Origin of the sequence: Litorilituus sediminis (genome assembly GCF_004295665.1) — a bacterium.
GTDB lineage: Bacteria > Pseudomonadota > Gammaproteobacteria > Enterobacterales > Alteromonadaceae > Colwellia > Colwellia sediminis.
This window is the reverse complement of the sequence record NZ_CP034759.1, coordinates 3,690,976-3,748,646: the sequence shown is the minus strand read 5'-3', so window position 1 is coordinate 3,748,646 and position 57,671 is coordinate 3,690,976. Positions and strand designations below refer to the sequence as shown.

Here is a 57,671-nt window from a genome sequence, read left to right as displayed (position 1 = left end):
ACCAAATTCTGTTACCACACGTTGGTGTGAACGTAATACGCCTTTCTCTTCAAGTACTAAACCAACCAGCTTAGGTTGATCGCCAGCAGCACGTTGTGCAGCTAATACTTCACGACCAATAAAATTACGTTCTTCTGGCTCCCAGCTAATAGTCCAAGCCATGTTCGCAGCAAGTGGTGATACGCTTTCATCCATATCTAAACCGTAAAGGTTCATACCCGCTTCTAAACGTAAAGTATCACGAGCACCTAAACCACAAGGGCGTACACCTGCGTCTAACAATTTTTGCCAGAAATCTTCTGCTGCGCTATCTGGTACGATAATTTCGTAACCGTCTTCACCTGTGTAACCTGTTGTTGCGATAAATAAGTCGCCAACTTGTACACCGTAGAATGGCTTCATATCTGCTACCGCTTCTTTTTCTGCATCCGTTAATAAGGTGGCAACCTTAGCTTTTGCTTGTGGGCCTTGCACCGCTAACATACCAAACTCAGGACGCTCAGTAATAGTGATATCAAAACCTTCAGACTGCTTAGACATCCAAGCTAAATCTTTTTCACGCGTTGCTGAGTTAACCACTAAGCGGTAGTCAGTTTCAGTGAAGAAATAAATGATCAGATCGTCAATTACACCACCTTCTTCATTACACATACCTGTGTAAAGTGCTTTACCTGGTGTGGCTAACTTTTCTACATCGTTGATCACTAAACGACGTAAAAATGCTTTGGCATCGCTACCTTGCACATCAACAATAGTCATATGTGAAACGTCGAACATACCAGCATCGGTACGTACCGCATGGTGCTCTTCAATTTGTGAGCCATAGTTAATTGGCATATCCCAGCCGTAAAAATCAACCATTTTGGCGCCAGCTTCTAAGTGTTTTGCATGTAGTACGGTTTTATTAGTCATGTGTTTCACCTAATTTTGTGATGCATTAATTGTTTCGCTAATCAATAAAGGTAGATGCGATAAAAACAATCAACAACTGTAATTGACAAAGTGGCCTAATTATATCTGCCGCCAGTTGTTCATTCAACAGAAAAAGCCATAATTAAAAAATATAAAACTGACTTATATCAAATAACAGAATTTTATTTTTTTAAATCCTGTTTTTTAAAATTTTTCACTGTTAACAGTATTTTTTTACGCGACAAGATCAAATAAAGCGCAGTGCCATCAAAAAATGAGATTTCACTGCGCTTTATTATTTAGCGAATTTAATGAATTTTTATGCGTTAACAAACAATTAAACTGACTACATGGTCAGCTATTTTTTACTGTAAGCAAGGCTTGGCAAACCATCTTTTAAGCCCAGCGCTTGAGCAATAAGGTGCTTCTTAGCAAACGGTAGCTGGTTAATAATATTCATGCCTAAGCCTCGAAGTACTTTAAAGCCCTCTTGTTGAGGGGTAAAAGCCTGCTTAATCGCTGCCATCGCCGTGATCATTTCACTCGCCTCTGCTTTTCGCCAACGGGCAAAGGCTTTGAGTGCTTTCACATCATATAAGCTATCTGACTCTGCTACTGCATCTACTAATTCAGGTTGCAGTGTTTGCGCTAAAGCAGCGGCATCAAGCAAACCTAAATTCACCCCTTGCCCAGCTAATGGATGAATGGTATGAGCGGCATCGCCAACTAAAATAACACGCTCTTTAACAAAATCTTGTGCTAAACGCATGGTTAATGGATAAGCTGCACGCTCGCTCATTAATGAGATTGCCCCTAATTTACCATCGCTTGCTGCGGTCAGCTCTTTAGCAAAATCATCAGCATCTAGTTCAAGTAAGCGCTTGGCATCATAGGGCGCTGTGGAGTAAACAATCGAGCATAAGTCTTCACCGTCATGTTTACTTGCTAAAGGAAGAAAGGCTAATGGCCCTGTTGGTAAAAACACTTGCCATGCGGTATTTTGATGCCCTTGAGGACACTTGACCGTAGCAACAATGGCGTGATGATCATAATCTTGAAACACCATAGCCATATCCATTTGCTTTCTCACCCAAGAGTTTGCGCCATCTGCGCCAACAACCAGCTTAGCCATAATCGGTTGGCTGTTATTCTCAAAGCTAGCAAAAACTTCACTATCACCTACCGCTAAATTAGCTAATTTACTTTCAGTGAAAAAGCTAATGCCTTCATCTTGTTGTGCTTGCTGCCATAAAGCATTACGAATAACACTATTTTCAATAATCCAACCAAGTTGCTGGCCTTGGGCTTTATCTGTTGGAAAACTATCAACATCTTGGTGAGAGAAATCTAACTTACCAACACCAGCTTTATCCCAAACATGCATATGCTGATAGCCTTGCAAGCGACTCGCTTCAATCGCAGACCATACGCCTAGGTTTTCAAAAATCGCTTTACTGGCTAGGTTAATGGCGCTAACTCTGATCTCTGGCTGCTCAGGCAAATCTGTTACAGGTAAGGTATCGACTATGGCAACGGTTAGCTTGTTCGTTTTACGCAATGATAAAGCTAAGGTTAAGCCGACCATGCCACCACCAACAATTAAGACATCAAACTTTTGCATTTTTAAACTCTTTCACTTTATTAATGACACCGATGAGATTGCTATTAATAGCCCTGATTTTAATAACCCATAGTTTTCTTTACTAAGGCATTTTTAAATGGCGATAATGCGCCAAGCATTTGCAAGCCGATATTGCGGCCAACTACCAATGGCGGTAAATCATTAGCAAACAATCTAACCAGAGAGTCTGTTAACCAAATCACCTCTTGTTGATCTTTGCTGCGTAATTGCTGGTATTTCTGTAGCAAAGCGAAACTGCCAACATCATCGCTATTAAGCATATCGGCATTTAGCTGCTCAGCGATTAAGCTCGCCATATCTGCCACATCACGAAGCCCCAAATTAAATCCCTGACCAGCTATAGGATGAATAGTATGTGAGGAGTTACCAACTAACGCCATACGATGATACGTTTGTTGTTTGGCTTGCAATAACACTAAGGGATAGACATCACGTTTGCCAACATGCAGTATTTGCCCTAACCACAAACCAAAAGCCGACTCTAGCTCACGTTTAAAGTCATCATCAGATAAAGCTTGAATTCGCTCAGCTTCATCAGGTGTCATAGTCCACACTAACGAGCAACGCCCTTGACCAACAGCCTGCGCTTTACTTTGTGGTAAAGGCAGCATAGCGATTGGCCCTTGATTACTAAAACGCTCATAGGCTTTATGTAGATGAGGTTTTTGCGTGGCGACATTGGCAATTAAAGCAACTTGCTGATAATCATCAAAACTTACCTCAATATTGGCACGCTCGCGACAAGGTGATTTAACGCCATCACAAGCCAGTAAGAGTTTTCCTTGCAAACAAGTACCTGATTGCAAGGCAACATCAACGTGTTGTTCTTGCCAATTGATATCTTCAATTTTATCCGGATTAAACCAATGCACGTTAGTTTTATTGGCAAGCACTTTAAGTAGCCCCCTGCCAATCAGTGCCATATCAATAACATAACCTAAGGCATTAACATGATACTCTGCCGCAGAAAGCCTAGCCTTAGCAAAGTGACCGCGATCGGATATATCAATATCAGCAATCGCACAAGCATCTTGTTGTAGATGCTGCCACACGCTAAGTTTTTCAAGATAACGAGCACTGCCATGAGATAAAGCTAAAACCCTATCATCAAACAAGGGCGCGTGCTGACCTTGGTTATCGCTTTTAGGATTAGCTTCTATGATGGCAATAGCTAATTTACTGCCATCAGATTTAACTAACTCGGATAAGCTTAATGCCATTAAGCTACCCGATAAGCCGCCACCGGAAATAACGACATCAAACTGTTGCGCTGACTGTTCCATTTATAAGTCTTTCTATGTGCTTGTTTTAATTTATGTTAGTTATTTTACTTATTGCTTTACCGCTTATTTTGCCATTAGGGCTTCGATTTCAGCAATGGTATCTGGTGCATCTTGGGTTAGGTTTTCGAAACCTTGTGTGGTAACGACAATATTATCTTCAATACGAACCCCCATACCACGCCATTTTTCATCAACACAGGTATCATTAAGCGGAATATAAATACCTGGTTCAATCGTCATCACCATACCTGGTTCAAAAGGTCTATGCTGTTCACGCTCGCTATTGGCATGATAACTACCAACATCATGCACATCTAAACCAAGCCAGTGACCTAAGCCATGAATAAAGTACTTTTTCACCACTTTTTCACTGATTAATTCAGATAAGTCACCTGAAAGAATACCTAAATCCAGTAAGCCCTTAGTTAAAAACTCATTAGTCAGTTCATTTAATTTAGCAAAAGACATACCCGGTTTAATGGCATTAACGGCTAAGTTTTTCGCGTCTAACACCAATTGGTAAAGGGCTTTTTGCTCTTCGCTAAACTTACCATTAACAGGGAAAGTTCGGGTGATATCAGCAGCATAACCACCTAGCTCGCCACCAGCATCAATCAATAACAATTCATTATCGTTTAACACGTCACCGTTATCGGTGTAATGCAAAATATTAGCATTATCGCCACCAGCGACAATTGTGCCGTATGCAGCATAACGAGCGCCACTGCGGGCAAATTCATGTAAAATCTCGGCTTCTATTTGGTATTCAAATTTACCCACAGCCGTTTTTTGCATCGCTCTTTGATGCGCTTTACCTGAAATAATATTCGCTTGACGAATAATAGCGATTTCATTGTCACTCTTAATTAAGCGCAATTCATCAATGATCTCAGCACTATCTTTTAATATGCTTGGTGCTTTGCCACCGGTACGAAATGTTGCTTTTACTTGCGCAATCCAACTAAATACTTGGCTGGCAAAATCATGATGAGCAAAAGCAAAAAATAATTGCGCTTTGCCATTAATATAATCAGGTAAAAAGGCATCAACTTCACTTAACTCATAAGCACTATCAAAACCATATACTTGCTTGGCCTTTTCTTGACCAATACGGCGACCATGCCAAATTTCATGCAACTCATCTTTTTCTAAAGAAAACAGCACAGTGCTTTCCTTGCCCTGCTCATCTTTTATCATCACCAACAAGGCTTCAGGCTCATTAAAGCCGGTTAGATAAAAAAAGTTTTTCTCTTGGCAAAAGCCAAATTCAGTATCATTACTGCGGGTAACTTCACTGCCTGCTTTAAATAGTGCGATTGAGTTATTTGGCATTTGCTCAAAAAAATTAGCGCGATGTTGTTTAAAGTCGCTGATAGGTAATTTGGCTAAAAGTTGTTGTAACATGAGTAAACCTAAAGTAATAGCTGTAATAAAAGTATTTAAATAACGAACAAATTAATGAATGGTATTATTGCCCGACTGTTCATTTGCTTGGTCTTTACGCTCAGGCGGCGTAGCTAATTCGCTAAAACAAAGTAACGCTGAAATTCTAACGTATTCGCTAATTTCGAAATAAGCTTGTTCGGTGTCTTCATCTTCTTCCATTTCATCAGATAAATTGGCAATTTCACCAAAGTCTGTCAGCACTTCTTTTACCTCAGCTGATACTACTGGGGTATCTTTTTGCTGTAAGCCAAAGCCTAAATTAAAGCCTTGTACCCAAACACCCAATGCGTGGCCTCGTTCAATAATTGAGTCATCATCATCAGGTAATAGTAATGAAAAGCTATAAGCATCATCGAGAATATTCGCCCAAAGTTGATGAAACAACTGCTGAATAGCTAATTTTACCGGGCTAGGAAAGCTTTCTCCTTGGTTGAATAAATCATTTAGCATAGCTAGGTAAGATTTATCTTCAAAAGCAAAGCCGGCACACACTAAACCTGTTAACACACCGTGTAATTCACTGGCATGCGCTTCAACGCTTTCACTGGTTAAAATGGCTTGTAAAGCGGCAAAATCTAGCTTAGCTTCATCTAAAGTATGGTCTGTCATAAGAAAGCATCTATAATTAATAACATTAGGGCTTGCTATGGTATCACTGCTGCTTTAATTACCCAAGTAAGGATGCTAGTGCATTTGATCTGATCAGCAACTAAAAATAATTTTGTTCTTTATTTGAGCAAGTAGATTAAAAAATGCAAGAATCTCGACCATTGGCTTGCATCGCTAGACAAGCCTAGTTATAGTGCAGGATTGTAAACGGAATTACACTATATTATTAATTACTCTTGGAAATTTTCATTTAATGAAACAGCGAACTGTTGAAATCAATGTGCTTGATCGCAAATTAAAAGTGGCTTGTCCAACAGGACAAGAAAGCGCTTTGCTGTCTGCCGCTGAAGAATTAAATAAGCGCATTGAAAAGAGTAGTCAAAGCAAAGTTATTGCCACGCCAGAACAAACCTTAGTTATTACCGCTTTAAATCTTGCCAATGACTTATTGCTTGCTCAGCAACAATTAAAAGTAGAGCAGCAAGAAAAGCAGGAAAAAATTGAGTTACTACAATCAACTATCGAGCAAGCATTGACCCCAGCGGATAATAAACGCGCATAACGTTTAATTACTGGGCATTCAGCTCTTACCTGTTAAAAAAAACTTATTCCTGTAGCCATTTTTCGCTATACTGACATTGTCTTCTGGGATGTTTGTATGCGAACTATGTCCCTGAGCCGATAAGTTTTACCTAAGGGAATTGATTATTAGCTATTGTGCAAGCCCGGCATGTATCGGGAAGCCTACGGTTGGCATGATATTTCCGCCCTGAACACACGGTGTTCAGGACTATTGTGAGCTGCGGCATTCTGGAAGCACACTTCCTTTTTACTTTTCTTGTACGAACCTCTTTACCATCTTCTTTATATTTAATATTTCCGCGCTCCCCTCAAAAAATCACACGCTGTTCAGGACTATTGTGAGCTGCGGCATTCTGGAAGCGTCCCCCCCTATTATTATAATTCTCAGCACTTTACCAATAATATTTCCGCGCCCCCTCAAGAAAGCACACGGTGTGCTGAGACATTGTCAGCTGCGGCATTCTGGAAGCGTCCCCCCCTATTATTATAATTCTCAGCACTTTACCAATAATATTTCCGCGCCCCAACAAGGAAAGCACACGGTGTACTGAGACATTGTCAGCTGCGACATTCTGGAAACTCACTTCCCCTAGAAGTGTTACACCAACGAATTCTTTTTGCTGTAAATTCCACTCTCCCCAAAATAAGTCATAGGCTATTACTAATACCGCTTAGCAATACTATACTTTTATTGTCTAAGTTAATAAGCCCACAACCATGAAAACAAAGCCAGAAAAGCTCACCGTATTCTATGATGGCGCTTGCCCAAAGTGTGTTAAAGATCGACGATTTTATCAACGTCTTGCGGGGAAAGGCGGCGAACTCGTTGATTGGCTAGATATTAACGGCAAAGATAATTTACTAGTTAGCCTAGGTATTGCACCTGAAAAAGCACTAACAGAACTTCATATTCAACTGGCTAACGGTGAAATACAATCAGAGCTTGATGCGTACATAACCTTAATGAAACGTGTTTGGTTATTAAAGCCTATTGCTTGGATTATCGCCCTGCCCTTTATTCGTCCGTATTTAGCCAAACTGTATCATCAACGGGTGCTTAAAAGGCTTAAAGCCGCTGGTCGACTTTAAGCCTATACCTTTTACTTAACTAGACTGTGACTTAAGCTCATTTACTTTAAAATCTGGTCTGGGTAACTTAGTTAAAATCGCATACAAATAAATAACAACAAGCGCCAATACTGCACAGGCAATAAACAACCAAGTACCACCAAAGTGATCTAAAATAATACCGCCGCCAAGTGGCGCAAAGGCAAAGCCAAACTCATAAAAAGACGAGGCACCAAAATAAGCACCACGTAAATGCTCTGGCGCTAACCTGTCGATATGGACATTCATAGTAGGAAACAATATCGCCTCTGCCAAACTCATAACAATAATTGCGCCTATCCAGCCCCAAAATAATGTTAAAGGATTAAAAGCAAGCCATAGCTGCGATATCGCTAACAACACCAAACCAATTTGTATTCGCGTGATCAGTGACTGCTGTGCCATCAAGCGCAACAGCATAAACTGTGTGGTGATAATGACCATGGCATTGGTAAAAATCATCGAAGAAACCAGCGTCAGTAATTCAGGAACATTTTCACGGGTTAAGTATTGAATCAATGAACTGTCCATTTGCCCATAAATAAACATACATAAAATATTGGCGAAAATAAGACACTGAAATAACTTATCCTGTTTAAGTACCGTGAATATTTTACTTCGGCTTAACGGCTTGCTCTCACTTGAGGCTGAACTATTTTGCCCACTTTCTTTTGCTTGTTCAGTCTCTTGATGTTGATTAAAGCCCCAATATAAAACCACCAATAAAATGGCAAATGCCCCCGCGGTAATATAAAAGCTTGATTGCTCCCCCGTTAAGCCTAACCACACACCTAGCATAGGGCCGACAGCACAACCAACATTGACAATAAAGTATAAAGATTGCATCGCCAATTCACGGGTTTTAATGTCAGCAATCATATCGCAAATTAATGCCGATACTAATGGCCGCCATAAGGCCGTAGCGATGGAACATAAGGTAATAACTACCACATAACCAGCAACGGTATTTACCTCAGCAAGCAGCGAAAATGAAATAACATATAAAATACCACTGGCGTACATCATTTTATGACGGCCAATGCGATCAGATAAGGCACTGCCAACAAAACTAACTAATACAGAAACAGTAGCAGCAGACGATAAAATCAAGCCCACTTGGGTCGCAGATAAGGCAAAGCTGTCATATAAAATAACCGCTAAAAAAGGCCAAACCATATAAAAACTACCCCGGGTAATGAACGAGCCAAAAAGCAAAATCCACATCAATTGCGGAAATTGTTTAAAGCGTTTGATTGATACATCACTAGACACAAGTTTTTCCTTACAGCCTTTATCTCATTAATGACAAAGCTATCACCACCAAACAATTAAGTAAATAAAAAACTTTATTTAAGTTATTTTTATTTACTTAGTTTTGTTTACTTAATTTTTCTACTTAACTTTTCTATTTAATTTTTCTACTTAATTAAGTTGTCTTGTATTTAAGAACTCCCTAAAATTGCTGCTAGGCATATACAGATAAAGTTGTTTCCTTATTAATACCAGCACCACGACCAACACCGCAAAATACATAGATAACTCAGCTGCTATTGGCATTTTTGACTCTGGCGTTGGTGGTCTTTCCATTGCAAAATGTATTGCTGAGCAGCTGCCAAATGAACAGCTTATCTATATCGCCGACACACTCCATGCCCCTTATGGCGAAAAATCAATCGCCTATATTACCGAGCGCGTCAATATCATAGCTAACCAGTTAATTGCTCAAGGTGTTAAAGCCTTAGTCATTGCCTGTAATACCGCCACCGTCAATGCTATTGACCAGCTCAGGGCGCGAGTCAATATCCCAGTTATTGGTGTAGAGCCAGCGATTAAACCTGCCGTTCAACAGAGTATAAACAAGAAAGTTGCAGTATTAGTTACCCAGGCAACCAGCGAAAATGAACGCTTTAATGCTTTGGTAAATCGGTATAAAAATGGCGCAGACGTATTTATTCAACCCTGCCCTGGCTTAGTAGAAATTGTCGAAAGTAGTCAGATTTCAACTAAGCACTGTAATGAACTACTTAATCAGTATATCGAACCACTATTAGCACAAGGGGTTGATAATATTGTTTTAGGCTGCACGCACTACCCATTTTTACAGCAAAAAATTCAAGCAATAGTTGCCAATAGACATGTCACTATCGTCGAAACAGCAAGCCCGGTAACTAGGCAGTTGCACAAGCGGTTAACCGAATTGAATATTGCCAATCAATGCCAAAAAGCAAAACAAGTGATTTTTTACAGCTCAAAACCTTGCAGCAAGCAACAAGCATTATTTAGTCAGTTGTGGCAGCAATCTATTCAATTAGAAATGTTCGATCACTAAGCCTCAACTTGACTCAAATCAAACGAATTTCATTTATCATTTGCCATTAAAGACGTTTAGCCGTCTAGGCGTAAAAAAACTAGAATATCTTTTGAGAAAAGTGTAATATCGCCGACAATTAAAAATATTTATATTTCACTTCGTTGAATAACTGAGAATTCAGCTACATTTATACGACAGTTAATACATTGTTGAGGGTTTATGTCTAGACATTACTTTACTTCAGAGTCTGTATCTGAAGGTCATCCGGATAAAATTGCCGATCAAATCTCTGATGCGGTATTAGACGCTATTATTGCTCAAGATAAGCATGCCCGCGTAGCCTGTGAAACTATGGTTAAAACAGGTGTTGCCATTATTTCAGGTGAAGTTTCAACAACTGCCTGGGTTGATCTAGAAAAGCTAACACGTAATGTTATCAGTGATATTGGTTACACATCTTCTGATGTTGGTTTTGATGGTGAAACTTGCGGCATAATGAACCTAATTGGTCAACAATCGCCAGAAATTGCTCAAGGTGTTGATCGTACTAAACCTGAAGATCAAGGTGCTGGTGACCAAGGTTTAATGTTTGGTTATGCAACCAACGAAACAGAAACACTCATGCCTGCGCCATTATACTATTCACATCGTTTAGTTGAGCGTCAAGCAGAAGCGCGTAAGTCAGGTGTATTACCTTGGTTACGTCCTGACGCTAAATCGCAAGTGACTTTTATCTATGAAGATGGCAAGCCAGTTGCTATTGATGCCGTTGTACTTTCAACTCAGCATAATCCAGATATCAAACAAGAAGACCTTGTTGATGCGGTAATGGAAAATATTATTAAGCACACGCTACCTGCTGAGTTATTAACTGAAAACACGAAATACTTTATTAACCCAACAGGTCGTTTTGTTATTGGTGGTCCAGTAGGCGATTGTGGTTTAACAGGTCGTAAAATTATCGTAGATACCTACGGCGGCATGGCTCGTCACGGTGGTGGTGCTTTCTCTGGTAAAGATCCATCAAAGGTAGATAGAAGTGCTGCCTACGCTGGTCGTTATGTTGCTAAAAATATTGTTGCTGCCGGTCTTGCTGATCGTTGTGAAATTCAAGTGTCATATGCTATTGGTGTTGCCGAACCGACGTCAATTTCAATTGAAACTTTTGGTACAGGTAAAATCTCTGAAGAAAAATTAGTTGAGCTAGTGCGTGAACACTTTGATTTACGCCCGTACGGCATCACTAAAATGTTAGATTTATTACACCCAATGTACCAACAAACAGCAGCTTATGGTCACTTTGGTCGTGAACCATTTGAAATGACCGTAGGTGATGATACCTTCACTGCATTTAGCTGGGAAAAAACAGATAAAGCTGACGATTTACGCAAAGCTGCGGGTATCTAACAACCCGACAATAAGTTTGTCTCGTCCTAGAATACGTTGACAGTTTTTTAAGTTGAAGCCAATCGCGCAAGCGGTTGGCTTTTTTATTTTCTGCGCCCAAGACAAGATAAAATAAATCATTACTGCCATTGTTTTTTCTTGTTGCCGCCCTTATCTTTTAGCTACTAGTCAACGTAAGCACAGTAGTATTTAACATGTCTAACCCAAGAATTTACCAACAATCTCACTTTAGCGTTAACGACACAGTGAAATTATCTGATGATGCCTTTGGTCATGTAGTGAGAGTCTTGCGCTTAGGCAATGATGATAGCATTACGCTATTTAATGGTACTGAGCTTAAGCAATATCAAGCGCAGCTTGTTGATGTAACAAAAAAACACGCTAGCGCTAAAATTATTAGCGAGCAAGTATTAGCGAATGAGTCGCCACTTGAAATTCATTTAGGACAAGGTATATCTCGCGGCGATCGTATGGATTTTACCTTGCAAAAATCAGTGGAGCTTGGGGTAACTAAAATAACGCCGCTATTTACCGAACGCTGTGGAGTAAAACTCAGCGGCGATCGCTTAGCGAAAAAACATCAGCAATGGCAAAAAATAGTCATCAGTGCCTGTGAACAAAGTGGTAGAGCTTTAGTCCCTGAAGTCATGATGCCAATGCATTTAAATGATTGGTTACATGAACAAACTCAAGCGGTGAAAATTAATTTACACCCAAGAGCAAACCACTCAATTATGACGCTACCCAGTGCTGATATTGAGCAGCATCATAAGGTACGATTATTAATAGGCCCTGAAGGTGGCTTAACTGATGAAGAAATAAATGAAGCAAGCACAGCAAACTTTCAAGAAGTACTGTTAGGTCCAAGAGTGCTCAGAACTGAAACCGCTGCGCTAACAGCAATTACCGCATTACAATGTCGCTTTGGTGATTTAAAGTAATAGCAACACATTAAAATTTGACAAAAAATACAACATTTAAGGATACAAGATGACAACTTCTCCAGCGATCAAACTCGGCGTAGTGATGGATCCAATTTCCCAAGTGAAAGTGGCCAAAGACTCTTCTATGGCCATGATGTTGGAAGCACAACAACGCGGATACGAGATTTTTTACATGGAAATGAAAGATCTTTATTTAGATCAAGGAGAATGTCGTGCCAACGTACAAAAGGTCAAAGTATTTGATGATGCTGATCACTGGTATGAATTATCTGATAGCCAAGATATCCCCTTAAGTGAACTCGACGTTGTACTGATGCGTAAAGATCCGCCTTTTGATACCGAATTTGTTTACGCAACTTACATGTTAGAGCGCGCTGAACAAGCAGGTACACTCATAGTTAACAAGCCACAGAGTTTACGTGATTGTAATGAAAAACTGTTTACCGCTTGGTTTAGTGAATTAACACCGCGTACTTTAGTAACTCGCAGCAGTGAAAAAATTCGTCAATTTCATCAAGAGTTAAAAGATGTCATCATCAAACCGCTTGATGGTATGGGTGGTGCATCCATTTTTAGAATTAAAGCCAATGATGCCAATGTCGGTGTTATTATCGAAACGCTCACTAACCATGGTCAGCAATACGCTATGGTACAAGAATATATGCCAGAAATTGTTGATGGTGATAAACGTATTCTTATTGTAAATGGTGAGCCTATGCCTTATTGCTTGGCGCGCATTCCAGCGCAAGGGGAAACCCGAGGTAATTTAGCCGCCGGCGGTAGTGGCGTTGCCAGACCATTAAGCGCCAGTGACAAGCTAGTTGCGCAAGCAATTGCACCCGAGCTGAAAAAACGTGGCCTATACTTTGTAGGGTTAGATGTTATTGGCGATAAAGTCACTGAGATAAATGTTACCAGCCCAACTTGTATTCGAGAAATTGAAGCGGCCTACCCTATTAACATTAGTGGTAAGTTAATGGATGCGATAGAAGATAAACTTCGCGAAAAGTAAACGGCTAATTTTGAGACAATTTTTTAAAGAGATGTAGATGGAAAGTTTAGAAAACCAATTTTTAATTGCCATGCCCTCCTTAGATGACTCTTATTTTAATAAGACAGTCACCTATATTTGTGAACACAATGAAGAAGGTGCCATGGGGCTAATCATTAACTTACCTGTCAATATCAATTTGTCCGAGTTACTTAAACAGATTGAAGCGACAGAAGAAGACTTTACTTCCTCTGCATCACTTGATGAAGAAAATGATTTAACCCTTGGCCTGCAACAACGTGTTTTATCTGGTGGGCCAATTTCTCAACAACGCGGTTTTGTTCTGCACAGCAAGCAAAAAGGTTGGAGCAGCTCGTTAGCACTAAGCGATAAGCTAATGATCACCACCTCAAAAGATATTTTGCTCGCTTTGGGCACAAAAGAGCAGCCAGAAAACTATATTGTGACCTTAGGTTACGCTGGTTGGGGGCCTGGACAGCTTGAAGAAGAAATCAAAGCCAACTCTTGGCTAACCACGCCAGCTGATATTGATATTTTATTTAACACGCCGGTTGAAGAGCGCTGGAAAAAAGCAACCGAAAAGCTTGGCATAGATTTAGCCCATTTATCTAGTGACGTTGGTCACGCCTAGCTCATTCATTTAAGACAATTAAAAGGCAATTCTGTGGCAAAAAATAAAGCGGTTGGTCAACGTACAGTACTTGGTTTAGATTTTGGTAAAAAATATATCGGTGTCGCTGTCGGGCAAGAAATTACTGGCAGCGCCAACCCGCTTGGTTCAGTAAAGGCAAATGATGGCATTCCCCATTGGGATGCCTTGGCTAAATATATTAACGAGTGGCAGCCTGATATTGTCGTTGTTGGCCTACCACTTAATATGGATGGTAGTGAACAACAACTGACCTTAGATGCGAAAAAATTTGGCAATAGAGTATCAGGTCGCTTTGCCTTGCAGGTTATTTTCCAAGATGAACGACTAACCACAGCTGATGCTAAAGAGCAGCTGTTTTCTCGTGGCGGCTATAAAAATCTTAAAAAAGATAATATTGATGCCGAGTCCGCCCGCTTGATCATTGAAAGCTTTTTTGAACAACAATATAGCTAACCACTAATTTCTCACATTCACTATTTTTCATGAATATATTAGCGATTATTGGCCCATTAGTGCTATTGGCACTTATGGGCTTTATCTGCACAAAAAGCCGCTGGCTAGATAAAAGCCAACTTGATGCCTTAAGTAAATTCACCTTTAGCATCAGCATCCCAGCATTTTTGTTTTATCAAATGGCTAATGCCAACTTTAGCGAGCAAGTAAATTTTTCGCTCTTTGCCGCCTTTTATGTTCCGGTATTGTTCTGCTTTTGCCTGGCATTAGCCTTAAACGCCTTAGTTAAAAAGCGTAATAAAATATCAGAACATAATAGTGAAGATTATCAATCTAATGCAGTATTTGCTTTAGGCGCTAGCTATTCAAATACGGTAATCGTTGGCCTGCCAGTATTATTGGCAGCCTTTGGGCAACAAGTACTAGGTATTGTTTTTCTGGTGATTAGCTTTCATAGCGCTATGTTATTTGCACTCACTGCTGCTATCGCCAGCAAAGAACAGTGCAAACTAAGCCAATTTGATCTCATTAAGTTTTTAAAGCAAACCTTTAATAATCCACTGATCATCAGCATTTTTTCGGGCCTAATTGTCAATTTATTCGCTATCGACTTACCAGAAATACTCGATACTAGCCTTGAGTTATTAGGAAAACCTGCGATTACTTTAGCGCTATTTATTTTAGGTGCATCACTAAGCTTTTATCGCGTTAGCAACAAAATAAATACTATTGCCCTAGCAACAATCGTTAAACTACTGATATTACCCGCCTTGGTTTACTTCAGTGCACTTTATGTTTTTAACTTAAACACCTTAGTAACCACCACGTTAGTGATATTAAGTGCAAGTCCTACGGGCGTTAATGCTTATTTAATTGCCTTACAGCAAAAATCGCAACAAGAGTTAGTGGCAGGTACTGTCGTTGTTTCTACCTTGCTAAGTACCCTTACCATACCGCTATGGTTACTCGCCTTATAAATATCAGTCTGTTAAAGCTAATTCCGGCAATTGCCATAGCGCCTTTTTATCTAGATATTCATTCTTAGGCAGTGCTATATAAAGTGGCTGCTTTTCTTTATCTAGCCAATTGAGCATTTTATCGATTTCCTGTTCCGGCATTGCCGTACAACCTGCGGTTGGCTTATCACTTGCCCGCCAAAGGTGAGCAAAGATACAGCTACCAGAGCCAGAGATATTGTTCGGGTTATGATTAATAACAAAGCCCTTTTTGTACACTTGATCGCCATTTAAATGAAGGTCTCGACGCATAGGCTCAGATGAGCCTTGAATAGCACTATCACCAACGACTTGGCTGGAGACAATTTGGTTATAATAGTTTGAACCTTTTACATCGATACAGTAATCATAACGGCTCATCACTTGATACGCTAAGCCAGTCTTCAGTTGGTTAAGGTAACCAAAAGCGCTACCTAAGGTAAAAATACCCGCAGGCGCTTTACCATCACCTTCTTGTTTATGATAACCCGATTGCTTAGGGTGTAAGCCAATGCCCCAAGCAAGGCCGGTTCTGCCAATGGTCACAGGGGCTTTATCTGCAACTAGTTGCCAGTGTGCTCTATCAAAACTGCGCTCAAAGCGGTATTGTTCGCCAGTGTTTGCCTGCCAATTGTCGGTGAGCACTAAAATTAATTGTTGGTGCTTAGCATCAATTGTGAACTTACTCTCAGCGCTGACACATGTTGACAGCAGCATAAGACAAACTATGAGGTATTTCTGAACACTATTCATTTATTTGGCCTGTAATTGTTTTGATAACCGTTATATTTTCAACATAATCTATCATTGGCAGTAATGGCGTAACCGATACCCCATTTAAGGTGCCGAAATAATTTTCGCCCTGCACTGTTTGATATTTCATATCTTTTACGTCGTGAATAACATAAGGCTGCCCCTTATCTTGCCCTAAATACATCATGACATGACCAGGAATATAAATTAAATCGCCAACCTTTAAATTGTTAAGTGCTGCTAATTTTTCTGCCTTAGTGGCATTGTCATCAAAGCGTATATTATTACCATAGTCACTCTTGGCTTGTTGACCCGAATTTCTTGGCATCAAGATGCCGAAACTTTTAAAAACTTCACCAATAAAGCCAGTACAATCTCTACCGTTAAAATCATGCCCCCAGCCATAACGCTCACCTAAAAACTGAAATGCTTGTTGAATGATATTAGCTGGCGTCATCGCCATAGTGCCGACAGTAATATCCTGAGCCTTACTTATTGCCAGCAAACGCACTACTAACTTGCCCTGTTCATCTTTACTCGGATACTTTACAACATAACTGGTAAACGGGTTTTGCCCATATAAAGCATTTTTATATTCATGCCTTTCAGCCAATGGCAATGTAACGCCCATATCTAACTGAATATTTGATAGCTGTTTAGCCGCTGGATAATAACTAGGTATTTCATTTGTAAAAACTTTACTGCCTGTTACCGTAATAAAGCGCTTGGCCTTTACAAATTCCGCCACTTGCTCTCTAGAGCCAATGGCAATATCTGCTGCTGGCAGCCAAGCTAAATAGTTAAACGCTTGCACTAAATACCAGCGCTTATCTTTACTTTGATGTAACACGGCTACCGCTTGACCTGGGAATATGCCACTTTCTTGAAATAAATCTAAGTCTTGATCAATTTGGCCAAGCTCACTTAACCTAAAAACCCGCTGGTTAGTGGGAAAAGTACGTAACCTTGAGCGCTTAACTACTAAGGCAAATTGCACCCTATTACTGCTTGCAACCGCAACAATGTTGGCGTTTTCTCGCCATATTGAAAAATCTTTATCATTAACTGGCTTACCATTAGCAAAATAGCGAGGACTAGTTGGCACAGAACTAATTTTATTGATTTTTGTGAGCAATGCTTGTTTAGGTAGAACATCAGCTAAAGCAAGCGGATCATGAATATAAGCATTATTAACCACTAAGCTTTGGTTAAAGTTTGCAATCTCTTGCTCGTTCATTAACAGCTTTTCTGGCTGGGCTAATTTATCCAACCAAGTTTTAGCTAATAAATGTTTTGCTTTAGTATCAATAACATCAGTTACTAAGCTCGATGAGGAATCTTGTTGATTAACACTAACAGCATAAGCTGGTTTTATAATGCTAACTAATGCACTTAAAACTAAACATAGTGCGATTAAACGATAGGATTTGCGGATAAAAAAAGACGGATTGCTCATAGTATTACTCGTAATGACAGGATATATCTCATAGCCCTTGGATATAATTACCTGTTAGCATAAATTACTCAAGCAGTTTACCATGTAGTTATAGCGCGAATGACTTTTGAAGATAACCTTATGACACCTGAAAAATTTTTTCCTTACCAAAATGATCACATGTTTGCCGAGCAAGTTGCCATTAGCGAGTTAGCTCAGCAAGTGGCTACGCCATTTTACTGTTACTCACAAAGTGCCATTGAAGCAAGTTATTTGGATTACCAAACTGCCTTTGCTCAGCAAGATGCGTTAATTTGTTATGCGGTAAAAGCAAACGGTAACCAAGCGGTATTAACGACATTAGCCAAATTAGGCTCAGGAGCTGATGTGGTTTCAGTCGGTGAAATAAAACGCGCATTAAGCGCAGGCATACCCGCTGAGAAAATTGTCTACTCTGGCGTTGCTAAAGCTGAGCATGAAATGGAATTTGCCTTAAAGCAAGGTATTTTCCAGTTTAATGTTGAGTCTGAGCCAGAGCTAGAGCTACTTAGCCAAGTTGCTAGCCGACTAAATAAAGAAGCGGCAATCGCCTTTCGCATCAACCCTGATGTTTGCGCGCAAACCCATGCCAAAATATCAACAGGTAAAGCTGAAAATAAGTTTGGCGTACCACTAAGTAAAGCCCATATTGCCTATAATCGCGCCGCAGAATTACCTGGTATAAAAATTCAAGGAGTTGATGTCCATATTGGCTCACAGCTCACGCAACTAGCACCATTTAGCGAGGCCTTTACTCGCATAGCAAGCTTAGTAGAACAATTACGCCAAGCAGGTCATAACATCAATGTCGTTGATATTGGCGGCGGCTTAGGCATTGATTACCAAGGAGAAGATTTACCAAGCAAGCAAGCTTATGCCGATATTGTTGAGCAAACCCTTGGTCACCTAGATTGTAAAATTGTGATAGAGCCGGGGCGCTCATTGCTAGGCAATGCTGGTATTCTGGTCTCTAGCGTCGTTTATGTTAAAACCGGTGAAGAAAGACAATTTCTTATGCTAGATGCTGGCATGAACGACTTATTAAGACCAAGTCTATACGATGCCTATCACGATATTCAGGCGGTTAATCGCGTAGATAAACCATTAAAGCCGTATGACGTTGTTGGCCCTGTGTGTGAAACAGGCGATACCTTTGCCAAAACCAGACAAGTGCATCAATCAAAGTCGGGCGATTTAATCGCTATCATGTCGTGCGGAGCTTATGGCGCAGTCATGGCGTCAAACTATAACGCCCGCTTAAGCATTGCTGAAGTGATGGTCAAAGATGATAACTTTGCAGTGATCAAAAAGCGCCCAAGTTATGAAGAAATGATTAACCAAGACATAGTGCCAAGCTGGTTGTAACAAGCTGGTTGTAACAAGCTAACTAACGCCAGCTAAAAACTCTTTTTAGCTGGCAGTGCCAGTTGCTAACACCAACTTGCTTCTTCAGTTGGGCTTTTTAAATGCTCTTCAATATTTGCCTGCAAAACCCTGTAACCAACATTGCCATAAAGTACCTGCCTACCATTATCAATAATATAAGAAGGACTGCCTTTTAACGCCAAGGTTTTCGCACTTTGATAATCTTTCATTAACGCCGCCATGGCAGAGCCATCATCTAAAGCCACTTGGATTTTGCTTGTTGCAAAGCCTGCCTGCTCGGCCAGTTGAAATAAGAGGCTCAGCTGACTTATATCAAGGCAATCGTTAAAAAATGCTTGTCGACAAGCCAGAGCCAATTCACTACTTGCCTGCTCGCCAAGCGCAATAGCTGTAGCCTTTAAAAATAAGTGGCAACTTGCAGAGCTCGCTGGCTTTACCTTTTGCCATACTTGCGAGTGGATAGGTGTATCAAGATAGGCCGCGCCAGAGTCAATAACATGTTGAGCAAAACCTTGATAACCACCTTTATCGCGCCATTGATTAGGGATCTTTTCCATAGCATTACCAAAGACATCAATATAATGGTAGCGAAACTGAATGTTCTCACCGAGCTTGCTATGTAATTCATCATTTCTACGTTGTGCTATCCATGCCCAAACGCACAAAACATCACTGTAATAATCAATAATTAATGGCTTATTCACGTTAATCTCCAATCAGCTATATTAAGCACTGGCGCTGCAAATATCATCTAATGAACAGGTAATAACACTCACGTTTTTATAACCAACACGTTGTAATTGCTCTGCTGCTAAACATGCTCTCGCGCCTGTAGCGCAATGTATAAAAATTGCTAAATCTTCATCAGCATGCATTTTAAGCATTTGCATTTCCAATAAACCGCGAGGTATATTCACTGCACCACTCGCTGATTTTTGCGAAAATTCACTTGGCTCACGTACATCAACCAAAATACCATTACTTTGTTTTATAACATCCATAGCTTGCTGCGCAGGAACAATAGTTAACTGTGGTTTTAATTGCGCAATAATGTCAGGAATTGTTTTTAGCATAGAGTTTCCACCTATTATTTTTGACTAACGCTTGTTTCTTTTAAGCCTAGTTTCTTTAAAATACTCATCATCAAGCACCATTTAGTGAATGACGATTGAATTAAGTTTACCGCAATAAACACGGTAAACCAGAGCCAATTCATTGACAGAGTTACGGCAAGATAAAGTGAAATCAATATCATACAGCCAGCAATAAGTCTTAATGCTTCATTTACTGTCATTACTTCCTCCTACATTTTAGGGTAAACATTAAATTAGCAAAAGCTAATAAATATTATATTAGCCTTTACTAATTTAGAAAACAACTATAAACTAAAATAAATCAAATTGATTATGAGCAAGTACTATGAATATGGATCCAAAAGAACTGGCAAAGAATGCTGAAGATGTCGCAACCATTTTAAAAAAGCTATCAAACCCTTACCGACTAATGATTCTTTGCTGTATCAGTGAAAATGAACTCACCGTGGGTGATTTAAATAAACAAGTGGATTTATCACAATCAGCACTTTCTCAACATCTTGCTAAATTACGAGCAAGCAACATAGTGGCGACAAGAAGAGAGTCGCAAACCATTTATTACCGCATTGCTGATGACAGGGTTAAAGAGTTATTAGTGATCCTACAAGAAAAATTCTGCCCGCAGAAATAACATGACAAAGCACAGCACACTTACCGGAAAATTTGTTAGTAGCGTACTCAACAGCAAAGTACCTGCCTTTATTTTAGTGATTACTATCATTGCCGGGCTATTTTCGTTATACGCCACTCCGAGGGAAGAAGAGCCACAAATTGTGGTTCCGATGATTGATGTCAAAGTGCAAGCACCTGGCATCAACGCTAAACAAATAGCTCGACAAGTCACCACGCCTTTAGAAAAGCTCTTAGCACAAGTCAAAGGTATTGAACATGTCTACTCTGTTAGCGATAACGAGCAAGCGATAGTTACCTTAAGGTTTCATGTTGGCGAAAACCGTGAAAATGCGCTGTTAAATACCTATAACAAACTACATTCCAATTTAGATAAAGTGCCTGATATTGTCAGCCACTGGCAAGTAGAGCCTGTTGAGGTTGATGATGTTGCCATAGTGATGCTAGGGCTTTGGAGTAGTAATGCTAAGCAAGTTGACGATTATCAACTACGCCGCCTCGCTGAAGAGATTTCAACTCACTTACAGGCAATTAAAGATACCAGTGAAGTTAAAGTTATCGGCGGCCGCACACGAGAAATACAAATTCAGTTATTGCCTGAGCAAATGACAGCGCGTAATGTCACCATGACTGATGTTGTTAACGCCATACAAATATCTAATGTTAGACAAAGCCATGGCAACATCATCTTACAGCAACAAGCCATTGCCTTAGAAAGTGGCGACGTATATCGCGATATTAGCGAGCTAAAACAAACGCCAATTAGCGTAGTCAACAACAGTGTGGTGTTATTAAAAGACATTGCTGAGGTGATTGATGGCCCAAGTGAAGCCACAGATTATGCTTGGCTAGACTTTGCTAAGCCAGCGAACGAGCAAGCTAACAACCAACCTAACAAGAAAGCAAGGCAATCAGCTCAACAGCTGCCACTAAAACGCTCTGATCACCCTATGGTTGCCATTAGCGTGGCAAAACAATCAGGCAGTAATGCTGTGTCGGTTGCCAAAGAAGTTCACCAAGTCATGGCTCACTTACAGCAAACGGTTTTTCCACAGCACGCACATATTCAAGTGCTTCGAGATTACGGGGCAACCGCTAACGAAAAAGTGAATAATTTAACCACTAGCTTAGCCTTCGCTGTTTTTACCGTAATTATCTTTATTGGCGTATTTTTAGGATGGCGCTCAGCCCTAGTCGTCGGCCTTGCAGTGCCTATTTGTTATGGCATCACCTTAACCCTTGATTATGCCTTTGGTTACACCATAAACCGTGTCACCTTATTCGCGTTAATATTATCGCTTGGTTTATTGGTTGATGATCCTATCACTGGCGTTGATAACATAGAGCGCAAATTAAATTCAGGTGCGCGCTCATTACATGATGCAATTGTTAATGCCATAAGCGAAATAAGAATACCGCTGTTAATGTCAACATTAACCATAGTGCTGGCTTTTTTACCCTTAGCCTTTATCACAGGGATGATGGGACCTTATATGGCACCTATGGCATTTAACGTACCTTTAAGTGTTATTAGCTCAACCTTAGTTGCTTTTCTGGTTACACCTTGGTTAGCCAAAAAGTTTATTCGCCCAGCAGGCAATACCTACAACGCAAATCCCCCTGAGCAAGCAGATGCTGGCTTTCAAGGGTTTTATCGCAAACTATTAACACCGCTACTTGAAGATAAAAGCAAAGCCAAAAAAGCCTTATTTTTAGTCTTATTATTATTTGTCGGTGCGGCAATTCTTCCTGTCCTTAGGTTAGTGCCGTTAAAGTTATTACCTTTTGATAATAAAAATGAAGTGCAAATCATTATCGACATGCCAGAGTCAAGCAGTCTTGAACAAACTGCCGCCATGGCAAAACAAGTTAGCAAGCTAGCGCTAACCTTAGCCGAAGTTGAAAGTGTCGCCAGTTTTGTTGGCTTAGCCTCACCAATAGACTTTAACGGCATGGTGCGTCAATACTATTTACGCAATAACAGCTTTCATGCTGATCTACGCTTATTACTCAATGATAAAAGCCAGCGCGAACATCAATCACATGCCATTGTATTAAGGTTAAGAGAGTTACTCGCGCCGCTATCAAGCATTAATGAACAGGGAAAAATCAACATCAAAGTGATTGAAGTGCCACCTGGCCCACCAGTACTCAGCACTTTAGTTGCCGAGCTTTATGGTGATGAATTTACCCCATACGAGCAGTTACAATCAGCGGCAAAAATCGTCATGATGCGATTTGCCCAAGAGCCTCATGTGGTCGAGATAGACTCAAGTGTCGCCGATGATAAACAGCAACTTCGCTTTATTACCAATAAAACCAAAGCAGCCTTATCTGGTGTCGATACCCAAAGCATCAACCAAAGCTTACACATAGCAAATCAAGGTCAAGTGATTAGTTACCTTCATGATGAAAATGAAGCAGAGCCACTGGCGATTAAGTTACTGTTAGCACAAGCTCAACGTGAAGATTTATCAGATTTAAAAGGCATCGCAGTTAAAGGCCGAGAAGGCATAATACAACAAACAACGGCTCAAGGAATTGAAATGGCGCCACAGCCACTTGTTCCCTTAGGTGAGCTAGGTAATTTTGCCAGCCTTAAACAAGAAAAAGCCATCTTTCATAAAGACCTTAAACCGGTTGTTTATGTCACCGCAGATATATCAGGCAGAACGCCAGCCGAAGTGATTGCTGATATCAGTAGTGATCTAAAAAATGAGGCGATAGCGCAAGAAAACCCTAAAGACTATCAAGCGCGTAGTTTTATAAATAGTGGCGGAGGCCTTTACTGGCAACTCCCGAATAATATTAAACTTACCTTTAGTGGCGAAGGTGAATGGCGTATTACCATTCGGGTATTTAGGGATATGGGTTTAGCCTTTGCTTTTGCCTTAGCAGCTATATACCTGGTACTGAGAATACAAACCCAATCTGCAGCTTTATCTGGCATTATAATGTCAGCCATTCCGTTAACGGTTATTGGCATTATGCCAGGCTTTTATTTGCTCAATCAATTTGGCGAGCGAGAAATTGCTGGCGCGCCAGAGCCAGTATTATTCACCGCCACCGCCATGATTGGCATGATAGCCCTAGCTGGCATCGTGGTTCGAAACTCATTAATACTTATTGAATTTATTAGCCAAGCACAACAACAAGGTGCAACGGTAAAAGAGTCGCTTATTCAGGCGGGCGCGGTAAGAATGCGCCCTGTGCTATTAACCGCTGGCACCACCTTACTAGGTAATTTAGTTATCACCTTAGACCCTGTTTTTAGCGGCTTAGCCATTGCCATCATTTTTGGCATTATTTCATCTACCATTTTTACCTTATTAGTTGTCCCCATCGTTTATGCCTTAGTGTTTGATAAAACGATGCCAAGTACAGTAAACAAGTCAAATACAAAGGTTTAACCATGAATAACAGCACGCATGATAGCCAACAAGATTTTGCTAAACAAAAGCTAGCTAAGCCTAGTTTAATAAAACGCGCTTTTTTACCCATACTAGCCTTATTGGTTCTACTTATTATGGTAGCCTGGCTTGCTGGTAGCTTTAATAACAAAGTAGCACCACACAGAAGTGCAATCGAAAAAGTAAATTTGGCAGACTACTTTGAAGTAAAGGCAACTAAAGTAGAAAGCTATGAAGGCGTTGCTGCGAGTTTAGTGGCAAAGCAAGACACGATTATTTCTGCCAGAATACTTGCCCGTATTAATAAAATTCACGTGCGTGCTGGTGACAGCGTCAGTCAAGGGCAAGCGTTAATTACTCTTGAGCAGCAAGAGTTACTGGCTAAAGTAAGTGAAGCAAAGCAGCAAGTAAATGCTATTAAGGCGAAATATTTAGAAGCACAGTTAAACTATCAGCGCGCCAGTGAATTATTTGCTAAAAAGATTGTTTCGGCCTATGACCTAGATAAAAGTAAAGCAGACTTTGATAGCATGGCTGCCCAGCTGACCGGGGCAAAAGAAAATTTAACACAAAGCGAAGCTGCACTAAGTTATGCCACAATAACCTCTCCTATCGATGGCGTGGTAGTTGATCGTTTCGCACAACCGGGGAATACCGCACAACCTGGCGATAAGCTGTTAACGCTCTACAATCCGTTATCATTACGGGTTGAAGGCTATGTCAGAGAAGCGCTGGCGCTAAATTTATCACTAGGTGATAGCATTAACGTTGAGCTAGATAGCTTAAATAAACAGGTTATTGGCCAAGTTGAAGAAATTGTCCCGGCAGCTCATACTGGCTCGCGCAGCTTTCTAATAAAAGTTGCCATTACCTTTCAAGACAACCTGTTATCTGGCATGTATGCCCGTATGAAAATTCCAGCGGCAGTAGAGAGCAAACTATATGTGCCACAAAACTACATAAGCCAGCTTGGTCAATTAAGCTTTGTGTATCGTTATCACCAGCAAAGTATTCAAAGGCAATACGTGCGCTTAGGTAAAACCAACCAAGCAGGCGATGTTGCCATTATCTCAGGGGTTAACCTTGGCGATAAACTTGTTTTGCCAAGTCAGCTAGCTATTTAAGCTAAGGAATCATTATTACTTAATTTTCTTGATGTTCTAGCATTTTCACGACATTTAATTGCTTTTTTGTTAAAAAACTAAAGTGATTTAGTAAAAACTTTGTTAGAATCGCGGCAATTATTTATCCCCCCTAAATTTTCAACCATTTAAGGATGATCATGAAAGCTAAAATGACCTTAACTGCGCTTTGTTTATTACCATTTGCAGCAACAAGCGCATTTGCTGAAGAAGCAAACAAAGATTCTGAATTAACCATGTCTGCTGAACTTGGTATGTTACTAAAAACCGGTAACAGCAAAAGTGGCGATATTAAAGCGGGTTTCAACGTAAAGCACAAAAAAGATCAATGGACTAACCTACTTGAAATCAATGCTTTAGGTAAAAAGTCTGAACAAAAAAATGACGAAACCGGTGAAAAAGACTATAACACCACTGACAACAAGTGGGATTTAAAAGCACAAACTAATTACACCTTGCAAGAGCAAGGTAAAAATTATTTATACGCTAACTTATCTTACTCTCAAGATAAATTTCTTAACTTTAAAAGCCAAAGTTCGTTCTCGACTGGTTGGGGTCGTAACTGGTATAAAACTGAAACCAGTTCATTGTTTGCCGATATCGGTCCTGGTATAAAGTATGACGAAATTCGCGCAACCGAAACTGAGCCAGAAACATCTGAAACTAACTTTATTGTTCAAGCTCAAGCGCTTTATACAGCACAAATTAATGAACACGTTGAATTCAAGCAATACTTAGTGGCTCGTCAAGCCGTTGAGTCTGGTAAAAACAGTTTCTATCAATCTGAAACGTCAATTACCACAAAATTAATTGAGTCAATGCAATTAAAGTTTTCTTTCCGTGTAGATTACAACTCAGAAGTTGACGAGACTAAATTTGAAAACACAGACACCATCACTTCATTTACCTTAGTTTATAACTTCTAACTAAGGTAACCATTAAGCCCTCAGCTTGTAAGGGCTTAATATACATCAAGTTTCAAGGTCAAAATCTTATGTTAGGTTTTGACCTTACTTACAACAAGTGTATACTGAGCATCGTGTTAGTAATACTTAGGCCGATGGATTGAACACTGCGCTCATCAAGCAATTTTGCTCATTTTTACTTTTAGTTATTTTGCTACTATCAAGCGCAATGGCGGTCGCAGCAGATGACGATGAAATTGCTATTTTCTATCCTAATGCCAAAGAGCCTTATCGCAGCATTTACCAAGAAATCATCTCTGGCAGTCACAGTGCTGCAAAAGGCATTCAAAACCAAGTACGCTTTAGCAACTTCATATTAGAAAAAAACTTTAATGGTGAAGAAATTGTTGCCCAATTAAAGCAAAAGCAAATCAATAAAGTTATTGTCTTAGGTCGCTCAGGCTGGCAATTAGCCAAATACTTATCAAAGCGCTTAACTGCTGATGGTAAAAAAGAATTTCATGTTGTCTCAGGCGCATTACCAATTAGCCCTAATGGTATTTCTGGCATTAGCCTAATTACCGATCCTGCTTATTTATTTAACTATTTACAGCAAGTTGCCCCGCATGTGGAAAAGGTACATGTGGCTTATAGCCAAAAAAGTGCTTGGCTAATTGAATTAGCTAAGCAAGCGGCTAAAGCGCAAGGCTTAAGCTTAGATCTAAAAAAGGTCGACAGTACCAAAGATGCCATTAACTTCTATCAACAATTGTTTGACTCTGGCGTTTCCAAAAAAGATGCCCTTTGGTTACCGCTAGACAGAGTCTCAGCCAACGATAAAATTACCCTACCACTGATCTTAGAAAAGGCATGGAAAAAAGAAGTCGTGGTATTTTCAAGCAAGCCGTCTCATGCCAAACGTGGCGCGCTGTTTTCAACCTACCCAGATAACTTTGCCCTAGGTAAACACTTATTTACCATGGTGCAAGAATTAGACAAACAACCCGAGCAAAAGGACTTTGCCGCTTTAAAATCAACCTTACTTGCGGTCAATCTAAGAACTGCTGCTCACTTAGGGCTTAAATATAGCGCTAAGCAACAGCAAGAGTTCAAATTGACCTTTCCTAAATAGGTCGAATTAATGCGCAATTTGTCTTCTTTGCTCACGCCACCAACATTAAAACGCCAACTATTGAGTTTGTTTTTACTACTAGTGATCATACTCGCGTTGACAACATCGGTATTAACCGCCTGGCAAAGTAGCAAAACCTTAAGCAAAGCAACCATAAATAACGGTTTACAAATAACCCATAATTTTGCCGAGCAGAGTATTTTAGCGCTACTTACTGGCAGTGTTGAAAATGGTCAAGAAGCCATCACTAGAGCCTTAGGTTTTAAAGCGATTCTCGCCGTATCGGTTTTTGACAAACAGGGCGATGTCTTACTGTCTTCAGAGAAAATTCCTTTTGATAAAATTAAGCCGGATATAAGTCAGTTAAGTGAATACAGTCAATTGGTTTACGAAACCGAGCTCTATTGGGTATTTAGCTCAGCGGTAATCTATCAAGAAGAAAATTATGATGAAGATATGCTCGATCCAACCGATGAGCCAGTGGAGAAACAACTACTAGGTTATGTGTTTGTTGAATATAGTAAACAAGAGCTTCATCAGCTACAGCGAACAATATTTATCAGTAACATTGTCACCGGCGCCATAGTTGCTATCGTCCTTGCCATAGTGATGAGTATTGTGATTAATCGTCTGATCAAACCTTTATTAGCCTTATCACAGACCATGGAAACCGCACGTGATACTGGCAAGTACCCCAAGGCGAGTATTGCCGGTGCTCAAGAAGTAAAACAAATAGCACAAACCTATAATCAAATGATGGCGATTTTAGAGCAACAAAATACCGAGCTTGCTAAAAGTCGAGATAACCTAGAATCCGAAGTCGAAATAAGAACGCAAGAACTGGTTGTTGCCCGCGATGGTGCTTTAACGGCAAGTCGCCACAAGTCAGAATTTTTAGCCAACATTAGCCATGAATTACGCACGCCACTGCAAGCAATAATTGGCTATACTGATTTAGTAAAAGAAGATTTAGAACTTGAATGTATGGATGCCCAAGCCGAGGATTTAGGTAAAAGTATTCGCAGTGCCCACAACCTGTTAGCGCTAATAAATAACATTCTCGATCTATCAAAAATTGAAGCAGGTCGCATGGACTTAAATGTCAAGGCCGTCAACATCAAGCGCTTAATCAATGAAACGGTTGAAACCATTATGCCAATGGCAAGAACCAATAATAATGAGCTTGTTGTCAATTGCTATGAACTGCCAGAAACCTTATTGCAGGATAGACAAAAGCTGATGCAAATCTTTTTAAATCTTTTAAGCAATGCCTGCAAATTTACTAAAAATGGTGTCATCACCTTCGATATTGACAGTAATGACCACTATTTAACATTTTTCGTTGCCGATACAGGTGTTGGCATTGCCCAAGATAAATTGGACTTTATCTTTGAACAATTTACTCAAGTTGACGGTAGCCAAACAAGGCAGTTTGAGGGTACAGGTTTAGGCATGGCAATCACACGAAGTTTTTGCCAATTAATGGGTGGTAGTTTAACGGTAAGCAGCGAGCTTGGACAAGGCTCAACATTTACGGTAAAACTACCCTTAGTGAAAGAATAACAATAACAAATAAAACTGAGAGGTATGCTTATGTCGTTGTCGATAAACTATTTATCTTTATCAATTATCGCTGCACTCACCTTTTCTCACCCTCAAGCATTTGCTGATGATTATCAAGGTGAAGAATATTCAATTGAAGATATTGATGAGAGTTTAGAGGATTTTTACGGCGATGAAGAGTTTGTCAGTATTGCCACCGGTAATAAGGTGTTAATCAAAAAAGCCCCTTCGGTTGCCACGGTAATTACCGCAAAGCAGTTAACTCATATGGGAGCGACAACCGTTGCCGAAGCACTAGAAAATGTGCCTGGCTTGCACGTTTACCCTTCACCATTTAATCGCTTAAACAACTCCTTTTCAATTCGTGGCATACATACAGATCAAAATCCACAAATCTTATTTCTAATTAATGGCTTGCCTGTACGAGAAGAATATACTGGCGCACGCCCGCAAACCTTTAAAATGCCAATACACTCTGTAGAGCGTATTGAGGTTATTCGTGGTCCAGGCTCAGCAGTGTACGGCGCTGATGCCTACGCTGGTGTGATTAACGTGATAACCAAAGATACCACCTCATTAGAGCAAGCCAGTTTTGGTATAAATTATGGCAGTTTTGATAGCAGCAATGCTTGGTATCAAGACTCATTTAAAACTGAGCATATCAATTTTGGTCTAGCCATAGAAACATTGAAAAGTGATGGCGATGACCAGCGCATCATGACCAGAGATTTACAATCAATATTCGATGAAGCTATGGGAACAGCAGCTTCCAAAGCACCTGGCGCACTCAATACCAGTTACAATATTCTCGATGCCAGATTGTCTGCGGCAACAGAGCACATCAAAGCAAACTTTTGGTATTGGCACAATGACGATGCTGGCCAAGGTGCCGGCGCCGCTCAAGCTTTAGATCCTGTAGGCAAACAAAATACCAGCATCTATCAATTTGACTTAAGTTATGACTGGCAAAGCGCAAATTGGGACAATAGCCTACAATACAACTTCTACAAAATGAAAGATAAAGCTGAGTTTGCTGTATTACCTGCTGGCGCACTTGTCCCCTTGGGTAGTGATGGCAATATGAACTTAATCAACCCGGTTGGACTTGGTTATTTTGTTGACGGTTACTTAGGTAACCCGCAGCCAACAGAGGTATTAAACTCTATCGACTTTACTACATTGTCAGCTAATTTTTCGCAACACAGGATCAGAATTGGCTTTGGTGCCTCACAAAGAGAGCTAACCGCAAACGAGCAAAAAAACTTTGGTCCGGGTGTTATTGACATGAATGCACTGACAACGCAATTTTCATTGGGGCAACCTCTGGTCATCGACGGTACCTTAACTGATGTTAGCAATACCGAGTATATTTTTGTTAAAGATGTTAAACGAGTAAATGCCTATGTCAGTTTGCAAGATCAATGGAAGTTTGCCAATGACTGGGAATTTACTGCTGGTATCAGATACGACTACTATGATGATTTTGGCTCTACCGTTAACCCTAGATTAGCCCTAGTTTGGGAGATGAGCCAGAGCATTTCATCTAAATTACTCTATGGTAGAGCATTTAGAGCACCCGCTTTTGATACCTTGTACGCCATTAATAACCCAGTAGGCTTAGGTAACCCTAACTTAGAGCCTGAAACGATAGATACTATAGAGCTAAGCTTAAACCAGCACTTATCGCAAGATTTAAGCTGGTCTGCAAACCTTTATACCTATGAAAGTGAAAACTTAATCGAGTTTATTCCTGATGTTGGTACAACCACCACCACAGCTCAAAATGCTCGAGCCCAAAAGGGTTACGGCTTTGAAAGTGAATTAAGCTGGCGCAATATTACCGGTTTATGGAAAGTTAATTACTCTTGGCAACATTCAGAAGATAAAGATACCAAGCAAACCATCGCCATGGCACCGCAGCAATTGTTTAATGCTCTCTATGATACACAACTAACTGAAGCCATTAATTTTACCGCCAAGTTAAATTGGGTTGGTAAACGCGCGCGCGCGAAAACGGATCAACGAGAAAAACTTGATAACTATGCCACGGTTGATTTAGCTGTGCACTGGGCTTTAGATCAAGAACAATCTTGGACTGTTTCTTTTATAGGTAAAAATATTTTTGATGAATCAGCTTTCGAGCCAACTCATCCACTAGTACCACAAGCATTAGGGCCAATTTCTGACTACCCTATTCAAGGTCGTGGTTTATACATTCAAATTGCTAAAAATTTATAGTAGGAATTAATCCATGACGAGTAGAAAAGTTAAAATTGAAAGTCGAAACGAACAGTTTACCAGCAAAATAAAAAGCGAAATCACCCTCGAAGTACCAGCTGATGATAATGAATTTCTCAGCAAAGAAATGCGCACCCACGGTTATGATGTGCTTGAGTTAATGGAGCGATGTGATCACCTTGATAGTCTCTATTTAACCTTTACCGGTGAGCTCCCCAATAAAGCACAAAAAAAACTGCTCAATAGTTTAGCCATTTTCCTTATGAACCTTGGTCCTAGGCACGCTTCATCAAGAGCAGCAGCCAATGCTGGTATTGGCCGAACCGATGTAAATCACATTTTACCAATAGGCATAATGGCCATGGGGGGAGCATATGGCGGCTCCAAAGAAGTTGAAATGGCTATGCGCTTTATTAAAAAGCACTATGCTAACGATGCAGCAAATGTGGCAACACAGCAACTAGCGCAAGTAAAAGATCCATCTATTGGAGATTGGCTGGTTGCGCCTGGGTTTGGCACCGACTATCGCGGACAATCTCCCTTCTTACTTGCAGCCAAAAGCAAGCTGCTTGCCCTAGCACCACAGTCAGGTTATTTAGCTTGGTGCCAAGATTTCACCCAGGCCTTACCTGAAAAAGAGCACTGTGGTTGGCGCTTAGCTGGGCTAGTGGCGGGCACTTTATTAGATTTAAATATACCGCCAAGAGCAGGTGCTGGCTTGTTTCAGTTACTTGCCAGCCCAGGCGCACTGGCGCATGGCTTACAATTTGCCAATAAACCATTAACCGACATCCCTTTTTTAAAAGATGAAGACTATGAAATCACAAGCTAGTACCCAAGTATGGCAAGAAAATAGAGGAAAAATCCGCACCAATCGCGGCGGCTGGCGAATTGGCGAAGCAATATATAACTGTGGTTACTCCATGATGGACGATCTGGTCGGCCAGAAATCTTTTTTTCAAACCCTGATCCTCAATGTCACCGGAAAACTCCCCAGTGAGGCGATGGCAAAGTGGTTTGAAGCCAGCTTTATTTGCTTAAGTTGGCCTGATTCACGAATATGGTGTAACCAAAATGGCTCCCTTTTAGGGACAACTAATGGCTCTCCTACCGCAGCAATTGCCGCCGGTATACTTTCAGCTGATTCTCGCATGTATGGCCCCGGCTCAATCACAGGCGGTGCTGAATTTATCGTGCGCGCGTTAAAGTGGTTTAAGCAAGGTATGACTCCCTTAGAAATCATAAATAAAGAATTAGCATCAACACATACTAAGCCCGGAGCAAAGCCTGTCATCGTTGGCTATGCCAGACCAATAGCAACAGGTGATGAACGTGTTGAAGCGATGGAAAAGGTTACTCAAGAATTAGGCTTTAGTGAAGGAGAGCACTTACAACTAGCCTTTAAAATACACACCACCTTGGCTGAGCATTATCAAGAAAATATGAACTATGTTGGCTATGTAACCGCCTTTTTAGTCGATCAAGGCTATAGCGTGAAAGATATCCACCGCATTTATAGTACTTGGGTACATTCAGGGGTGCATGCTTGCTATGCTGAGGCAAATGATAATGTTGAAGGTAGCTTTTTACCGCTGGCCTGTGAGGATATTGACTATGTAGGAGCTCCAGCGAGAGAGCTCCCAAAAGATATTAATAGTTAACCCCCCGGTGTGGCTGATTCATTTTTGTCAGCCAAACCTTTCACTCTTTGCCCCATGGGCGGTACTTCATCACCATCAATCACCAAGTTAATCATGGTTGGTGCAGACTTATTACCTAAGCGCTGCCAGTCAATATCCATCAGTTCTTGTGGCGCTCTCACCGTAATGCCTTCTATACCCATAGCCTGTGCCATTTTGGCATAATCAATTTCTGGTAACTCAAAGCCAACCTCTTCTGCACCACCTAGCTTTTGACCATGTTTTACCATGCCTAAAACACTGTCATTTAACACCACATAAATAACAGGTAATTGGTGCTGCAAAGCAACGGTGATTTCCTGGCCTGACATTAAATAACTGCCATCACCTGTAATACACACCGACGGCGCTTTACTACCAAAGGTACTGCCGATAGCTGAGCCAATTGCCCAACCCATAGAGCCAAAGCCCATAGCAATATGATAATTACCTTCTGAGCTTTTTCGGTGAAAATAATGGGTAAACCAAGCCCATGCATTACCAGCATCTAAATGTACTCTAAAATGACTAGGAATCGCTTGGGAAAACTCTTTTACCACGCGCTGCGGCTTAAGCGGAATAGCATCCGATTTACAAGCCGCCGGATCATTTAAGGTAATTTGATAACCATGCACTGCTTCTTCAGATTTATTTTCTGCGAAGCGTTTTTGAATAACATCAACAGAGCCCCAAGAGCGCCCCCATTTAAGCCCTTGCCTGATGTTGTCATTAAGCTGTTTAAAAATAGACTTTAAATCACCACAAACATGATGCTGCGCCATAGGTGTACGTGAGAAGTGCTCTACTGTGGTATCTATATGCACTAAACGCTCATCAAGTAATTGCTGCTGCCAGCCCCCCGTGCCAAGCTCGGTAATTGGCGCGCCAACAGCAATCACTAAATCAATTTCTTTATCTTCTAGCGTTTCCTGCGCACTTTGGTGACCTGCAAAGCCATATACACCACGATAGCGCTTATGATAACCATCCACCCAACGCTTACCCGCAGGGCCTGTGACAATAGGCGCGTGAGTTAAATCAGAAAATTCGAGGATTTCTTCTATGGCAGGACCACAGCCTTTACCTAAGAATAAGGCAACGCGCCATGCGTTGGACATCATTTGCGTTAACTTTTCAACCGCAGCATTATCTGTCAAGGTCACATCTTTAATCAGTCGGCCAATATTGATTTCTGAATTGGCGCTGGTTTGTTGCCTTAAAATATCAGACGGAATACTAATATGGGCGGGGCCATTTGGCGTATGATTAGCCGCCATAAGGGCGGCAATTAACTTAGTATTGACTTGTTCACTATGAGAAATAAGGGTGCTATAACGCGTACATTTTCTAAAAATAGCAACCGTATCAATCGCGGTACATGAGGATTCTTGCAGAGCATTTTTACCAAATTTTGGCAATGGCGTTTGTGCAGTAATGACTAACATAGGCACATTATCAGCATAAGCTGAGGCAACCCCAGTTAAAAGGTTAGTTGAGCCTGGGCCTGTAGTGGCACAGCATACCCCCAACTTACCTGTCTCTCTAGCGTAACCTTCTGCCATAAAGGCAGCACCAGCCTCATGCCTAGCAACAACTATTTTCGGGCCACTACCTTGGCGCCTTGCTAGCGCATTGTACAGGGGTTCAATCGCGCCACCTGGTACGCCAAAAACATATTCCACCTCAAGTATATTTAAATACTCAATAATTAAATCCGCATTATCCCATTGCTTTGCTTGTGATAACTCAGTCGCATTTTCATCCATCGCTTGCTTTGGTAAGTTCATTTACGGCCTCACAGTGTGTGTTTTTATTTTTCTCTGTTATAAATTCCTATTCAAATAATGTATCGACCGCTTGCGGTTTACCTAAGTGATAACCTTGTGCGTAAGTCACGCCAATATCAGCTAATATATTTAGCACCTGTTCGTTTTCAACAAACTCTGCAACGGTTTTCTTATCTAAAGCATTGGCGACTTCATATATCGCTTTAACTAAAGCTAAATCAACAGAGTTATTAGCTAAATCGACAATAAAAGAGCCATCAATCTTTACTGATTGTGCTGGAAGTTGTTTAAGGTAAGTAAAGGTACTAAAACCTGTACCAAAATCATCGATTGAAAAAGCACAACCTAAATTACTAAGCTTCTCAATAATCACTTGTGTAGCTGAAATATTACTTAAACTGGCGCTTTCGGTTAATTCAAAAATGATTCTATTCGCATTCACCTGGTACTCAAGCAGTTTCTCTTCAATAAAAGGCAACAAACGTTCATCGCTAAAGCCTTGCGCTGACAGGTTAATAGCCACCTGGGTTAATTGCGGATAGTCCGCCAAGTAAGTGATCGCTTTACTAATCACTTGTCTGTCTAATAAGTTCATATCACCTTCCCTTTCAAGCGCAGGAATAAACTCACCAGGCATAATAATTTTGTCATCCAGCTCTAAGCGCACCAAAGCTTCATAATAAGCAATCTGCTTGCTGGCAATGTGATAAATAGGCTGAAAATGCAATATTAAGTTATCGTCAGCCACCGCTTGATGTATGGTACGTGCCCACTCCATACTCGCTTGTAACTCTTTACTTAATACGTCATTTTGATTGTAGATATGTGCCGTATTTCGTCCCATTTTTTTGGCGGCATACAGGGCAATGTCTGCTTGCTTCATATAATCTTGCGCAGAGAATTCACCGCCATTAATTTCAGCAATACCAATAGAGCAATTCACCTTAAATACTTGCTCTTCAATTTCACACTGATAGGCATCAAGTAACTGACAGATATTATTCGCAAGTAGTAATGCCGTTTGCATATCAGTATTGGGTAACAACAGGGCGAATTCATCACCGCCAATTCTAGCAATAAAATCTGACTCACGAATACGAGAACTAATTAACGATGAAATATTACGCAGCACCATATCACCATGGTGGTGACCTAAGGTGTCGTTAATCACTTTAAAGCGATCTAAGTCTAAATAAAATAATGCATGCGGACCATTACCACGCGCCGCAGTCGCAGTGAATTGCTTTAATTCATTTTCAAAGTAAACACGGTTATATAGCCCAGTTAAACCATCATGCATAGCCAGATATTCTAAATCTTTCTGCGCTTTCTTACGTGAAGTAACATTATCAATCGTGCCTGAAATATAGCGCTCACCTTGCTCAGAGGCGAGGTTAACATCAAATTTTGCTTCCATCCAAATTTCTTCGTTAAACTTATTTTTCAAGCGAAACTCAAAACTATGAGAGCTAGTTTGCCCAGAAAGTAAAACATTTATCTCATTTGAAAGGTAAGCACTTGGCGAACCGGGCTTTTCCATAAAATCAAGTAATGAACGTTGGTTCGACTCATCAATGGAATAGCCAGTAAACTTTTCCCAAGCTTTATTAAGAAAACAAATCTGCCCTTGACTATCTAACTCGATAATCACGCTACCTATTTGATCTAACAATTGTTGGTGCTGCTCAGATATTTTTCTATATTGCGCGCGACTTTTATTTAATGATTCAACTTTATTGGCAAACTGTAAATTACTAATAATAAAGTCTTCTCGTCTTGAAGCGCTTTCGCATACTCGGCGTAACTGCTCAGCTCTAAAAGGCTTAGTGACAAAATCAGCGGCACCATTTAGCATTAACTCTTCTGCAAGTTCCATGGTGTGATTTGCTGTCATGATCACCACAGATTGCGACGACTTTTCTTTCATCATCACATCAAGTACTTGATTACCCGACATGCCCGGCAACATCACATCTAATAACACTAATGAGTAATCTTTTTCACGCCATTTAGCTAAGCCTTGCTCACCATCAACAGCATGTTCAATATTAAAACGCGTGGAAAGAATGCGATAAACCAACTCGCGAGTATCTAAATTATCTTCAATTACCAGCAAGGAAGCCTTTTTCATATCCTCTAAAGGGGCTAAATCACCATCATTAACAATGCGAGGCAGTTTTTCACATTCTGAGAAAGCAATGAGTCGGTTAATACCAAATTCACGTGCTGTTGCGCTTGCTAGGTGTTCACACCAGGTATTGGCAACTAAAACAAAGGGAGTATCAGAAGGACATTTAAGCACGCCAGAGCGCACCATACGCGCTAAACGCCAGCCATCAAAGTTATCTAAATTGATATTACTAACAATAAAATCTATCGGTTGTTGTTTGAGAATTTCAATAGCTACTTTACTAGAGTCGGCAGGTACTATAGTTAGGTTTGTTTGCTCAACCAGTAACTTTCTTAATACCTCAAACCTTTCTGCATTGGTATTAAGCAACAACAACTGTTTACTTGGGTTAGACTGCGACATATTCCTTCAACACTATAATTTAATTCAAAAAAACAAATTTGAAACTAAATTCAACAATCACGACTATACCGCTAAAATATAAGCAAAGCTAACCAAATTTTTTCATTTGTTACAGAATTGAAAACAATAGTGAATATATCTCAAGGCAGAAACAAAAAAACTGCTAGTCATCCGATGTGTTCGAATGCTAGCAGCTTTTAAATCATCTCAATTGGGAACTATGAGAATTGGTTTGAGGTATTTTTCGCTCCACCGGCTTTAAGGGCGTTTTCACCAGCAAAGTACTCTTTATGGGCATCACCAATATCAGAGCCTGACATATTTTGGTGTTTAACACAGGCAATGCCTTGGCGAATTTCTTGACGTTGAACGCCTTTCACATAACCTAACATACCTGCTTCACCAAAGTATTCTTTCGCTAAGTTATCAACCGACAATGCTGTGGTGTGATACGTTGGCAAGGTAATTAAGTGATGGAATACATTCGCTTCGCGTGACGTATCCGCTTGGAAGGTACGTGTACGCTCATCTGCTTCTGCCGAAAGCTCAGAATCATCATACTTGGCATTCATCAAATCACTACGATCGTAAGCTGATACATCTTTACCTGCTTCAAGCCAAGCATCATATGCTTGCTGGCGGAAGTTTAATGTCCAGTTAAACGACGGTGAATTGTTATAAACTAATTTAGCATTTGGATGAACTTTGCGAACCTCGTCCATCATGCCTTTAATTTCATGAACCGTTGGAACCGCCGTTTCAATCCACAATAAATCAGCACCCGCATTTAGTGCACCAATACAGTCAAATACACAACGCTCATGACCTGTACCTTCACGGAATTGGTATAAACCAGACGGTAAACGCTTAGGACGAACCAGCTTACCATTGCGGTTTAAGCACACATCACCCTCTTTCATTTGTGATACATCAATTTCTTCTACATCTAAGTATGAGTTGTAAATATCACCTTCATCGCCTGGCTCTTTCACTACGGCTATTTCTTTAGTAAGACCAGCACCTTCTGAGTCAGTACGGGCAACGATAATACCGTTATCAATGCCTAGTTCTAAGAATGCGTGGCGTAATGCACGAATCTTGGCATGAAAATCTGCATGAGGAACCGTTACTTTACCATCTTGGTGACCACATTGTTTTTCATCTGCTACTTGGTTTTCGATTTGCAGTGCACAAGCACCCGCTTCAATCATTTGCTTAGCCATTAAGTAAGTCGCTTCAGCATTACCAAAACCAGCATCAATATCGGCAACAATTGGCACTACATGGGTTTCAAAGTTATCAATGGCATCTTGGATTTCTTTCGCTTTGGTTTGATCGTCAGCAGCAATCGCTTTATCTAACTCACTAAATAATAGCCCTAATTCACGCGCATCGGCTTGGCGCAAGAAGGTATATAACTCTTCAACAAGTGATGCTACCGCAGTTTTTTCATGCATAGATTGATCTGGCAATGGACCAAACTCACTACGAAGCGCTGCAACCATCCACCCTGAAAGGTAAAGATATCTACGCTTGGTAGTACCAAAGTGCTTCTTAATAGAAATCAATTTTTGCTGACCGACAAAACCATGCCAACAACCAAGAGATTGCGTGTACTTAGTATTATCAGCATCAAATGCTTCCATGTCAGCACGCATAATATCTGCTGTATATTGAGCGATATCTAAACCCGATTTGAATTGATTTTGCACTCGCATACGCGCAACAGACTCAGGATTAATCGCGTCCCAAGAGCTACCCGCTTTTTCTTTAATGGCTTTAACTGCTTCAATTGCACTTTGATAGTTAGACATATCTTTCTCCAAACATATAGTTATAGATTTAAGTTTTAATATTGGCTGACTTGCTCATTTACTTATTCAATATCGCTGTATCTGTTGAAGTTTTAAAAGTAAGCTTTCATACCGGACAACAAAATCATAATCCAGCCGACAAACATTTTTAAAATATATAATTACTATTGCCACCATTCACAAACTAAATATCACAATTCACAATCTTGTTAGCTAAGCAATACTTTGCCTGCAGAGCAATAAAGACAAAGTGGCGAAGTGACTAAAACACTTTATCTGTTATTGTTTTTTAAAAAGGCATTGCACTTAGGTAGAAATTCGCTTATATCTATTTCGATTATATTTTTTATATAGGCCATTAACGTTATGAATATTTCTAAAATAGATCTAAATCTACTCATTTACCTTGATGTGCTATTACGTGAAAAAAATGTCACCCGAGCCGCCAGCCAATTGAACATTACCCAGCCAGCAATGAGCAATGGTTTAAAAAGGCTACGTACGCTATTTAATGATCCTATTTTAGTGCGCACATCAGATGGTATGGTGCCGACAGAGCGTGCTCGAGCCTTAGCCCCCAGTATCAGAAAAATACTGCTTGAGTTAGAAGAAGCGCTACAAGGGGAAGAAGAATTTAATGAGCTAAACAGCCAACGAGTATTTCGCATTATGGCCAGTGATTATGCGGCCTCAACCTTGATCCCAACCCTGCTAAAACTACTCAATAAAGTCGCACCAAACATCACCATTGATATCATGACCCCAAGTGATGTTACCTTTCATGATGTTGAAGCAGGCAAAATTGATATGGCCATTAACCGCTTTGATGAGCTGCCACAATCATTTCATCAAAAAGCTATTTGGCGTGACTCCTTTTCCTGTTTACTGAGCGCCGATAATCCTGTGGTAAGTAAGTTTAATCTGAACTCATATTTGGCAAGCAAGCATGTTTGGGTTTCAAAAACCGGTTTTGGTGTCGGTGTTGGTATGGATCCGAAAGATGTACAAAAACTCGGTTGGGTAGATGAAGCCCTAGCAAGGTTAGGCAAAAAACGAGACATTAAAGTGTTTACGCGTAACTATCATGTTGCCATGCAACTTGCCCTTGAAGACAGCCTGATCGCGACATTACCGACAAGAGCCGCTGAGCTGCACAAAAATGATACCAACTTCACCATTGTCAAGCCACCGTTTGATATACCTGACATTGAGCTTAAAATGATTTGGAGTCCACTTTTACATCATGATGCAAGTCATATCTGGTTTAGGCAGCTGGTCATAGCAGCGGCCAAGAAAAGCCAAGAAAATCAACAAAGCTAAGGTATTACCATGAAAAATGCCCTATACACGCTTGTGATTATTATCATGTGTTTAGGGGTGGGCAAACTCATAAACCACTATATTGCCCTGCTGCCCGCTAGCTTATATGGCATGTTAATATACTGTCTATTATTGCAATTACGCCTTGTTAACTATGATACCGTCAGCAAGGCCAATCTTTGGTTAATCAAACATATGGGGGTATTTTTTGTCCCCGCAGGTGTTGGTATAGTGAATCACCTAGGCCTTATTCAGCAACATGGTCTTGCCATCATTGCCATTATCTTTATATCGACCTTTATTCTGCTTACCCTAGTTGGCGTACTGGCAGAAAAGCTACTAACAAGCACGAAAGAGCCAACTGCGCATGACTGAAGCTAACTTACTTATCTATGCGCTAATTTTTTGCATTATCACCATAGCTTTTTACGCTATATCCTCTCGGTTACAGCAAAGTTATCAATTAATTTGGCTTAACCCTATGCTAGTGACTATTTTGCTTATTGTGCCAATACTATTGCTCACTAACATTAGCTATGCTCAATATTATCAAGCCACTGAAGCTCTTTCCTTATTAACAGAACCCGCCATTGTTGCCCTTGGCTTCCCCCTTTATCAGCAGCTTAAACAGATAAAATACCAATGGCGACAGATTATTGCCTTGCTAGCACTGGGCGTCGTCATTGTACTTGCTGTGAGCTTTGCTTTGACCATGTTATGGATCCAGCAAGAAAAGCTCGCAATCGCCTTATCATTAAAGTCGGTAACAACCCCTATTGGCATTGCCCTAACCAAACAGTTTTCAGCCGACAGTTCAATTACCGCCTTTGCCATAATTATCGCTGGCCTTGCGGGTGGCCTACTTGGACAAAACTGGTTAAAACGCTTCGGCGTTCACTCCGCACAAGCTCAAGGTTTGGCGATTGGTGCAGCCAGTCATGTTATAGGCACAGCCGTGTTAGCCAAAGTAAGCCCTCAACATACCGCATATAGCTCAGTTGCTTTGATTTTTTCAGCATTGCTCACGGCTTTAGTAACACCGCTGCTGCTACCAATATTAATCGATTTTTATCAATAACCACCACCAAAGCACACATAGATTCACAGTATGAATAGCAGTTATCACCAACAACAATACAGTGAATACCAATTAAAACAATCAACTCGCAAGACAATATAAAACCATAAAAATCAACACACTAACAAAACACAAACAGAATAAAATCTAGATCACCTTCAATGCATAGCCATCAATGTCGCTATAAGTAGTATTGCCAGCAGTGATTATTCCCCCTAGGATTATCACTAAAATTTATTTTTGTAGTACAAGAGTGAAAGCTTTCATATCGCTTTCAAGACAAACTAGGCCTAAGGTGAGAAATTATGAACGAGAGAATTTCAGTAGAAAACTTGCAAGTTAGCCACTGCTTATACCAATTTATCGAGCAAGAAGCCTTAGCCAATTTATCGATTACCTCAGAGCAGTTTTGGCAGTCATTTTCCAAGATAATTCACGAGTTAAGTGATGAAAATAAAGCATTGCTAGCACATCGAGAGTCATTACAACAGCAAATTGATACTTGGCATTTGCAAAATCAGGGCGATAATTTTGACTTTGCAAAGTACAAGGCTTTTTTACAAGAAATAAACTATCTTGTTGATGAAGTAGCAGACTTTACCATTAATACTGAACACGTTGATGCGGAACTAGCCAGTATTGCAGGTCCTCAGCTGGTTGTGCCTATTATGAATGCTCGCTTTGCACTTAATGCTGTTAATGCACGCTGGGGTAGCTTATACGATGCTTTATATGGCACAGATGCTATCAGCGATGAGGGTGGTGCTGAAAAGTCAGGTCAATACAACCCGGTGCGCGGCGCTAAAGTCATTGCCTTTGCCAAACAATTTTTAGATGAAAGCATTCCACTTATTTCAGGTAGCCACAAAGACGTAACCGCGTATCATCTTAATGGCCAAGAGCTAGTAGTAAGCTTATCTAATGGCGAACAATCTAAGCTAAAAGAAGCCAGTGCCTTGGTTGGCTTTAACGGCAGTATCAGTGCGCCTAAGTCTATGGTGTTTAAACATAATGGCCTGCATTTAGAGCTAGTGTTTGACAGCTCAAGTGCAATTGGTCAAGCCGACCCTGCCGGATTAAGTGATATTTATTTAGAGTCAGCCTTAACAACCATTATGGACTGTGAAGACTCAGTTGCCGCAGTTGACGGTGAAGATAAAGTGATCGCTTATCGCAACTGGTTAGGCTTAATGCAAGGTAACTTAACCGCCAAATTAAATAAAAATGGTCAGCAAATTATCCGCGCTATGAATCAAGACAGAGAATATCAATCGCTTAGTGGTGAGTCTGTAACCCTAAAAGGCAGAAGCCTAATGTTTGTACGTAATGTTGGTCATTTAATGACAAACAACGCCATTTTAGATGCCAATAACAATGAAGTACCTGAAGGTATTATGGATGCCATGATCACATCCCTGATTGCCCTGCATGATATTGAAAATCAAGGTGATAAAACTAATTCCACGCAAGGATCTATTTATATCGTAAAACCTAAAATGCACGGCCCTGATGAAGTCGCCTTCGCAAACAAGCTGTTTTCTCGTGTAGAGCAAGCATTATCACTTTCGCCAAACACCATAAAAATGGGCATTATGGATGAAGAAAGACGCACCAGCGTTAACTTAAAAAACTGTATCCATGCCGCAAAAGATCGTGTTGTCTTTATTAATACTGGCTTTTTAGATAGAACTGGAGATGAAATTCATACCTCTATGTTAGCGGGGCCAATGGAGCGCAAAGCAGAAATTAAAAATACACCATGGATTTCAGCGTATGAAGATAATAATGTTGATCAAGGCTTGGCCTGTGGCTTTAGTCAAAAAGCGCAAATAGGTAAAGGTATGTGGCCTATTCCAGATCAAATGGCCAATATGATTAGCACTAAAATTGGTCATGTTAAAGCGGGTGCCAATACCGCATGGGTACCATCGCCCACCGCTGCAACATTACATGCCTTACATTATCACCAAGTAGACGTGTTTTCTTTGCAACAACAATTAAAAACTCGTGCAAAAGCTAGCTTAGATGACATACTGACTATTCCGTTAGCACAAAACACTAACTGGTCTGAAGCGGAAATAACCGAAGAGTTAGACAACAATGTCCAAGGTATATTGGGCTATGTTGTTCGCTGGATAGATCAAGGGGTTGGTTGTTCCAAAGTACCAGATATTAACAACGTAGGTTTAATGGAAGACAGAGCAACATTGCGTATTTCCAGCCAACATATCGCCAACTGGCTATATCATGGTATTTGTAGCAAAGCACAAGTTGAGCAAAGCTTAGCTAAAATGGCGGTAATTGTTGATAAGCAAAATAAAAATGATACCAATTACCAAGCGATGAGTGAAAATTTAGCAGAAAGTATCGCTTTTCAAGCGGCAAGTGCATTAATCTTTGCAGGCACTAAACAACCGAGTGGTTACACCGAGCCATTGTTGCACCAGTATCGATTGGCAAAAAAAGCACAACAATAAGCAGACAACCAATCAATAACAAATAAGATCAAATAGTTAGCATTTTATGTTAATTATTTGATCTTACATTTTGGAACTTTTTGAAATAATTTCACTCTTATCACGTTCATATTATATTAAGCCGAGTTGGTGATTAAATTAACAGCTCATCTCAAAAATAATGCAGCTTATCCCATCAGCATGGCTTAACCGGTAATTAAAATCTATAGTATCAAATGTAAAATAACTGTAACGATTTTTACCAAATGACATCGAAACTGACATCGATGCAAACACATAAATAGTTACAATTTTGTGCACTACGGCAGCTAAAGGAGATAAGCAATGAAATCAATAAAAGTATTTTTAGTCACTTGTATCGCAACATTTACTTTATGCGCTATCTTTATGCCTGTTTCTGCCAAACCTATGATGGAAACACCGCAAAATATCCAATTAGTCGGCGAGCTAAAACTAACTAGCCTTAGTGAGTTACAAAATGACTTACCAAGCACCATTATTCTAGGCTCAGCCATTCAATTACAAGACGATTTTAACGCTCAACCCGTCGTCATAAATGAGCACAAAAGTTTCTTTGAAGCCGCGCTATTATTTAACGACAAACTGCACCAGTTTTTAGCTTGGTTTAACTCTGAAGAAGTAGATGCCAATACAAACACAGAGCAAAATCCACTTGCACAAAAAATTGCCAAGAAAACCTGTAAGTCAAAACGCAGCTAATCAGCCACTTTTTATATGGATATTTGTTAAGGGTCTGTTGTTCTTTCGAGATTAAATTTTGTTCAAATTAAAAGCGATTTAGTCGCGGCGCAACGATTGAAGTATGGTTATTCCATATAAATGAGTTGCAACAAAGAATAAATCGCTTTTAAATGAACCCGTAGGGCAACGTTTGTTCGACATTTCTACCGCGTTATCACCTTTTTATGGGGATTAACCACACTACAAAGGCTCTGCCTTGTATAAATACCAAACAAACTGTTGCAAAAACAACCCTGAAAGATCAATAGACCCTAATGTAAATATGTCATATTTTTCTATGCACTAGGTGCACTCCTATTTCAATTAAGGTAATCTAATGAGCTAGCATTTTTGCGCTTGCTCAGGTTATGTCTTTAATGAAATATACAAAAAAAATAATTATTGGCTTGTTACTTATTAGCTCATTAGTAATAGCCACCGCTGCTACCTGGTTTTACAGTCGCGTTGATAGCGCCCTTCCCCTTTTAAATACAACTCGCACTGTCTATGGTCTATCAGATACCGCCATTATAGAGCGAGATGAGCTTGGCATTGCCACAATTAAAGCGCAAAACCGTATCGATATTGCTATAGCCACTGGTTTTGTTCATGCTCAAGAGCGCTTTTTTCAAATGGATTTATTGCGCAGAAACTCAGCAGGTGAACTATCAAGCTTATTTGGCGAACAAGCGGTTAATTATGATAAATCTATTCGCAGGCACCGCTTTAGAGATAAAGCGCGCGCTATTGTCGCGCAACTGCCACTGGCACAAGCAGAGCTACTTAAAGCCTACACACGCGGCGTTAATCAAGGACTAAAGTTTTTACGCGGCGTTCCTTTTGAATACTTACTGTTGCAGCAAGAGCCTGTTAATTGGAGTGAAGAAGACTCAATGTTAGCTATTTTTAGTATGTACATTGATTTGCAATATCATGATGGAAAACGCGAGCGCACTTTAGGACTCATGAAAGCCGTATTATCGGGGGATGTTTATGCCTTCTTAAACCCTAAAGGCAGCTTATGGGATGCCGCTATTGATGGTAGTCAGTATCAAGCCTCGCCTATGCCAAGCTCTCCTTGGCCTGCCGCATCAGCCAAAGTAGCTAACAACACATCAACCATGGCACAAAATAGATATCAAGTCAGTGAATTTCCCGGCTCAAATAACTGGGCGGTTAGTGGCAAATTAACACAAACAGGTAGTGCGATTGTTGCCAATGATATGCACTTAGGTATTCGCGTACCTAATACTTGGTATCGCGCTTCATTTGAATACCCTATCGATACTAAGACCATTAAAGTAACAGGTGCAACCTTACCCGGCACACCAACTATGGTAGTTGGCAGTAATGGCAATATTGCTTGGGGCTTTACCAACAGTTACGGTGATTACAGCGATATAATACAGCTTGAGCTCAGTAATGATGGCAAGCGCTATAAAACCCCGAATGGTTATAAAGCCTTTAGTTATGAAAAAGAAATTATTGCTGTAAAAGATCAACAAGCTGTTGAAATTGACGTACAAGAAACTATTTGGGGTCCTGTAATAGGTGAAGATCATCAGGGCAATTTACTTGCTTATCGCTGGGTTGCCCATGATAAAGAAGCCGTTAACTTAACTGGGGTTGAACTTGAGCTTGCCCAAACCGTAACACAAGCCTTTGACGTTGCCGCACGTTCGGGTATTCCTGCGCAAAATATGATGGTAGGTGACAAAGCTGGCAACATAGGTTGGACCATCATGGGGCCACTACCTAAAAAAGTAGGTGAAGTAGGCGATACCCCAAGTAATTGGGCAAATGGTGATAATGCTTGGCAAGGTTACTTAAGCCCAGAGGAATATCCGCGCGTTATCAACCCTAGCCACAACAGACTGTGGACAGCAAACTCACGCGTTGTCGGTGGTGATATGCTGACTAAAATAGGCAATGGTGGCTATGCTCTTGGTGCCCGCTCAAAACAAATTCGCGATAACCTAATGGCATTAGAAAGCGTAAATGAGCAAGCATTACTTGATATCGGCTTAGACGATAGAGGGCTATTTCTAAGTCGCTGGCAACAGTTTTTGCTTGATGAAGTCTTAACAGAACAGGCCATAGCAAATAAACCACTATTTATAGAAGCGAAAGAGATTTTAACTAAGGAAACCACTTTAGCAGCGACAACCGACTCAGTGGCTTATCGCTTAGTTAGAAACTTTCGTTTAAATGTTCGTGATAGCGTTTTTTCACAGCTTAATGACACCCTAACAAACCTTGATGACAGCTTTAACTTTCGCAGTATTCGTCATCAAATTGAAACGCCACTTTGGCAACTGGTCAGTCAGCAACCAACAAACTTTTTAATGCGCCCAGAAGCTAGCTGGCAAGCATTATTTGAAAAGGCATTAACGCAAACAATCGCAGATATGTTGATATCTCCTGATGAGGAAAAACAAAGCTTAGCCCAAGCCACTTGGGGTCAACTAAATACCACCAAAATTCAGCATCCGCTTAGTAGAGCTGTACCAATTTTAGGTTACTGGTTAGATATGCCCTCATCTGCACTTTCTGGCGATACTTATATGCCAAAAGTACAAGGTAAATCCTTTGGCGCTTCTGAGCGCATGGTCGTCTCCCCAGGGTTTGAAGAACACGGTATTTTCCATATGCCAACTAGTCAGGCCGGACATCCATGGAGCCCATACTATGGCAAAGGTCATCAAGATTGGGAGCAAGGCAAACCATCAGCATTCTTGCCTGGTAAAACGCGCTACACGCTAACATTAAATAACTACTAACAGGATAGATCATGACCACGCTAATTGTATGTTTATTTATTGCCGCTTTACTGCCCTACTTAGCAAAAGTACCTGTTGCCTACGCTATGCAAAAAGCTGGCGGCTATGACAACAATCACCCTAGAGCACAACAAAATGCTCTGACAGGTTTTGGCGCGCGTGCCCTTGCTGCCCATCAAAACGCCTTTGAGTCACTGATAATATTCGCGCCAGCAATACTTTTAGCCATTACGACCAACACCACAGGTGATACCATAGTTAATCTGGCGATTGTTCACGTTATCGCGCGCATTCTCTTTAATGTGCTGTATTTATATAACATCAGCACATTACGCTCTTTAGTGTGGAGTGTGGCAACCATCGCAAGTTTTAGCATCATCTATCTTTGCATTTAGCCAACCAGTTGCGCACTTGGTCATAGCAATAGCAAAATCATTCTAAAGAAGTAGTTGACACAATTTACGTAAGCTAGCTAGAGTAACCACTCGAAAAAGTAGTTAGCCTATGCCTGTGTATTAGCAGCCTTGATAAAAGAGAATAAAGCAGTGAGCGAAAAATTAGATTTAAACGTTATCCGTCAGCAAATAACCGAACTTGACCAAGAGTTGTTAGTACTTTTTGCCAAGCGTCGTGCGCTCACCCTTAATGTTGCTAAAAGCAAGGTTCAACAAGTACGCCCTATTCGCGACAAACAACGTGAACAAGAATTACTGATCAGCCTAATAAAGCGCGGCAAAGACTTAGGCTTAGACGCGCATTATGTTACCAGTATTTTCCAAAGCATTATTGAAGATTCAGTACTAAATCAGCAAGCTTACCTACAAAGCCTTGCCAACCCTGATATTCAAGTACCAACCGTTAGTGTTGCCTTTTTAGGTGACAAAGGCTCTTACAGTTATTTAGCTAGCCACAGATATTTCTCACGCCGCGCAGAAAAAATAGTTGAACACGGCTGTCAAAGCTTTGCCGATATTTTACAGCAAGTAGAATCAGGGCAAGTTGATTACGGTATGCTACCAATTGAAAACACCAGCTCAGGTAGTATTAATGAAGTATATGATTTACTTCAGCACACTAACCTATCAATTGTGGGTGAAATTACTCAACCTATTGAACATTGCCTACTTACCGCAGTTAATACCAGCTTAGATAAGATTAAAACCATTTACGCACACGGCCAACCAATTGCCCAATGTAGTAACTTTTTAGATAAACAACGCGACATTCGTATTGAGTACTGTGATAGTACTGCTGATGCGATGGCGCAAGTTGCTGAATTGCAAAGTGACAGCATCGCCGTTGTTGGCAGTGAAGAAGGCGGTCATTTGTATCAACTTCATGCGCTAGAGCAATCTATCGCAAACCAAAACGAAAACCACTCACGTTTTATTCTCGTTGCCAGAAAAGCCGTGGATGTTGCTGAGCAAATCCCAGCAAAAACCGCGTTAATTTTATCTACAGGTCAAAAAGCGGGTGCTTTAGTGGAGTGCTTGTTAGTGCTAAAAGAAAAAGGCATCAACATGTGTAAGCTTGAGTCACGCCCTATTCAAGGCCGCCCATGGGAAGAAATGTTCTACATTGATGTTGAAGCCAATTTGAAAAACTTCGCCCTACAAGAGGCAATCTCAGTAATGGCTGAGCACACTAATTTTATTAAAGTGTTAGGCTGTTATCCAATTGAACATATCAGCCCAACGAATGTGCCAAGTAGCGAAATTTAATGTTAAGAAAGCCGATAATAGCTATCGGCTGTTTATTTTTTCTCCGCCAATAGCTCATCAGCACAGCACTCATGCTGTAGAAAATTAATAACACTCAGCAGCTTTTCATATTCCACCACACAAAACAAAGTTCTGCTCTCTCTTCGCTGCTTAACTAAGCCAGCAGATACCAAACTGGAAATATGATGAGATAACGTTGAGCCAGGAATACCTAACTCTTCTTGAATAACTCCCACTGGCAAACCAGCATAACCTGATTTAACTAAACGCATAAACACGGCTAATCGTGTTGGATGGCCTAATTCTTTTAACGCTTTGGCGATAACATCTAATTCCATAGTAACTCTCGTATTTAGGTTTATACTTCGATAGTACTAGAAATAACTTGAAAAATAAAACTCATCATTGTTATTTTAATGCTTGCTGCTGCCCTACAACATCAAAAGTAATACCGTTAACATCACGAGAAATTAAGGTACTAGTTAATAGCCCAGCCATAGCGCTACGACTGAGTAACACAGATAAACATGATAAATGTACTCACTTATTCATAGTAGCACTCATGCAAATCTCTCATTTGATGATATTTTGATGGTACACTCTTGCCCTGTTACTTATCATAATAAAATGTAATGACACATTAGCGTGTAACAAGGAATACAATGCCTTATTTAGCTCTATTATTTATAGCGTTAGCCAGCTATACAGACATCGCACATGCTGCTGAACAAGAAAAAGTCTTTGCTGAGCAGACTTGGGGCGTGGGCGCTCTGTTTCGAAATGCCGAAATCCCTTTTGACACTGAAGCTGACAACGTTTCAAGCTTTGTCCCTATGATGTTCTATCAGGGAGAAACCTTTTTTATGCGCGGCATTGAAGGTGGCGCTCATTTATATAAAAACCAAGACTGGCAAGTTAACGCCATGGGCAGAATGCGTTTTTTTGATATTCCTGCTGAATATCAAAATGCCGTTCAAGGCGACACGGTAGACTTAGGCCTACAAGCAAGGCGACACTTCTCAGAAAATAGCTTTTTAGATATTGAGCTGTTTTCAGATCTTAAAGGCAACCCATACGCGAACCTTACTAAGCACTGGTATTTTCAACATAATAGTTGGGAATTTATGCCGCAAATATCAGCAAGGTATAAAAGTGCTTCATTTAACAGCCGCTATTTCGCTTTAGAAGATCTTACCAATGAAAAAATTGGCGCAGGTGTAGAATTTAATGCCAAAGTGGAAACTCGCTTTCATCTTGCCAGTAACTTCTACCTTTTAGGCTCGGTCGGGGCTACCGCCCTTGATAATAATGCTTATAAAGCAAATGCAGTTGAGCAGCGCTGGCAAAGTGAAGTGTATTTAGGCTTTGCTGTCTTTAACGACATTAGTAAACCTAAAAAAACACAATTAAGCAATCATGGCTATTTACGTGTTGCCCACGGTTGGGCGACGCCGTCCAATTTAGGTGAAATTTTACGTGGCAACACAGTTAAAGATGAATATAACAATCAGTTAACGTCTATTTTTTATGGTCTGCCCTTAACTGATGAGCTGTTCTCACTGCCATTAGATATTTATCTAACCCCCGGATTTATTTGGCATTGGAACTCTGAAGTGCAAAGTTCGGAGCAAGAATATGTCCTAGGTATTAAAGCCTATTACACTATACATTGGCCACTGCGTTGGCGCTTAGGTGTCGCTGAAGGTTTATCTTATGTATCTGATGTCACTTACATTGAGCGCTCAGAAATGGAAGAAAAAGGCTATCGCCCCAGTGAACTAATGAACTATTTAGATTTTAGTTTAGATATTAACTTAGGTGATTTATTCAGAGTAAACGCACTTAAAGATACCTGGTTAGGCTATAGCATTCACCATAGATCGGCTATATTCGAGTCAGCCTCACAATTTGGCCGAATTAAAGGCGGTAGTAACTACAATAGCGTTTACATTCAATTTGACTTTTAACGCACAATAAAAAGGCGAAATAGTTAAATTAACTATTTCGCCTTAATCTTAATTATCAGTCTGATCTTATCAAAAGCTAGCTATTTCATCGCAGCCTCATGCTGCTCTTGTTTTGTGATTTCATTGGCTATTGCCTGCGGTGAGCCAGTATTTCGGCATAACCAATAATATGCACCCGGCACAATAAACAAGGTAAAAATACTTGCCAAAGACACACCAGCAAAAATCACTACACCAATCACCATACGGCTTTCAGCGCCAGGGCCAGAAGCCAGTACTAATGGAATAGCACTAGTAACGGTAGTAAAAGTTGTCATGACAATAGGACGTAAGCGCTGCTGAGAAGCTTGAATCAAGGCTTGTTCAAACGCGACACCTTTATCACGTAACTGATTGGCAAACTCAACAATTAAAATACCATTTTTAGCCGCGAGTCCAATCAGCATGACAATACCTATCTGACTGTAAATATTTAAACTCATGCCCATAAGTTCTAAACCAGCCAAGGCTCCCACTAAAGCTAAAGGTACTGTCAGTAAGATAACAAACGGATGAATAAAGCTCTCAAACTGCGCCGATAACACTAAATAAGTAATTAATAGTGCGAGTAAAAACACCATCAACATAGAGTTTCCAGAGTCTTTTAACAGCAAAGACTGCCCTTTATAATCAATTTGCACTTCTTCAGGTAAATTCGCGGCAACCACATCATTAAGAAAATCCAAGGCATCGCCTAATGCATAACCATCAGCCAGGTTGGCGGTAATGGTAACACTGCGCAAACGGTTGTAGCGGTTTAATCGAGATGAAGTGGCATTTTCACTGACGGTTAATAAATTTGCTAATGGAATAAGCTCATTGCTGGTGCGAGAACGCACATAAACATTATCGATATCTGCTGGGCTTGAATACTGAGTTTCATCCCCTTCAACCACAACATCATATTCTTCGCCGCGATCTACAAAGGTTGTTACTCTGCGCTGCCCTAACATGGTTTCTAAAGTTTTAGCTATATCGCCAACAGGTACACCTAAATCGTACGCTCTATCTCTATCTATTTGCACCATTAACTGCGGATAGGTTTCTTTATAATCACTATTTATCGCGGATAAATTAGGATTTTTTTGCGCTTCTTTAATAACAATATCGCGCCATCTTGCCAGTTCACTATAGGTGTTACCTTGCAGTACAAATGACACTGGCGCATTGCTGCCACCACCGCCACCAATGCCGCGGCGCATTAAAGCAAACGCCCTAACATCGGTAATACTTTGCATTTCTGCATTAATCTTATTAATAAACTCAAAAGTGCCAATATTGCGCTCGCCCCAATCTGGCATACCGATAATGGCAATGCCACCTGTGCCGCCAAAACCAGGTACGCGAACAATGACTCTATCTAAATCACCACGGGCTTGATAAGCAAGTAGCTTTTCTTCAATCTGCTGCATATTTTTAACATTATTTTCATAGCTAGCCCCTTCTGCGCCTTGCATGATCAAAAACATATTGCCGCGATCTTCTTTAGGCGTGTACTCCGTTGGTAACTGTTTAAAGAGCATTTGCACCGCAAATAAGGCGACCGCCAGAATAAGTACAATCAGCACAGGTTGATGAATACTTTGCGAAAGCGCTCTGCCGTACGCTGCTTCTATACGAGCAAAACCTTTATCTAGCACTTGACCAAATGAAGAACTACGCTCTCTATGTTTTAACATTTTTGAGCACATCATAGGGGTAAGTGATAACGCAGTAAGACTTGAAAACACAACAGCAGCGGCAATGGCAATAGCAAATTCAGTAAACAATCGGCCAACATTACCTGACAAGAATACTAACGGCACAAACACCGCAACCAAAACTAAGGTAGTGGCAATAACCGCAAAGGCAACTTCTCGGCCGCCATGATACGCCGCTAATAGTGGTGTTTGCCCTTGCTCAATTCTTCGATAAATATTCTCTAATACCACAATGGCATCATCAACCACTAAACCTATCGCCAGTACTAAAGCCAGTAAGGTTAATAAGTTAATAGAAAAACCAAACCAAGACAGCGCCATCATAGAGCCAATGAGTGCTACTGGTACTGTAATTGCTGGAATAAGGGTTGCTCTAACATTCCCCAAGAATAAGAAAATCACCAAAATAACCATCAACATGGCAATAATAAGCGTGTTATAGACCTCATCAATTGAACCTTGAATAAATACAGATGAGTCATAACTATTGGTAATTGTTGTACCCATAGGTAAGGCGTCTCGAATGGCTAACATTTCTTTTCGAGCCAACTTAACCACCTCTAAAGTGTTTGCTTTCGATTGTTTGATAACGCCAAGTCCCACCATGTTCTTGCCATTACCGCGGAACATGTTTTCATCATCTTGTGCGCCAACAAACACCTGAGCAACATCACTTAAGCGCACCAAAGCATTGTTATCAGAGCGAGAAATTACCATATTGGCAAAGTCTTGTTCGGTTAAGTAACTACGTTCAACCCGAATAGAAAAATCCCTATCTATCGATTCAATACGACCAGCAGGTAATTCAATGTTTTCCTCACGCAACGTTGACTCAATATCATCAACGGTAATATTACGTGCCGCCATGGCGCTGCGGTTTAACAGAATTTTCATCGCATAGGTACGGCCACCACCGACTCGCACCCGAGCAACACCATCAACCACGGCAAACCTATCAACAATATAGCGATTAGCATAGTCAGTTAACTCTAAGGTGGTCATGGTTTCACTTTGCAGCACAAACCACACAATAACATTCTCATCATCATTGGCTTTAAATACTTGTGGCGGATCTGCCTGCTCAGGCAAGCTTCTTAAAGCACGAGAAATTCTATCCCTAACATCATTGGTAGCGGCATCAATATCGCGGTTTAAGTCAAATTCAATGGTGATATTTGAACGACCAACGCGACTATTTGAGTTAATCGTTTTAACCCCTTCAACACCGCTAATTCTATCTTCAAGTACTTGCGTTATTTTGGTTTCAACAATGGCCGCTGAAGCGCCCGGATAAGCAGTAGTAATACTGACAATGGGCGGATCAATATCAGGATATTCACGCAGGGGTAACATTAAAAAGGCGACAATACCAAAGGTAATAATTAATAAATTAATTACCGTAGCAAATACTGGTCTTTTAACGGAAAGGTCTGACAAAATCACTAGGCTTTGCCTCCATCTTTCTTAGCTAAGTCGCTTTGTTTATCCTCAACTAGCTTACCATCATGAGCAATTACTTTAACATGAGCACCATCACGTAGTTTAAGCGCCCCTTCTTGTACTATTTGCTCACCCGCCTGCACACCCGATATTATTTCTACAATACCTGGGTGGCGACGACCAATTTCTACCTCTTTTCGATAAGCAACATCATCTTGCACGACAAAAACGTAGTGTTTATCTTCAATCGGAATGATAGTGCTTTCTGGCAACTGCAAAAGCTTATCTACTTTAAGAACTACTTGAATATTCAGCATCATACCAGGCCTTAATTTAAGCGCCTTATTGGGTAATTTAGCCCTAACTTTTAAGCTTCTAGTTCGTGCATCAATTCGGCTATCAATCGACGTAATTTGCCCTTCAAATTTTACCTTTTGATAAGCGCTGTTAACCGCTGAAATTTTTTGACCAACATGCACTGTAGTGAGCAATCTTTCCGGTAAGTTAAAGTCAACTTTAATGGTTGATAAATCATCCAAGCTGGTGATAACACTGCCAGCATCAATATAAGCACCTCGGCTGATTTCTCGGAATCCTAGCACACCAGAAAACGGCGCTTTAATGGTTAAATCATCAAGCTTGGTACGAGCGCTTAATAACTGAGCGCTAATCGCTTTGGTTTTCGCTTCTTGTTGATCAACGATAGATCTTGACGTTGCCTTAGTATTAAGTAACTCAGATAAACGATTTAACTGCGCCACAGACTCAGACAAATTAGCTTCTAATTCTTTAACTTTAGCTAGCTCTTCTTGGTTATTTAGCCGCACCAGCACATCGCCACGAGCAACGGTTTGACCATCATTAAAATAAACCTCATCAACCAAATCTGAATATTTACTGGTGATAAGCACTTGCTCATTTGCTCTAGCAGTACCTACGGCTTCAACACTTTCAACAAAATCATCATAAGCAACACTCGCTGTTTTTACTGCGACTATTCGCTGATATTTTTTCTTTTCCTTTACTGTTTCCGGCCACTGCATATAAGCAACTAAGGCAATAAGAATGGTTAAAATGATAAGCAAAGGTAAACGACCAGTTACGGGATTATTGTTAGCCATATATATCTCTAAAGAAAAATGAAAATTTGGACAAATAAACTATAACTTATCTTCACTAAGATAGCATTTACCCTATCCACAACTTAGCTTAAAATATAAGGCATTGACCGCAAAAGAGAACTTCACCTTGAATAAACTTGCCATACTTGCCTTTTCTCTGTTACTTTTTTTTAGTGCAATGTCATGGTTTCTTGCCAGTGGCTCCCTTAATGACTATTTAAAAAGCCAAGCAAGCTTACAAGGGCAATATTACAGTGGCCAAAAAACCAACCTAGAAAGCGCAAATTTTGATGCCAATACTGGCATCGCCACATTCAAGCAAATCAGCTTAACGAACCTTGAAAACTATCAAGATAAATACGCGTTAAAAATAAACCAAGCTAAAGCGCAATTATTACCACAAACACAAGCGAACCTCCTTACCATAGAGAAAATAACCTTAGATAAAGTAGAAGTATTTATCGAACAGCAAAACGATAAGAATAACCTTAGCCAATTACATGAGAGAATAACTGAGCAACTAGTCAGTGACTTTCCAAAATACTACCCAGCGCTAAGCGCCAAACAATTTGCCTTAGCTCATCCAGAGCTCAATGCTCAACTTGTAACAAAGCCAGAGCAAACCAATAACAGACAAGAAACAGCGGCGGCAATCGAAGCAAGAAAGGCAAAGCACAATGCGCCCAAACGCGGCAAAAAAACCAATGATATTCAAATTAACAACATAGTTATTAATGAGTTAGTAATAAATAGCTTAATTGATAACAAGCATAAACAAACTCATTTAGCCAATATTACCCTGACTGAATTAGCCAATAAAAAGCCATTAGATAGCACACAATTAGGCGGCGAAATACTCAGGTTAATCCTTCAAGAAACTATAACCCCCCTTCATTAGGATCACTCACTTTCAAGTGAGAAAGTCTATTGTTTTCAATGTCAGCTTTCTTTACATTAATAGCGCTTTTTTTAAACAACACTTAGTAAGTGATTGATATTTAAGCAACGGTACACTTGATGCATTAGCCTTCCCAGCTAACAACAAATGCGGGACTTGCACATGATTACTTACTTAAAACTTGCTTTAATCTTTCTCTACCTCGTGCTCTTTTCCTTTCAATCAAAAGCCACCTTATTATCGTTTGATAATGAAGCAGACTTTAACCTTGCTATTGGTGGTATGAATATAACAACCATTGATTTTGAAGGGGTTACATCAGGAGACATAATCGCTGATGGAGATGCGATACAAGGCGTTACCTTTAACTATGACTTAGGCGGCATTCAACTTATGGTTGAGGACTTTGCTGGTACTACCTCGGGTACAAATTACTTAGGTACAGATGACGGCGGCCTATTTCTCGGTGGTGATGGCTTTGATATGAGCTTTAGCTCTGCACAAATGGCTATCGGTATGTATATTATTGGCGCTTATGATGAAATCTTTGCTGATGATATTACCCTTACTGTAGCTGGGGAGTCTGTTTCCTTATCAACCGGCTTCCCTATAGATGTCGGCGATGGCGAAGCTTTCTTTATCGGCTTAGTTGTAGATAACATTGCCAACGCCTTTACTAGCGTATCCCTTTCCAGCGCTAGTTTTGATCAATTATTCAATATCGACGACATAACCTTTGCTGCAACAAGGCAAGATCCCCCTAATGGTATACCAGAGCCAAGTAGTCTTGTACTTATGCTGCTGGCGCTAATGATGTTCACGTATAGAAAGAGAAAACAATTTAATCTGTAAATAACGAAAACAAACGCTTTGCCGCGTTAAATATAAAGCAGGATTATCGTGGCACAAAAGGAGACTGTCATGAAAAACACGTTAAAAACACTTTCATTATCAATTGGCTTAGCATCAAGCCTAGCGATTAGCAGCAACGCCATTGCCAATGAGCCATTTATTGGCGAAATTGCTTGGGTTCCCTATAATTTTGCACCTCGTGGCTGGGCACTCTGTGATGGCCAAATACTTCCAATCGCTTCAAATCAAGCTTTGTTTGCTTTACTCGGAACAACCTATGGCGGTGATGGCCGCACTACATTTGGCCTGCCAGAAGTAAGAGGCAGAACCATGATGCATGCTGGTCAAGGCCCTGGCTTAACACCTCGAAATTTAGGTGAAAAATTGGGCGAAGAAGAAGTCACCTTAAATGTCAACCAATTGCCTAGTCACACCCATAGCCAACGAGCCAGCAATGGTAGTCCAAATTCTACTAGCCCTGAAGGTAACGCTCTAGCTAGCCCTTCACGCAGTAAAATCTATGCTGACAATGCCAACGTTGCTATGGCAGGGAATTCCATAACAAATGCTGGTGGTAATCAAGCACATAATAACATGCAGCCCTACACTGTGCTTCATTGCATTATTGCATTGCAGGGTATA

Annotated in this window: 48 protein-coding genes, 1 other RNA gene and 1 pseudogene (2 of these 50 only partly in view); 32 read left to right on the top strand and 18 right to left on the bottom strand. The window is 40.5% G+C overall.

Translation table 11 applies throughout. The annotated features are described in order from the left end of the window. The 5 genes from gcvT to EMK97_RS16600 form a co-directional block, all read right to left on the bottom strand. On the bottom strand, positions 1 to 912 hold the 5' portion of the coding sequence (gene gcvT / locus EMK97_RS16620; RefSeq protein ID WP_130603907.1) for a glycine cleavage system aminomethyltransferase GcvT. 177 nt of this gene lie to the left of the window's left edge; only the first 912 of its 1,089 coding nucleotides appear in the window; the start codon lies at positions 910 to 912; the stop codon falls past the left edge of the window. A gap of 358 nt (positions 913 to 1,270) precedes the next feature. Continuing rightward, a complete protein-coding gene (locus EMK97_RS16615; RefSeq protein ID WP_130603906.1) occupies positions 1,271 to 2,533 on the bottom strand; it encodes an FAD-dependent monooxygenase in 1,263 nt (420 codons plus the stop codon). Positions 2,534 to 2,592: 59 nt separating this feature from the next. After that, positions 2,593 to 3,837: a 2-octaprenyl-6-methoxyphenyl hydroxylase gene (ubiH, locus tag EMK97_RS16610; RefSeq protein WP_130603905.1), complete on the bottom strand. Its 1,245-nt coding sequence runs from the start codon at positions 3,835 to 3,837 to the stop codon at positions 2,593 to 2,595. A gap of 63 nt (positions 3,838 to 3,900) precedes the next feature. Beyond that, positions 3,901 to 5,241: a Xaa-Pro aminopeptidase gene (gene pepP / locus EMK97_RS16605; RefSeq protein ID WP_130603904.1), complete on the bottom strand. Its 1,341-nt coding sequence runs from the start codon at positions 5,239 to 5,241 to the stop codon at positions 3,901 to 3,903. A gap of 51 nt (positions 5,242 to 5,292) precedes the next feature. Beyond that, on the bottom strand, positions 5,293 to 5,892 hold the full coding sequence (locus tag EMK97_RS16600) for a UPF0149 family protein (protein WP_130603903.1): 600 nt from the start codon (positions 5,890 to 5,892) through the stop codon (positions 5,293 to 5,295). A 253-nt stretch (positions 5,893 to 6,145) separates the two neighbouring features. On the opposite strand from EMK97_RS16600, the gene EMK97_RS16595 reads away from it, so the two are divergent. From EMK97_RS16595 to EMK97_RS16585, 3 genes are all read left to right on the top strand, one after another. Then, positions 6,146 to 6,454 carry a cell division protein ZapA gene (locus EMK97_RS16595; RefSeq protein WP_130603902.1) on the top strand — a complete coding sequence of 103 codons (309 nt, stop codon included), beginning with the start codon at positions 6,146 to 6,148 and terminating at the stop codon, positions 6,452 to 6,454. Between the two features lie 77 nt (positions 6,455 to 6,531). Next, positions 6,532 to 6,713, top strand: a non-coding RNA gene (gene ssrS, locus EMK97_RS16590) — 6S RNA. A gap of 478 nt (positions 6,714 to 7,191) precedes the next feature. Continuing rightward, positions 7,192 to 7,563: a thiol-disulfide oxidoreductase DCC family protein gene (locus EMK97_RS16585; protein WP_130603901.1), complete on the top strand. Its 372-nt coding sequence runs from the start codon at positions 7,192 to 7,194 to the stop codon at positions 7,561 to 7,563. A gap of 15 nt (positions 7,564 to 7,578) precedes the next feature. Here EMK97_RS16585 and EMK97_RS16580 read toward each other — a convergent pair whose 3' ends face one another. After that, positions 7,579 to 8,853: an MDR family MFS transporter gene (locus tag EMK97_RS16580; RefSeq protein ID WP_130603900.1), complete on the bottom strand. Its 1,275-nt coding sequence runs from the start codon at positions 8,851 to 8,853 to the stop codon at positions 7,579 to 7,581. A gap of 223 nt (positions 8,854 to 9,076) precedes the next feature. Between EMK97_RS16580 and murI the strand changes: the two genes are divergently transcribed. Both murI and metK read left to right on the top strand, forming a co-directional pair. Continuing rightward, complete coding sequence (gene murI / locus EMK97_RS16575; protein WP_342774648.1) at positions 9,077 to 9,910, top strand: glutamate racemase; 834 nt, start codon at positions 9,077 to 9,079, stop codon at positions 9,908 to 9,910. A 201-nt stretch (positions 9,911 to 10,111) separates the two neighbouring features. Continuing rightward, positions 10,112 to 11,299, top strand: a complete 1,188-nt coding sequence (gene metK, locus EMK97_RS16570) for a methionine adenosyltransferase (RefSeq protein ID WP_130603898.1) — start codon at positions 10,112 to 10,114, stop codon at positions 11,297 to 11,299. Here metK and EMK97_RS19075 read toward each other — a convergent pair. Beyond that, a complete protein-coding gene (locus tag EMK97_RS19075) occupies positions 11,276 to 11,428 on the bottom strand; it encodes a hypothetical protein (RefSeq protein ID WP_170176794.1) in 153 nt (50 codons plus the stop codon). The two genes, metK and EMK97_RS19075, sit on opposite strands and share 24 nt — an antisense overlap. Before the next feature lie 65 nt (positions 11,429 to 11,493). Here EMK97_RS19075 and rsmE point away from each other — a divergent pair, with 65 nt between their 5' ends. From rsmE to EMK97_RS16545, 5 genes are read left to right on the top strand one after another with little or no spacing between them, the layout of a single operon-like run. Next, positions 11,494 to 12,240 carry a 16S rRNA (uracil(1498)-N(3))-methyltransferase gene (gene rsmE, locus EMK97_RS16565; protein WP_130603897.1) on the top strand — a complete coding sequence of 249 codons (747 nt, stop codon included), beginning with the start codon at positions 11,494 to 11,496 and terminating at the stop codon, positions 12,238 to 12,240. A 49-nt stretch (positions 12,241 to 12,289) separates the two neighbouring features. Continuing rightward, complete coding sequence (gene gshB, locus EMK97_RS16560) at positions 12,290 to 13,255, top strand: glutathione synthase (protein WP_130603896.1); 966 nt, start codon at positions 12,290 to 12,292, stop codon at positions 13,253 to 13,255. 37 nt (positions 13,256 to 13,292) lie between these two features. Beyond that, positions 13,293 to 13,886 (top strand): YqgE/AlgH family protein, encoded by a 594-nt coding sequence (locus tag EMK97_RS16555; RefSeq protein WP_130603895.1) that lies wholly within the window; start codon positions 13,293 to 13,295, stop codon positions 13,884 to 13,886. A gap of 33 nt (positions 13,887 to 13,919) precedes the next feature. Continuing rightward, complete coding sequence (ruvX, locus tag EMK97_RS16550; protein WP_130603894.1) at positions 13,920 to 14,360, top strand: Holliday junction resolvase RuvX; 441 nt, start codon at positions 13,920 to 13,922, stop codon at positions 14,358 to 14,360. Between the two features lie 29 nt (positions 14,361 to 14,389). Next, positions 14,390 to 15,337, top strand: a complete 948-nt coding sequence (locus EMK97_RS16545) for an AEC family transporter (protein WP_130603893.1) — start codon at positions 14,390 to 14,392, stop codon at positions 15,335 to 15,337. 3 nt (positions 15,338 to 15,340) lie between these two features. On the opposite strand, the gene EMK97_RS16540 is transcribed toward EMK97_RS16545, so the two are convergent. Both EMK97_RS16540 and EMK97_RS16535 read right to left on the bottom strand, forming a co-directional pair. After that, positions 15,341 to 16,108: a L,D-transpeptidase family protein gene (locus EMK97_RS16540; protein ID WP_130603892.1), complete on the bottom strand. Its 768-nt coding sequence runs from the start codon at positions 16,106 to 16,108 to the stop codon at positions 15,341 to 15,343. After that, complete coding sequence (locus EMK97_RS16535; protein ID WP_130603891.1) at positions 16,101 to 17,564, bottom strand: SH3 domain-containing protein; 1,464 nt, start codon at positions 17,562 to 17,564, stop codon at positions 16,101 to 16,103. The genes EMK97_RS16540 and EMK97_RS16535 overlap by 8 nt, the downstream gene beginning before the upstream one ends. 120 nt (positions 17,565 to 17,684) lie before the next feature. Between EMK97_RS16535 and lysA the strand changes: the two genes are divergently transcribed. Beyond that, positions 17,685 to 18,947 (top strand): diaminopimelate decarboxylase, encoded by a 1,263-nt coding sequence (gene lysA, locus EMK97_RS16530; protein ID WP_130603890.1) that lies wholly within the window; start codon positions 17,685 to 17,687, stop codon positions 18,945 to 18,947. A 65-nt stretch (positions 18,948 to 19,012) separates the two neighbouring features. On the opposite strand, the gene EMK97_RS16525 is transcribed toward lysA, so the two are convergent. The 3 genes from EMK97_RS16525 to EMK97_RS16515 are packed head-to-tail and all read right to left on the bottom strand — an operon-like array spanning position 19,013 to position 20,262. After that, complete coding sequence (locus tag EMK97_RS16525; RefSeq protein WP_130603889.1) at positions 19,013 to 19,672, bottom strand: DsbA family oxidoreductase; 660 nt, start codon at positions 19,670 to 19,672, stop codon at positions 19,013 to 19,015. Positions 19,673 to 19,693: 21 nt separating this feature from the next. Beyond that, positions 19,694 to 20,041 (bottom strand): rhodanese-like domain-containing protein, encoded by a 348-nt coding sequence (locus tag EMK97_RS16520; protein ID WP_130603888.1) that lies wholly within the window; start codon positions 20,039 to 20,041, stop codon positions 19,694 to 19,696. 14 nt (positions 20,042 to 20,055) lie between these two features. Then, entirely contained in the window at positions 20,056 to 20,262 is a 207-nt protein-coding gene (locus EMK97_RS16515) for a YgaP family membrane protein (RefSeq protein ID WP_130603887.1), read from the bottom strand. Positions 20,263 to 20,387: 125 nt separating this feature from the next. On the opposite strand from EMK97_RS16515, the gene EMK97_RS16510 reads away from it, so the two are divergent. From EMK97_RS16510 to EMK97_RS16470, 9 genes are all read left to right on the top strand, one after another. After that, positions 20,388 to 20,693: an ArsR/SmtB family transcription factor gene (locus EMK97_RS16510; RefSeq protein WP_130603886.1), complete on the top strand. Its 306-nt coding sequence runs from the start codon at positions 20,388 to 20,390 to the stop codon at positions 20,691 to 20,693. A gap of 1 nt (position 20,694) precedes the next feature. Continuing rightward, complete coding sequence (locus EMK97_RS16505) at positions 20,695 to 24,102, top strand: efflux RND transporter permease subunit (protein ID WP_130603885.1); 3,408 nt, start codon at positions 20,695 to 20,697, stop codon at positions 24,100 to 24,102. Positions 24,103 to 24,104: 2 nt separating this feature from the next. After that, on the top strand, positions 24,105 to 25,226 hold the full coding sequence (locus EMK97_RS16500) for an efflux RND transporter periplasmic adaptor subunit (protein ID WP_130603884.1): 1,122 nt from the start codon (positions 24,105 to 24,107) through the stop codon (positions 25,224 to 25,226). Between the two features lie 158 nt (positions 25,227 to 25,384). Beyond that, positions 25,385 to 26,170, top strand: a complete 786-nt coding sequence (locus tag EMK97_RS16495) for a DUF481 domain-containing protein (protein WP_130603883.1) — start codon at positions 25,385 to 25,387, stop codon at positions 26,168 to 26,170. A gap of 139 nt (positions 26,171 to 26,309) precedes the next feature. Then, positions 26,310 to 27,281: an ABC transporter substrate binding protein gene (locus EMK97_RS16490; protein WP_130603882.1), complete on the top strand. Its 972-nt coding sequence runs from the start codon at positions 26,310 to 26,312 to the stop codon at positions 27,279 to 27,281. A 9-nt stretch (positions 27,282 to 27,290) separates the two neighbouring features. Then, the gene (locus EMK97_RS16485) at positions 27,291 to 28,844 is read left to right on the top strand and encodes a sensor histidine kinase (protein ID WP_130603881.1); all 1,554 of its coding nucleotides are present in this window, start codon (positions 27,291 to 27,293) and stop codon (positions 28,842 to 28,844) included. A 30-nt stretch (positions 28,845 to 28,874) separates the two neighbouring features. Beyond that, positions 28,875 to 31,082, top strand: a complete 2,208-nt coding sequence (locus EMK97_RS16480; RefSeq protein WP_170176793.1) for a TonB-dependent receptor plug domain-containing protein — start codon at positions 28,875 to 28,877, stop codon at positions 31,080 to 31,082. A 13-nt stretch (positions 31,083 to 31,095) separates the two neighbouring features. Further along, positions 31,096 to 31,914, top strand: a complete 819-nt coding sequence (locus tag EMK97_RS16475) for a citrate synthase family protein (RefSeq protein WP_130603879.1) — start codon at positions 31,096 to 31,098, stop codon at positions 31,912 to 31,914. Further along, positions 31,898 to 32,743: a citrate synthase family protein gene (locus EMK97_RS16470; RefSeq protein ID WP_130603878.1), complete on the top strand. Its 846-nt coding sequence runs from the start codon at positions 31,898 to 31,900 to the stop codon at positions 32,741 to 32,743. The genes EMK97_RS16475 and EMK97_RS16470 overlap by 17 nt, the downstream gene beginning before the upstream one ends. On the opposite strand, the gene EMK97_RS16465 is transcribed toward EMK97_RS16470, so the two are convergent. The 3 genes from EMK97_RS16465 to EMK97_RS16455 all read right to left on the bottom strand — a co-directional run bounded on the left by EMK97_RS16465 (position 32,740) and on the right by EMK97_RS16455 (position 38,895). Further along, complete coding sequence (locus tag EMK97_RS16465) at positions 32,740 to 34,548, bottom strand: thiamine pyrophosphate-binding protein (protein WP_246028819.1); 1,809 nt, start codon at positions 34,546 to 34,548, stop codon at positions 32,740 to 32,742. The genes EMK97_RS16470 and EMK97_RS16465 overlap by 4 nt on opposite strands. A 46-nt stretch (positions 34,549 to 34,594) precedes the next feature. Further along, complete coding sequence (locus EMK97_RS16460) at positions 34,595 to 37,081, bottom strand: EAL domain-containing protein (protein WP_130603877.1); 2,487 nt, start codon at positions 37,079 to 37,081, stop codon at positions 34,595 to 34,597. 218 nt (positions 37,082 to 37,299) lie between these two features. Next, entirely contained in the window at positions 37,300 to 38,895 is a 1,596-nt protein-coding gene (locus tag EMK97_RS16455; RefSeq protein WP_130603876.1) for an isocitrate lyase, read from the bottom strand. 366 nt (positions 38,896 to 39,261) lie between these two features. On the opposite strand from EMK97_RS16455, the gene EMK97_RS16450 reads away from it, so the two are divergent. The 8 genes and pseudogenes from EMK97_RS16450 to pheA form a co-directional block, all read left to right on the top strand. Beyond that, on the top strand, positions 39,262 to 40,215 hold the full coding sequence (locus tag EMK97_RS16450; RefSeq protein WP_130603875.1) for a LysR family transcriptional regulator: 954 nt from the start codon (positions 39,262 to 39,264) through the stop codon (positions 40,213 to 40,215). Between the two features lie 9 nt (positions 40,216 to 40,224). Beyond that, the gene (locus tag EMK97_RS16445; protein WP_130603874.1) at positions 40,225 to 40,590 is read left to right on the top strand and encodes a CidA/LrgA family protein; all 366 of its coding nucleotides are present in this window, start codon (positions 40,225 to 40,227) and stop codon (positions 40,588 to 40,590) included. Further along, complete coding sequence (locus tag EMK97_RS16440; RefSeq protein WP_130603873.1) at positions 40,583 to 41,293, top strand: LrgB family protein; 711 nt, start codon at positions 40,583 to 40,585, stop codon at positions 41,291 to 41,293. Before EMK97_RS16445 ends, EMK97_RS16440 begins: the two co-directional genes overlap by 8 nt. A 305-nt stretch (positions 41,294 to 41,598) precedes the next feature. Continuing rightward, positions 41,599 to 43,770, top strand: coding sequence for a malate synthase G (locus tag EMK97_RS16435; protein ID WP_130603872.1), 2,172 nt, complete (start codon positions 41,599 to 41,601; stop codon positions 43,768 to 43,770). A 324-nt stretch (positions 43,771 to 44,094) separates the two neighbouring features. Beyond that, positions 44,095 to 44,490, top strand: coding sequence for a hypothetical protein (locus EMK97_RS16430; RefSeq protein WP_130603871.1), 396 nt, complete (start codon positions 44,095 to 44,097; stop codon positions 44,488 to 44,490). Positions 44,491 to 44,888: 398 nt separating this feature from the next. Next, positions 44,889 to 47,291: a penicillin acylase family protein gene (locus EMK97_RS16425; protein WP_130603870.1), complete on the top strand. Its 2,403-nt coding sequence runs from the start codon at positions 44,889 to 44,891 to the stop codon at positions 47,289 to 47,291. 11 nt (positions 47,292 to 47,302) lie between these two features. Next, complete coding sequence (locus EMK97_RS16420; protein ID WP_130603869.1) at positions 47,303 to 47,686, top strand: MAPEG family protein; 384 nt, start codon at positions 47,303 to 47,305, stop codon at positions 47,684 to 47,686. A gap of 150 nt (positions 47,687 to 47,836) precedes the next feature. Beyond that, positions 47,837 to 48,967, top strand: a pseudogene (pheA, locus tag EMK97_RS16415) (prephenate dehydratase); the annotation flags it as partial. A gap of 77 nt (positions 48,968 to 49,044) precedes the next feature. Here the strand turns inward: pheA and EMK97_RS16410 are convergent. Next, positions 49,045 to 49,350, bottom strand: a complete 306-nt coding sequence (locus EMK97_RS16410) for an ArsR/SmtB family transcription factor (protein ID WP_130603867.1) — start codon at positions 49,348 to 49,350, stop codon at positions 49,045 to 49,047. 324 nt (positions 49,351 to 49,674) lie between these two features. On the opposite strand from EMK97_RS16410, the gene EMK97_RS16405 reads away from it, so the two are divergent. Then, on the top strand, positions 49,675 to 50,979 hold the full coding sequence (locus EMK97_RS16405; RefSeq protein ID WP_130603866.1) for a MipA/OmpV family protein: 1,305 nt from the start codon (positions 49,675 to 49,677) through the stop codon (positions 50,977 to 50,979). A gap of 80 nt (positions 50,980 to 51,059) precedes the next feature. On the opposite strand, the gene EMK97_RS16400 is transcribed toward EMK97_RS16405, so the two are convergent. Both EMK97_RS16400 and EMK97_RS16395 read right to left on the bottom strand, forming a co-directional pair. Then, positions 51,060 to 54,161: an efflux RND transporter permease subunit gene (locus EMK97_RS16400; RefSeq protein WP_130603865.1), complete on the bottom strand. Its 3,102-nt coding sequence runs from the start codon at positions 54,159 to 54,161 to the stop codon at positions 51,060 to 51,062. After that, positions 54,161 to 55,279 carry an efflux RND transporter periplasmic adaptor subunit gene (locus EMK97_RS16395; RefSeq protein WP_130603864.1) on the bottom strand — a complete coding sequence of 373 codons (1,119 nt, stop codon included), beginning with the start codon at positions 55,277 to 55,279 and terminating at the stop codon, positions 54,161 to 54,163. The genes EMK97_RS16400 and EMK97_RS16395 overlap by 1 nt, the downstream gene beginning before the upstream one ends. 127 nt (positions 55,280 to 55,406) lie before the next feature. Here EMK97_RS16395 and EMK97_RS16390 point away from each other — a divergent pair, with 127 nt between their 5' ends. From EMK97_RS16390 to EMK97_RS16380, 3 genes are all read left to right on the top strand, one after another. Next, on the top strand, positions 55,407 to 56,177 hold the full coding sequence (locus EMK97_RS16390; protein WP_130603863.1) for a hypothetical protein: 771 nt from the start codon (positions 55,407 to 55,409) through the stop codon (positions 56,175 to 56,177). A gap of 162 nt (positions 56,178 to 56,339) precedes the next feature. Beyond that, complete coding sequence (locus tag EMK97_RS16385; protein WP_170176792.1) at positions 56,340 to 57,029, top strand: PEP-CTERM sorting domain-containing protein; 690 nt, start codon at positions 56,340 to 56,342, stop codon at positions 57,027 to 57,029. 69 nt (positions 57,030 to 57,098) lie between these two features. Beyond that, positions 57,099 to 57,671, top strand: the 5' portion of a protein-coding gene (locus EMK97_RS16380) for a phage tail protein (RefSeq protein WP_130603861.1). 18 nt of this gene lie beyond the right edge of the window; only the first 573 of its 591 coding nucleotides appear in the window; the start codon lies at positions 57,099 to 57,101; the stop codon falls past the right edge of the window.

Excerpts from the sequence above, each read along its gene's own strand:
- EMK97_RS16435 (WP_130603872.1), top strand. The coding sequence starts at position 41,599 with ATGAACGAGAGAATTTCAGTAGAAAACTTGCAAGTTAGCCACTGCTTA.
- EMK97_RS16405 (WP_130603866.1), top strand. The coding sequence starts at position 49,675 with ATGCCTTATTTAGCTCTATTATTTATAGCGTTAGCCAGCTATACAGAC.
- EMK97_RS16420 (WP_130603869.1), top strand. The coding sequence starts at position 47,303 with ATGACCACGCTAATTGTATGTTTATTTATTGCCGCTTTACTGCCCTAC.
- EMK97_RS16480 (WP_170176793.1), top strand. The coding sequence starts at position 28,875 with ATGTCGTTGTCGATAAACTATTTATCTTTATCAATTATCGCTGCACTC.
- EMK97_RS16430 (WP_130603871.1), top strand. The coding sequence starts at position 44,095 with ATGAAATCAATAAAAGTATTTTTAGTCACTTGTATCGCAACATTTACT.
- EMK97_RS16515 (WP_130603887.1), bottom strand. The coding sequence starts at position 20,262 with ATGACAGTAAATGAAGCATTAAGACTTATTGCTGGCTGTATGATATTG.
- EMK97_RS16510 (WP_130603886.1), top strand. The coding sequence starts at position 20,388 with ATGAATATGGATCCAAAAGAACTGGCAAAGAATGCTGAAGATGTCGCA.
- EMK97_RS16445 (WP_130603874.1), top strand. The coding sequence starts at position 40,225 with ATGAAAAATGCCCTATACACGCTTGTGATTATTATCATGTGTTTAGGG.
- rsmE (WP_130603897.1), top strand. The coding sequence starts at position 11,494 with ATGTCTAACCCAAGAATTTACCAACAATCTCACTTTAGCGTTAACGAC.
- gshB (WP_130603896.1), top strand. The coding sequence starts at position 12,290 with ATGACAACTTCTCCAGCGATCAAACTCGGCGTAGTGATGGATCCAATT.
- EMK97_RS16555 (WP_130603895.1), top strand. The coding sequence starts at position 13,293 with ATGGAAAGTTTAGAAAACCAATTTTTAATTGCCATGCCCTCCTTAGAT.
- EMK97_RS19075 (WP_170176794.1), bottom strand. The coding sequence starts at position 11,428 with ATGGCAGTAATGATTTATTTTATCTTGTCTTGGGCGCAGAAAATAAAA.
- EMK97_RS16545 (WP_130603893.1), top strand. The coding sequence starts at position 14,390 with ATGAATATATTAGCGATTATTGGCCCATTAGTGCTATTGGCACTTATG.
- EMK97_RS16385 (WP_170176792.1), top strand. The coding sequence starts at position 56,340 with ATGATTACTTACTTAAAACTTGCTTTAATCTTTCTCTACCTCGTGCTC.
- EMK97_RS16485 (WP_130603881.1), top strand. The coding sequence starts at position 27,291 with ATGCGCAATTTGTCTTCTTTGCTCACGCCACCAACATTAAAACGCCAA.
- EMK97_RS16460 (WP_130603877.1), bottom strand. The coding sequence starts at position 37,081 with ATGTCGCAGTCTAACCCAAGTAAACAGTTGTTGTTGCTTAATACCAAT.
- EMK97_RS16450 (WP_130603875.1), top strand. The coding sequence starts at position 39,262 with ATGAATATTTCTAAAATAGATCTAAATCTACTCATTTACCTTGATGTG.
- EMK97_RS16505 (WP_130603885.1), top strand. The coding sequence starts at position 20,695 with ATGACAAAGCACAGCACACTTACCGGAAAATTTGTTAGTAGCGTACTC.
- EMK97_RS16600 (WP_130603903.1), bottom strand. The coding sequence starts at position 5,892 with ATGACAGACCATACTTTAGATGAAGCTAAGCTAGATTTTGCCGCTTTA.
- EMK97_RS16585 (WP_130603901.1), top strand. The coding sequence starts at position 7,192 with ATGAAAACAAAGCCAGAAAAGCTCACCGTATTCTATGATGGCGCTTGC.
- EMK97_RS16595 (WP_130603902.1), top strand. The coding sequence starts at position 6,146 with ATGAAACAGCGAACTGTTGAAATCAATGTGCTTGATCGCAAATTAAAA.
- EMK97_RS16540 (WP_130603892.1), bottom strand. The coding sequence starts at position 16,108 with ATGAATAGTGTTCAGAAATACCTCATAGTTTGTCTTATGCTGCTGTCA.
- EMK97_RS16500 (WP_130603884.1), top strand. The coding sequence starts at position 24,105 with ATGAATAACAGCACGCATGATAGCCAACAAGATTTTGCTAAACAAAAG.
- EMK97_RS16395 (WP_130603864.1), bottom strand. The coding sequence starts at position 55,279 with ATGGCTAACAATAATCCCGTAACTGGTCGTTTACCTTTGCTTATCATT.
- EMK97_RS16475 (WP_130603879.1), top strand. The coding sequence starts at position 31,096 with ATGACGAGTAGAAAAGTTAAAATTGAAAGTCGAAACGAACAGTTTACC.
- EMK97_RS16425 (WP_130603870.1), top strand. The coding sequence starts at position 44,889 with ATGAAATATACAAAAAAAATAATTATTGGCTTGTTACTTATTAGCTCA.
- EMK97_RS16440 (WP_130603873.1), top strand. The coding sequence starts at position 40,583 with ATGACTGAAGCTAACTTACTTATCTATGCGCTAATTTTTTGCATTATC.
- EMK97_RS16470 (WP_130603878.1), top strand. The coding sequence starts at position 31,898 with ATGAAATCACAAGCTAGTACCCAAGTATGGCAAGAAAATAGAGGAAAA.
- EMK97_RS16495 (WP_130603883.1), top strand. The coding sequence starts at position 25,385 with ATGAAAGCTAAAATGACCTTAACTGCGCTTTGTTTATTACCATTTGCA.
- metK (WP_130603898.1), top strand. The coding sequence starts at position 10,112 with ATGTCTAGACATTACTTTACTTCAGAGTCTGTATCTGAAGGTCATCCG.
- EMK97_RS16520 (WP_130603888.1), bottom strand. The coding sequence starts at position 20,041 with ATGCTAAAAACAATTCCTGACATTATTGCGCAATTAAAACCACAGTTA.
- EMK97_RS16410 (WP_130603867.1), bottom strand. The coding sequence starts at position 49,350 with ATGGAATTAGATGTTATCGCCAAAGCGTTAAAAGAATTAGGCCATCCA.
- EMK97_RS16615 (WP_130603906.1), bottom strand. The coding sequence starts at position 2,533 with ATGCAAAAGTTTGATGTCTTAATTGTTGGTGGTGGCATGGTCGGCTTA.
- lysA (WP_130603890.1), top strand. The coding sequence starts at position 17,685 with ATGACACCTGAAAAATTTTTTCCTTACCAAAATGATCACATGTTTGCC.
- pepP (WP_130603904.1), bottom strand. The coding sequence starts at position 5,241 with ATGTTACAACAACTTTTAGCCAAATTACCTATCAGCGACTTTAAACAA.
- ubiH (WP_130603905.1), bottom strand. The coding sequence starts at position 3,837 with ATGGAACAGTCAGCGCAACAGTTTGATGTCGTTATTTCCGGTGGCGGC.
- EMK97_RS16455 (WP_130603876.1), bottom strand. The coding sequence starts at position 38,895 with ATGTCTAACTATCAAAGTGCAATTGAAGCAGTTAAAGCCATTAAAGAA.
- EMK97_RS16465 (WP_246028819.1), bottom strand. The coding sequence starts at position 34,548 with ATGAACTTACCAAAGCAAGCGATGGATGAAAATGCGACTGAGTTATCA.
- EMK97_RS16535 (WP_130603891.1), bottom strand. The coding sequence starts at position 17,564 with ATGAGCAATCCGTCTTTTTTTATCCGCAAATCCTATCGTTTAATCGCA.